The 55682-nt window shown below is 66.9% G+C and carries 57 protein-coding genes and 6 tRNA genes (2 of these 63 cut by a window edge); 13 read left to right on the top strand and 50 right to left on the bottom strand.

The features are described 5' to 3' along the window. The 12 genes from lon to rlmE all read right to left on the bottom strand — a co-directional run. Positions 1-1237, bottom strand: partial view of an endopeptidase La gene (gene lon, locus NC595_RS12990; RefSeq protein ID WP_253568320.1) — the beginning only. Its footprint begins 1262 nt before the window's first position; 1237 of the gene's 2499 nt are visible here — the first part of the coding sequence; its start codon is at positions 1235-1237; the stop codon falls past the left edge of the window. 155 nt (positions 1238-1392) lie between these two features. After that, positions 1393-2685, bottom strand: a complete 1293-nt coding sequence (gene clpX, locus NC595_RS12985; protein WP_253567113.1) for an ATP-dependent Clp protease ATP-binding subunit ClpX — start codon at positions 2683-2685, stop codon at positions 1393-1395. Between the two features lie 105 nt (positions 2686-2790). After that, positions 2791-3414, bottom strand: a complete 624-nt coding sequence (clpP, locus tag NC595_RS12980) for an ATP-dependent Clp endopeptidase proteolytic subunit ClpP (protein ID WP_017461160.1) — start codon at positions 3412-3414, stop codon at positions 2791-2793. 50 nt (positions 3415-3464) lie between these two features. After that, a complete protein-coding gene (tig, locus tag NC595_RS12975) occupies positions 3465-4757 on the bottom strand; it encodes a trigger factor (protein WP_253567111.1) in 1293 nt (430 codons plus the stop codon). Between the two features lie 80 nt (positions 4758-4837). After that, positions 4838-4922 (bottom strand) — tRNA-Leu (locus tag NC595_RS12970). Between the two features lie 251 nt (positions 4923-5173). Then, positions 5174-5249 (bottom strand) — tRNA-Lys (locus NC595_RS12965). Between the two features lie 14 nt (positions 5250-5263). Further along, positions 5264-5340: transfer RNA gene (locus NC595_RS12960), tRNA-His, on the bottom strand. Between the two features lie 15 nt (positions 5341-5355). Next, a tRNA-Arg gene (locus NC595_RS12955) sits at positions 5356-5432 on the bottom strand. 25 nt (positions 5433-5457) lie between these two features. Beyond that, positions 5458-5534 (bottom strand) — tRNA-Pro (locus NC595_RS12950). 170 nt (positions 5535-5704) lie between these two features. Further along, positions 5705-5781, bottom strand: a tRNA-Arg gene (locus tag NC595_RS12945). A 228-nt stretch (positions 5782-6009) separates the two neighbouring features. Next, positions 6010-7944: an ATP-dependent zinc metalloprotease FtsH gene (gene ftsH / locus NC595_RS12940; protein ID WP_253567109.1), complete on the bottom strand. Its 1935-nt coding sequence runs from the start codon at positions 7942-7944 to the stop codon at positions 6010-6012. Further along, positions 7941-8591: a 23S rRNA (uridine(2552)-2'-O)-methyltransferase RlmE gene (gene rlmE / locus NC595_RS12935; RefSeq protein WP_253568318.1), complete on the bottom strand. Its 651-nt coding sequence runs from the start codon at positions 8589-8591 to the stop codon at positions 7941-7943. Before rlmE ends, ftsH begins: the two co-directional genes overlap by 4 nt. Before the next feature lie 81 nt (positions 8592-8672). Between rlmE and yhbY the strand changes: the two genes are divergently transcribed. Next, positions 8673-8969, top strand: a complete 297-nt coding sequence (yhbY, locus tag NC595_RS12930; RefSeq protein WP_253567107.1) for a ribosome assembly RNA-binding protein YhbY — start codon at positions 8673-8675, stop codon at positions 8967-8969. After that, a complete protein-coding gene (locus tag NC595_RS12925; protein WP_253567105.1) occupies positions 8969-9346 on the top strand; it encodes an Mth938-like domain-containing protein in 378 nt (125 codons plus the stop codon). Before yhbY ends, NC595_RS12925 begins: the two co-directional genes overlap by 1 nt. Positions 9347-9364: 18 nt before the next feature. Here the strand turns inward: NC595_RS12925 and NC595_RS12920 are convergent, their stop codons facing one another. From NC595_RS12920 to surE, 4 genes are all read right to left on the bottom strand, one after another. Then, entirely contained in the window at positions 9365-10279 is a 915-nt protein-coding gene (locus NC595_RS12920) for a peptidoglycan DD-metalloendopeptidase family protein (RefSeq protein WP_253567103.1), read from the bottom strand. Between the two features lie 62 nt (positions 10280-10341). After that, positions 10342-10947 (bottom strand): YqaA family protein, encoded by a 606-nt coding sequence (locus NC595_RS12915; protein ID WP_253567101.1) that lies wholly within the window; start codon positions 10945-10947, stop codon positions 10342-10344. Next, positions 10947-11627 carry a protein-L-isoaspartate(D-aspartate) O-methyltransferase gene (locus tag NC595_RS12910; RefSeq protein ID WP_253567099.1) on the bottom strand — a complete coding sequence of 227 codons (681 nt, stop codon included), beginning with the start codon at positions 11625-11627 and terminating at the stop codon, positions 10947-10949. Before NC595_RS12910 ends, NC595_RS12915 begins: the two co-directional genes overlap by 1 nt. Before the next feature lie 3 nt (positions 11628-11630). Then, complete coding sequence (gene surE, locus NC595_RS12905; protein ID WP_253567097.1) at positions 11631-12410, bottom strand: 5'/3'-nucleotidase SurE; 780 nt, start codon at positions 12408-12410, stop codon at positions 11631-11633. 154 nt (positions 12411-12564) lie between these two features. Here surE and NC595_RS12900 point away from each other — a divergent pair, with 154 nt between their 5' ends. Further along, positions 12565-13116 carry a Smr/MutS family protein gene (locus tag NC595_RS12900; protein ID WP_253567095.1) on the top strand — a complete coding sequence of 184 codons (552 nt, stop codon included), beginning with the start codon at positions 12565-12567 and terminating at the stop codon, positions 13114-13116. Between the two features lie 21 nt (positions 13117-13137). Here the strand turns inward: NC595_RS12900 and truD are convergent, their stop codons facing one another. The 13 genes from truD to cyoA form a co-directional block, all read right to left on the bottom strand. Then, a complete protein-coding gene (truD, locus tag NC595_RS12895; RefSeq protein ID WP_253567093.1) occupies positions 13138-14154 on the bottom strand; it encodes a tRNA pseudouridine(13) synthase TruD in 1017 nt (338 codons plus the stop codon). Positions 14155-14190: 36 nt separating this feature from the next. After that, complete coding sequence (gene mgtE, locus NC595_RS12890) at positions 14191-15645, bottom strand: magnesium transporter (protein WP_253567091.1); 1455 nt, start codon at positions 15643-15645, stop codon at positions 14191-14193. Next, on the bottom strand, positions 15642-16115 hold the full coding sequence (gene ispF, locus NC595_RS12885; protein WP_253567089.1) for a 2-C-methyl-D-erythritol 2,4-cyclodiphosphate synthase: 474 nt from the start codon (positions 16113-16115) through the stop codon (positions 15642-15644). The genes mgtE and ispF overlap by 4 nt, the downstream gene beginning before the upstream one ends. Before the next feature lie 4 nt (positions 16116-16119). Further along, the gene (gene ispD / locus NC595_RS12880; protein WP_253567087.1) at positions 16120-16830 is read right to left on the bottom strand and encodes a 2-C-methyl-D-erythritol 4-phosphate cytidylyltransferase; all 711 of its coding nucleotides are present in this window, start codon (positions 16828-16830) and stop codon (positions 16120-16122) included. Then, positions 16827-17153 (bottom strand): cell division protein FtsB, encoded by a 327-nt coding sequence (ftsB, locus tag NC595_RS12875; protein WP_253567085.1) that lies wholly within the window; start codon positions 17151-17153, stop codon positions 16827-16829. Before ftsB ends, ispD begins: the two co-directional genes overlap by 4 nt. Positions 17154-17170: 17 nt before the next feature. Further along, complete coding sequence (eno, locus tag NC595_RS12870) at positions 17171-18484, bottom strand: phosphopyruvate hydratase (protein ID WP_253567083.1); 1314 nt, start codon at positions 18482-18484, stop codon at positions 17171-17173. A 22-nt stretch (positions 18485-18506) separates the two neighbouring features. After that, complete coding sequence (locus NC595_RS12865) at positions 18507-18896, bottom strand: hypothetical protein (protein ID WP_253567081.1); 390 nt, start codon at positions 18894-18896, stop codon at positions 18507-18509. A 2-nt stretch (positions 18897-18898) separates the two neighbouring features. Beyond that, positions 18899-19729, bottom strand: a complete 831-nt coding sequence (gene kdsA / locus NC595_RS12860) for a 3-deoxy-8-phosphooctulonate synthase (protein ID WP_253567079.1) — start codon at positions 19727-19729, stop codon at positions 18899-18901. Further along, entirely contained in the window at positions 19726-21402 is a 1677-nt protein-coding gene (pyrG, locus tag NC595_RS12855; protein WP_253567077.1) for a CTP synthase, read from the bottom strand. The genes kdsA and pyrG overlap by 4 nt, the downstream gene beginning before the upstream one ends. 219 nt (positions 21403-21621) lie before the next feature. Beyond that, positions 21622-21990, bottom strand: a complete 369-nt coding sequence (gene cyoD, locus NC595_RS12850; protein ID WP_253567075.1) for a cytochrome o ubiquinol oxidase subunit IV — start codon at positions 21988-21990, stop codon at positions 21622-21624. Continuing rightward, positions 21990-22622, bottom strand: coding sequence for a cytochrome o ubiquinol oxidase subunit III (gene cyoC / locus NC595_RS12845; protein ID WP_425493137.1), 633 nt, complete (start codon positions 22620-22622; stop codon positions 21990-21992). The genes cyoD and cyoC overlap by 1 nt, the downstream gene beginning before the upstream one ends. 3 nt (positions 22623-22625) lie before the next feature. Then, positions 22626-24647 carry a cytochrome o ubiquinol oxidase subunit I gene (cyoB, locus tag NC595_RS12840; RefSeq protein WP_253567073.1) on the bottom strand — a complete coding sequence of 674 codons (2022 nt, stop codon included), beginning with the start codon at positions 24645-24647 and terminating at the stop codon, positions 22626-22628. Between the two features lie 3 nt (positions 24648-24650). Then, the gene (gene cyoA / locus NC595_RS12835; protein WP_343214907.1) at positions 24651-25580 is read right to left on the bottom strand and encodes a ubiquinol oxidase subunit II; all 930 of its coding nucleotides are present in this window, start codon (positions 25578-25580) and stop codon (positions 24651-24653) included. Between the two features lie 138 nt (positions 25581-25718). On the opposite strand from cyoA, the gene NC595_RS12830 reads away from it, so the two are divergent. From NC595_RS12830 to NC595_RS12815, 4 genes are all read left to right on the top strand, one after another. Next, on the top strand, positions 25719-27527 hold the full coding sequence (locus NC595_RS12830; protein WP_253567071.1) for an aminopeptidase P family protein: 1809 nt from the start codon (positions 25719-25721) through the stop codon (positions 27525-27527). Between the two features lie 119 nt (positions 27528-27646). Further along, positions 27647-29536, top strand: a complete 1890-nt coding sequence (gene parE, locus NC595_RS12825; protein WP_253567069.1) for a DNA topoisomerase IV subunit B — start codon at positions 27647-27649, stop codon at positions 29534-29536. 95 nt (positions 29537-29631) lie between these two features. After that, positions 29632-30228: a fasciclin domain-containing protein gene (locus NC595_RS12820; RefSeq protein ID WP_425493135.1), complete on the top strand. Its 597-nt coding sequence runs from the start codon at positions 29632-29634 to the stop codon at positions 30226-30228. Between the two features lie 106 nt (positions 30229-30334). Beyond that, positions 30335-30859: a 3-hydroxyanthranilate 3,4-dioxygenase gene (locus tag NC595_RS12815; protein ID WP_253567067.1), complete on the top strand. Its 525-nt coding sequence runs from the start codon at positions 30335-30337 to the stop codon at positions 30857-30859. A 4-nt stretch (positions 30860-30863) separates the two neighbouring features. Here NC595_RS12815 and NC595_RS12810 read toward each other — a convergent pair whose 3' ends face one another. Beyond that, complete coding sequence (locus tag NC595_RS12810; RefSeq protein ID WP_253567065.1) at positions 30864-31385, bottom strand: NUDIX hydrolase; 522 nt, start codon at positions 31383-31385, stop codon at positions 30864-30866. Between the two features lie 210 nt (positions 31386-31595). Between NC595_RS12810 and NC595_RS12805 the strand changes: the two genes are divergently transcribed. Continuing rightward, positions 31596-33107 (top strand): amino acid permease, encoded by a 1512-nt coding sequence (locus tag NC595_RS12805; protein WP_253567063.1) that lies wholly within the window; start codon positions 31596-31598, stop codon positions 33105-33107. Positions 33108-33186: 79 nt separating this feature from the next. Continuing rightward, positions 33187-34626, top strand: coding sequence for an amino acid permease (locus NC595_RS12800; protein WP_253567061.1), 1440 nt, complete (start codon positions 33187-33189; stop codon positions 34624-34626). A 398-nt stretch (positions 34627-35024) separates the two neighbouring features. Here the strand turns inward: NC595_RS12800 and NC595_RS12795 are convergent, their stop codons facing one another. Next, positions 35025-35354 carry a high-potential iron-sulfur protein gene (locus tag NC595_RS12795; RefSeq protein WP_253567059.1) on the bottom strand — a complete coding sequence of 110 codons (330 nt, stop codon included), beginning with the start codon at positions 35352-35354 and terminating at the stop codon, positions 35025-35027. Between the two features lie 166 nt (positions 35355-35520). Here NC595_RS12795 and NC595_RS12790 point away from each other — a divergent pair, with 166 nt between their 5' ends. From NC595_RS12790 to NC595_RS12775, 4 genes are read left to right on the top strand one after another with little or no spacing between them, the layout of a single operon-like run. Continuing rightward, positions 35521-36168: a methylthioribulose 1-phosphate dehydratase gene (locus tag NC595_RS12790; protein ID WP_253567057.1), complete on the top strand. Its 648-nt coding sequence runs from the start codon at positions 35521-35523 to the stop codon at positions 36166-36168. Beyond that, positions 36165-36737 carry a 1,2-dihydroxy-3-keto-5-methylthiopentene dioxygenase gene (locus NC595_RS12785; RefSeq protein ID WP_253567055.1) on the top strand — a complete coding sequence of 191 codons (573 nt, stop codon included), beginning with the start codon at positions 36165-36167 and terminating at the stop codon, positions 36735-36737. Before NC595_RS12790 ends, NC595_RS12785 begins: the two co-directional genes overlap by 4 nt. A 31-nt stretch (positions 36738-36768) precedes the next feature. Continuing rightward, on the top strand, positions 36769-37455 hold the full coding sequence (gene mtnC / locus NC595_RS12780) for an acireductone synthase (RefSeq protein WP_253567053.1): 687 nt from the start codon (positions 36769-36771) through the stop codon (positions 37453-37455). Positions 37456-37477: 22 nt separating this feature from the next. Further along, positions 37478-38497 (top strand): C13 family peptidase, encoded by a 1020-nt coding sequence (locus NC595_RS12775; RefSeq protein ID WP_253567052.1) that lies wholly within the window; start codon positions 37478-37480, stop codon positions 38495-38497. 6 nt (positions 38498-38503) lie between these two features. Here the strand turns inward: NC595_RS12775 and hisIE are convergent, their stop codons facing one another. The 19 genes from hisIE to NC595_RS12680 form a co-directional block, all read right to left on the bottom strand. Further along, a complete protein-coding gene (gene hisIE, locus NC595_RS12770; RefSeq protein WP_253567050.1) occupies positions 38504-39136 on the bottom strand; it encodes a bifunctional phosphoribosyl-AMP cyclohydrolase/phosphoribosyl-ATP diphosphatase HisIE in 633 nt (210 codons plus the stop codon). 38 nt (positions 39137-39174) lie between these two features. Further along, a complete protein-coding gene (gene hisF / locus NC595_RS12765; RefSeq protein ID WP_253567048.1) occupies positions 39175-39945 on the bottom strand; it encodes an imidazole glycerol phosphate synthase subunit HisF in 771 nt (256 codons plus the stop codon). After that, complete coding sequence (hisA, locus tag NC595_RS12760) at positions 39939-40667, bottom strand: 1-(5-phosphoribosyl)-5-[(5-phosphoribosylamino)methylideneamino]imidazole-4-carboxamide isomerase (RefSeq protein ID WP_253567046.1); 729 nt, start codon at positions 40665-40667, stop codon at positions 39939-39941. Before hisA ends, hisF begins: the two co-directional genes overlap by 7 nt. Next, positions 40664-41254, bottom strand: a complete 591-nt coding sequence (gene hisH / locus NC595_RS12755) for an imidazole glycerol phosphate synthase subunit HisH (RefSeq protein ID WP_253567044.1) — start codon at positions 41252-41254, stop codon at positions 40664-40666. Before hisH ends, hisA begins: the two co-directional genes overlap by 4 nt. Then, positions 41254-42318: a bifunctional histidinol-phosphatase/imidazoleglycerol-phosphate dehydratase HisB gene (hisB, locus tag NC595_RS12750; RefSeq protein WP_253567042.1), complete on the bottom strand. Its 1065-nt coding sequence runs from the start codon at positions 42316-42318 to the stop codon at positions 41254-41256. Before hisB ends, hisH begins: the two co-directional genes overlap by 1 nt. Positions 42319-42424: 106 nt before the next feature. Continuing rightward, positions 42425-43483, bottom strand: coding sequence for a histidinol-phosphate transaminase (gene hisC, locus NC595_RS12745; RefSeq protein WP_253567040.1), 1059 nt, complete (start codon positions 43481-43483; stop codon positions 42425-42427). Next, positions 43480-44787 (bottom strand): histidinol dehydrogenase, encoded by a 1308-nt coding sequence (gene hisD, locus NC595_RS12740; RefSeq protein ID WP_253567038.1) that lies wholly within the window; start codon positions 44785-44787, stop codon positions 43480-43482. The genes hisC and hisD overlap by 4 nt, the downstream gene beginning before the upstream one ends. 22 nt (positions 44788-44809) lie before the next feature. Further along, complete coding sequence (hisG, locus tag NC595_RS12735; RefSeq protein ID WP_253567036.1) at positions 44810-45703, bottom strand: ATP phosphoribosyltransferase; 894 nt, start codon at positions 45701-45703, stop codon at positions 44810-44812. Continuing rightward, the gene (locus NC595_RS12730) at positions 45700-46035 is read right to left on the bottom strand and encodes a YerC/YecD family TrpR-related protein (protein ID WP_253567034.1); all 336 of its coding nucleotides are present in this window, start codon (positions 46033-46035) and stop codon (positions 45700-45702) included. Before NC595_RS12730 ends, hisG begins: the two co-directional genes overlap by 4 nt. A 139-nt stretch (positions 46036-46174) precedes the next feature. Then, positions 46175-47164 (bottom strand): tetraacyldisaccharide 4'-kinase, encoded by a 990-nt coding sequence (gene lpxK / locus NC595_RS12725; protein ID WP_253567031.1) that lies wholly within the window; start codon positions 47162-47164, stop codon positions 46175-46177. A 7-nt stretch (positions 47165-47171) separates the two neighbouring features. Then, the gene (msbA, locus tag NC595_RS12720) at positions 47172-48947 is read right to left on the bottom strand and encodes a lipid A export permease/ATP-binding protein MsbA (protein WP_253567029.1); all 1776 of its coding nucleotides are present in this window, start codon (positions 48945-48947) and stop codon (positions 47172-47174) included. After that, a complete protein-coding gene (locus NC595_RS12715; RefSeq protein ID WP_063670580.1) occupies positions 48944-49375 on the bottom strand; it encodes an ExbD/TolR family protein in 432 nt (143 codons plus the stop codon). The genes msbA and NC595_RS12715 overlap by 4 nt, the downstream gene beginning before the upstream one ends. A 5-nt stretch (positions 49376-49380) precedes the next feature. Then, entirely contained in the window at positions 49381-50019 is a 639-nt protein-coding gene (locus tag NC595_RS12710; protein ID WP_256489116.1) for a MotA/TolQ/ExbB proton channel family protein, read from the bottom strand. Between the two features lie 117 nt (positions 50020-50136). Next, positions 50137-52455 carry a DNA internalization-related competence protein ComEC/Rec2 gene (locus NC595_RS12705; protein ID WP_253567025.1) on the bottom strand — a complete coding sequence of 773 codons (2319 nt, stop codon included), beginning with the start codon at positions 52453-52455 and terminating at the stop codon, positions 50137-50139. A 127-nt stretch (positions 52456-52582) separates the two neighbouring features. Then, positions 52583-53320: a lipoprotein-releasing ABC transporter ATP-binding protein LolD gene (gene lolD, locus NC595_RS12700; protein WP_253567023.1), complete on the bottom strand. Its 738-nt coding sequence runs from the start codon at positions 53318-53320 to the stop codon at positions 52583-52585. Beyond that, positions 53313-54557 (bottom strand): lipoprotein-releasing ABC transporter permease subunit, encoded by a 1245-nt coding sequence (locus NC595_RS12695; RefSeq protein WP_253567015.1) that lies wholly within the window; start codon positions 54555-54557, stop codon positions 53313-53315. Before NC595_RS12695 ends, lolD begins: the two co-directional genes overlap by 8 nt. Before the next feature lie 120 nt (positions 54558-54677). Next, positions 54678-55109, bottom strand: a complete 432-nt coding sequence (locus NC595_RS12690) for a protein YgfX (protein ID WP_063670572.1) — start codon at positions 55107-55109, stop codon at positions 54678-54680. Continuing rightward, entirely contained in the window at positions 55081-55329 is a 249-nt protein-coding gene (locus NC595_RS12685) for an FAD assembly factor SdhE (protein ID WP_063670570.1), read from the bottom strand. The genes NC595_RS12690 and NC595_RS12685 overlap by 29 nt, the downstream gene beginning before the upstream one ends. Before the next feature lie 72 nt (positions 55330-55401). Then, a protein-coding gene (locus NC595_RS12680; RefSeq protein WP_017461215.1) for a succinate dehydrogenase iron-sulfur subunit crosses the window boundary here: on the bottom strand, positions 55402-55682 show its 3' end. Its footprint extends 502 nt past the window's final position; 281 of the gene's 783 nt are visible here — the last part of the coding sequence; its start codon lies off the right edge, out of view; it ends in the stop codon at positions 55402-55404.

Genomic DNA, 55682 nt, shown 5'->3' with positions numbered 1-55682 from the left:
TCGAACCGATATAGGTCCGGCGATGGCCGCGAATCTCGGCCTCGTCGCGCACTCCGCCGAGACTCATGCGAACGAACTTGCGGTTGGTCGCCTTGGCGATCGATTGCCCGAGCGAGGTCTTGCCCACGCCGGGCGGGCCAACCAGGCAGAGGATCGGGCCCTTCATGGTGTTGACGCGCTGCTGCACGGCCAGGTACTCAAGGATGCGTTCCTTGACCTTTTCCAGGCCGAAGTGGTCCGCATCGAGTACTTCCTGCGCAAGCTGCAGGTCCTTGCGCACCTTGGAGCGCTTCTTCCAGGGCACGCCCAGCAACCAGTCGAGGTAATTGCGAACCACGGTGGCTTCGGCAGACATCGGCGACATCTGCCTGAGCTTGGAGAACTCCTGTCTGGCCTTGGCCAGCACGGCCTTGGGCATACCCGCCGAGTCGATCCGACGCTGCAGTTCCTCGACCTCGTTTGGCCCCTCCTCACCCTCGCCCAGCTCTTTCTGGATCGCCTTCATCTGCTCGTTGAGGTAGTACTCACGCTGGCTCTTCTCCATCTGAGACTTGACGCGCCCGCGGATGCGCTTCTCGACCTGCTGCAGGTCCATTTCGCCATCGACCAGGCCGATCAGCAATTCGAGGCGCTGGCCGACGTCCGCCGTCTCGAGCACCTTCTGCTTGTCCGCCATGCGCACGGTGAGATGCGCAGCGATGGAGTCCGCCAAGCGTGACGGGTCCTCAATACCCGACAGCGTCGCCAGCACCTCCGGCGGCAGCTTGCGGCTCTGCTTGACCAGCTGTTCGAACAGGGAAACCAGCGTTCGGGACACCACGTCCAGCTCGCGCTCCTTCGAACTGTAGATCGGCTCGATCACGTGCGAACGAGCCATCAGCATGCCTGCCTCGTCGGTGTACTGCTCGATCGCTACGCGCGCCTGGCCCTCCACCAGCACCTTGACCGTGCCGTCGGGGAGCTTGAGCAACTGCAGTACGCCCGCGAGCGTTCCGACCTCGTGCAGATCGGCGATTTCCGGATCATCGATATCGGGGCTCTTCTGCGCGACCAGGAGAATCTGGCGCTCGCCCTCCATTGCACGCTCGAGCGCTCGCATCGACTTGTCGCGACCGACAAACAGCGGAATCACCATGTGTGGATAGACCACCACATCACGAAGCGGCAACACCGGCAGTGCATCGAGCGAAGCCGGGGTTCCCGTGGTGATCGGGGTGGTAGAGGCGTTCTTTGCCATAGAGCAGTCTCGATTAAGGCTCGCCCCGACACTGCGCCGGGGACTCTGAGTCGTCAAGTGGAGGCGGGATTCCCCGGGCACAAGCCCGTGACGATGCTCGAAAAAAAGAAAGCCCGGCGATAGGCCGGGCTCGCGCAGGCAACCGTCAGGTACGGTCAGGCGGCGTCGCCGCCCTCTCCAACCGCCCGCTGCTGCAGGTTGCCCCGGTAGATGAGATAGGGCTCGGCCTGCCCCTCGATCACGGCATCGTCGACCACGACCTTGCTGACGTGATCGAGCGAGGGAAGCTCGTACATGGTATCGAGCAACACCTGTTCCAGAATGGTGCGCAATCCACGCGCGCCCGTCTTGCGCTTGAGCGCCTTGCGGGCGATCGCCTGCAGCGCCTCCGGGCGAAATTCGAGCTCTGCGCCTTCCATCTCGAACAGCTTGCGGAACTGCTTGGTCACCGCGTTCTTCGGCTCGGTGAGAATCTTGACCAGCGCCGCCTCGTCCAGTTCGTCCAGCGTGGCAATCACGGGCAGGCGACCAACGAACTCCGGGATCAGACCGAACCGCACCAGATCAGCCGGCTCCACGTCGGCAAGCACCTTGCCCAAGTTGGACGTCCGCTCCTTCGAGCGGACTTCAGCGGAAAAGCCGATACCGGTGGTCTCCGAACGCTGCTGGATCACCTTCTCCAGGCCCGCGAATGCGCCACCGCAGATGAACAGAATGTTCTTGGTGTCGACCTGCAGGAATTCCTGCTGCGGGTGCTTGCGGCCGCCCTGCGGCGGCACCGATGCCAGCGTGCCCTCGATCAGCTTCAGCAGCGCCTGCTGCACCCCCTCGCCCGAGACGTCCCGGGTGATCGACGGGTTTTCGCTCTTGCGCGAGATCTTGTCGATCTCGTCGATGTAAACGATGCCCGACTGCGCCTTCTCGACGTCGTAATCGCACTTTTGGAGCAGCTTCTGGATGATGTTCTCGACATCCTCACCCACGTAGCCGGCTTCGGTCAGGGTCGTGGCGTCGGCGATAGTGAACGGAACGTTGAGGAGGCGGGCAAGCGTCTCGGCCAGCAGGGTTTTGCCCGAGCCGGTCGGACCGATCAGCAGGATATTGGACTTGCCAAGCTCGACCTCATCGCCCTTCTGGCGCGATTCCATGCGCTTGTAGTGGTTGTAGACGGCCACCGCAAGCGCCTTCTTTGCGCGAGTCTGCCCGACCACGTACTGATCGAGCGCCTCCATGATCTCGCGGGGCTTGGGAAGGTGCGTACGCCCGGAGGCGGCCTTCTCCTCCAACTCCTCGCGGATGATGTCGTTGCAAAGTTCCACGCATTCATCGCAAATGAACACGGACGGGCCGGCGATCAGCTTGCGCACTTCATGCTGGCTCTTGCCGCAGAAGGAGCAGTAAAGAATCTTGCCGCTGTCGGTGGAACGCCCCTGCCGCTCGTCGCTCATGCTAGTGATCCTGCCTTTGAATCAGTTTTCGGCCCGAGAATAGCACAGGGCTCCGCGCCTGAATCGAGGCGCGGAGCCCTCTGGAGACCTGAGTTTGAAGCCGGATCAGGCCGACTTGACGGTATCGACCGCCCGGCGGTCGAGAACGGCGTCGATCAGACCATATTCCTTCGCCGCCTCGGCGCTCATAAAGCGGTCGCGCTCCATATCGCGCTCGATCTTCTCCAGCGGCTGGCCGGTATGGTCGACGTAGATCTGGTTCAGACGCCGACGGAGATACAGAATCTCCTGCGCCTGGATCTCGATGTCAGTGGCCTGGCCCCGGGCGCCACCGGAGGGCTGGTGGATCATCACCCGAGAGTTCGGCAACGAGTAACGCTTGCCCTTGGCCCCGGCCATCAGCAACAGCGAGGCCGCACTGCAGGCCTGGCCGACGCACATGGTGCTCACGTCGGGTTTGATGAATTGCATCGTGTCGTAGATCGCCAGTCCGGCGGTGACCACGCCACCGGGACTGTTGATGTACAGGTGGATGTCCTTCTCCGGGTTCTCCGACTCCAGGAACAACATCTGCGCGACCAACAGGTTCGCGACGTGATCGTTCACCTCGCCGACCAGGAAGATCACCCGCTCCTTCAGCAGACGCGAGTAGATGTCGTAGGAGCGCTCGCCACGAGCCGTCTGCTCGACGACCATGGGCACCAGGTTGAGGTTCGTAATTGGATCCATGGTCATCTCTCCAGCCGTTGGCCTGAACGTACTGCCCGAGAATACGCGACTCAGGCACCCGCCGGGCGCATGACCTCGTCGAAGCTCAGGTTCTGGACCGTGGTGCTGGCGTGCTCGGCCACCCACTCGGCCACCTGATCTTCCATCACACGATTCTGCAGCCCGGACATCAATTGGGGGTCCGAGTTGTACAGTTCAATGACCTGCTCCGGCTCCTCGTAGGTCGACGCAATGGCCGCGAGCTGCTCAGCCACGTGCCTGCGGTCGACCACCAGCTCGTTCTTGCGGGCGATCTCACCCATAAGCAGGCCGGCAAGCACCCGCTTGCGCGCCATCGGCATGGCAGCTTCGATGAGCTGCGGCGGGGGCTGCTGCCCCTTCGGCACACTTCCGGCTGCGAGCGCGCGAGCCTCCGACTGAACCATCAGGTTCGGCACGTCGACCTCTGCATACGTGTCGGCCAGTTTCTCCGCAACCTCGGCCTTCAGGCGGCCCATCAGGGTCGCCTTGAGCTCGCGCTCAAGGTTGGCTCGAACTTCCTTGCGGAATGTCTCGAGATCACCATCGGCGATGCCGAAAAGCTTGGCGAACTCGGCGTCGACATCCGGCAGCTTCGGCTCCTGGACCTTGATGACCTTGAAAGCCACCGTCGAGGTCTTGCCAGCAAGGTTCTCGTTGCGGAAGTCGGTCGGAAAATCGATGTCGGCGCTGAACTCCTCAGCCGCACTGCGGCCGGTCAGCGCGTCATCGAGCGCCTTGAACAGGGTACCCGAGCCGAGCACGCTGCCCGCCCGCTCCTGACCGTCGGCCGGAAAGCGGTAGTCACCCGCCTCGGCGGAGTACTCGAACATAACGAAGTCGCCTTCCTTGGACGCGCGCTCGACCTCCTCGAAGGATCGACGCTGCTGACGGAGGGTTTCGATCATCTTTTCGATATCGGCCTCGGTCACTTCCGACGCCGGGCGCTGGACGGCAAGAGCGGCCACGTCGATGGTCGGGAACTCCGGCATCACCTCGAAAGTGGCGGTATAGGAGATCTCGCCATTCTCCGGGGTACCAGTGGTGTCCACCGACGGATTCGCCACCGGACGCAGGTTCTCCCGATCGAACGCCTCGCGCAGCGTGGTTCCGATCAGGTCAGACAAGACCTCGCCACGAACCTGCGCGCCGAAACGCTGCTGGATCACGGTGGTCGGCACCTTGCCGGGGCGGAAGCCCTTCAGCCGGACGGTACGGCCCATCTCCGCGATGCGCGCGCTGACCTGCGACTCGAAGCGCTCGGCGGGAAACTTCACCGTGAGCTTGCGCTCGAGCTTGCCGACGTTCTCAACCGAAACCTGCATGACGACTCCTGGGTTTTCCTGGGTAATGGGGCCTGTCACAGGCTCCAAGGCGGCCGACAGCCGCCACAAATGACAAGGGATGGTGCGAAAGGCGGGACTCGAACCCGCACGGTGTTACCCGCCAGAACCTAAATCTGGTGCGTCTACCAGTTCCGCCACTTTCGCAAGCCGTCCACCAAACGTCGCAAACCGTGGATTTGCAAAACAATTCGCAAGTCCGCATCGAGCGGAACGCAAGCTGTGTCGCACGCCCTGCTTTGCGTTGCTAAGTCGATGATTCCCTTACGCGAAAGCCCGCTATTCTAGGATCCTGCAAGCCCGCAGTACAAGCGCTCGCGAGCTCGCTCCGGGCCCAGATGGCGCCGCCCTCCCCACAAGCAAAGACGCCGGTCGTTTCCGACCGGCGTCTTGCGAATTGGTGGGCCGTGTAGGATTCGAACCTACGACCAATTGATTAAGAGTCAACTGCTCTACCAGCTGAGCTAACGGCCCTGAAACTTCAAATTTGGGGTGAGCGATGGGATTCGAACCCACGACATCCGGAATCACAATCCGGGACTCTAACCAGCTGAGCTACGCCCACCGTAAAACTGTTTGTTGGCGCGCCCGACAGGACTCGAACCTGCAACCGTCGGCTTAGAAGGCCGATGCTCTATCCGGTTGAGCTACAGGCGCAGTCACCGCATGGCAGAGCCCAGCGTGGTCGGGGCAGAGGGATTCGAACCCCCGACTTTTGCGTCCCAAACGCAACGCTCTACCAGACTGAGCTATACCCCGCCAGAGACACCGATCACTATCGCTACGCGAAGCTCTCGAATGCTACGGGTGACGTACCGTCCAGTCAATCCGTATTCGAGCACACCAGACTTGAAACTGTCTGGTCCGCAGTGCGATGTTCTGCCCCGCGAACTGGAAACCACCGCAAGCGGCGACTTCCGTCCTGAAGATGGCGCGCCCGGAGAGATTCGAACTCCCGACCGCCTGGTTCGTAGCCAGGTACTCTATCCAGCTGAGCTACGGGCGCACACTTCAAAACTGTTGATTCACTGCGTCTCAAGCGTTGCGAGAGGCGCCGAACCGAGAAGCGGAATTATTCAGATACAACGCACAGGCGTCAACACTTTTTTGCAAAATTTTTCCGCCGCTCGCAGAGCCAACCAGAAATTCCTTGGCCAGCGCTTCTCGTTTGGCCGTCCAAACGAGAAGCGCCGCGAGTGACCGCGGCGCCTCTGTATCCATCTCGAGCCAACAATCAGCTCTGGATGGCGGGGTTGCCGAGCTTGGTGGACCCGGCGTCCCCTCGTGGCGGCAGCGGAGGCACCGGACCGGAAGAACCGCCCGACTTGTTCCAGTCCGCTGGCGGACCCGGAACATGGCCAGCCATGATCTCGTCGATCTGGTGCGCGTCGATGGTCTCGTACTGAAGCAACGCGTCAGCCATCAGATGCAGTTTGTCGATGTTCTCGGTAAGCAGCTGCCTGGTTCTCGCATAGGCCCTGTCCAGGATGCCCCTCACGACAGCGTCGATCTTGCTCGCCGTCTCGTTGGAGATGCTCTTGTGCTGGGTCACCGAGCGCCCAAGGAAAACCTCATCCTCGTCCTCGCCGTAGGTGATCGGGCCGAGCTCATCGGACAAGCCCCACTTCGTGGCCATGTTGCGGGCCATCTTGGTGGCTCGCTCGATATCGTTGGATGCACCGGTCGTCACCTTGTCTGCGCCGAAGATGATCTCTTCGGCCACGCGCCCGCCGTAGAGCGAGCAAAGCTGCGACTGGATGGCGACCCGGTTGATGCTGTACTTGTCGTTTTCCGGCAAATACATGGTCACGCCCAGCGCACGTCCTCGCGGAATGATCGTCACCTTGTAGACCGGGTCATGCTCGGGCACCAGCCGACCGACGATCGCGTGTCCGGCCTCGTGGTAGGCGGTGAGCTTCTTCTCGTCCTCGCTCATCGCCATGGAGCGCCGCTCGGCGCCCATGAGGATCTTGTCGCGTGCCTTGTCCAGATGGGTCATGCGAACTTCGCGCGCGTTCTCGCGCGCGGCGAACAGGGCGGCCTCGTTGACCAGATTGGCCAGGTCGGCGCCGGAGAAACCCGGGGTCCCACGCGCGATCACCATCGGATCGACATCACTGGCCATCGGCACCTTGCGCAGATGCACCTTGAGGATCTGCTCCCTGCCCTTCACGTCTGGCAGGCCAACCACCACCTGGCGATCGAATCGGCCCGGCCGCAGCAGCGCCGGGTCGAGCACGTCGGGTCGATTGGTTGCAGCAATGACGATGATGCCCTCAGTACCCTCGAAACCATCCATCTCGACCAGCAGCTGGTTGAGGGTCTGTTCGCGCTCATCGTGACCGCCGCCCAGACCCGCACCGCGATGCCGACCGACTGCGTCGATCTCATCGATGAAGATGATGCAGGGAGCGTGCTTCTTGGCCTGCTCGAACATGTCGCGCACGCGGCTGGCACCCACGCCCACGAACATTTCGACGAAGTCCGAGCCAGAGATCGAGAAGAACGGTACCTTCGCCTCCCCGGCAATCGCCTTGGCCAGCAGTGTCTTGCCTGTACCGGGAGGGCCGACCATCAGGACGCCGCGCGGAATCTTGCCGCCGAGCTTCTGGAACTTACCCGGGTCGCGGAGGAACTCGACCAATTCGCCCACTTCCTCCTTGGCTTCGTCGCAACCGGCCACGTCGGAGAAATTCACCTTGACCTGATCTTCGCCCTGAAGCTTGGCGCGAGAACGACCGAAGCTCATCGCCCCGCGTCCGCCAGCGCCTGACTGCATCTGCCGCATGAACCAGATGAACACGGCTGCGATCAGGATCACCGGCAGCCAACTGATCAGCAGGTTCATCAACGAGAACCCGGGAGCGGCATCCTGACGGACCTCAACCCCCTTCTCCTGCATCTGCTTGACCACTGAATTGGTGGAAAAGCCCAGAACCGGCGCCACGGTGCGGAAGCTGCTGCCGTCCTTGAGCTTGCCGCTGATGGTCGCGGGGTTCTCCGCGCTGATCGTGGCGCTGGATACGTTGCCGTTGTCGACGTTCTGCACGAACGCGCTGTACGGCAGATCCGAAGCGGCACCACCGTGCGGGTTGAAGCTCTGGAACACGGCGATGAGCACCACCGCGATGATTAGCCAGAGCAACAGGTTTTTCGCCATCTCGTTCATGCGCGGTTTCCGCCCGGTTGCGCGCCCGGGGCCTTCAGCCCCGTTGCCAGCGCGTATACCTCCCGCGAACGCGCGCGGGAGGCCTTAGGTTTACGCATAGTCACGCGCGAAAAGTCCGCGCGCAAGCTACGCAGGTAATCGTCGAAGCCCGTTCCTTGGAACAGCTTAATGAGGAACGATCCGCCGGGCTTGAGCCACTGCCGACTGAAATCCAGCGCCAGTTCAGCCAGATCCATGGACCGGATCTGGTCGGCCAAGGCCACCCCACTCATATTGGGGGCCATGTCCGAGAGGACAAGATCGAGCTTCTTTCCGTCCAGCATGGCCTCCAGTTGCGACAAAACGTCCGCCTCGCGGAAGTCGCCCTGCAGGAACTCGACCCCCGCGATGCCCTGCATCGGCAGGATGTCCAGCGCCACGACACGGCCGGTATCGCCCAGCCGCTGCCGCACTAGCTGCGACCAGCCCCCCGGGGCCGCCCCGAGGTCGACCACGGAAATGCCGGGCTTGAGCAGGTGGTCGCGTTCGATCAGCTCCTCCAGCTTGTAGACGGCACGCGAGCGCACGCCTTCGGCCTGCGCCTTCTTCACATACACGTCGTCGAAATGTTCCCGCAGCCAGCGGGAACTGCTTTTGCTGCGGGACATGACCGGCAACACCACAGATACGGAAACGGTCGGCATGATACCCTTTGCGGTCCTGCAACCGCGAATCGAGCATTGCTCCCCATGGCCCTGTCCCCCTCCCAGCGGCGCTACCTGCGCAGCCTCGCCCACGATCTGAACCCGGTGATCCTGCTGGGAGCGAAGGGAGCGACCGAGGCAGTGGTGAAGGAACTCGGCCAGGCGCTCGACCACCATGAGCTGGTGAAGGTGAAGCTCTCCGGGGGCGACAAGGACGAGCGGCAGTCGCAGATCGATTTCCTCATCGTGGGCACCGGCGCGGAGAATGTGCAGGAGATCGGTCATATCGTGGTGCTGTTCCGCCGCAACGCCGACGACCCGAAGCTTGCCCTGCCGCGCTGATGGATCTCTCGCTCGACCTGCCCGGCTCCTTCCTGTTCGTCCGGCGTACCGCCGCGAAGAGCATCACCGTGGTCGACCGGGAGATCGTCGCCAGCTTCGTGCTGGCCCCAGATCGACTGCTGGAGGACTGGCCCGTGGCGGACGCCCGGATGCTGGCCCCCCCCCATGCCGAGACGGTACTCGGATTGCAGCCTGAGCTGGTGCTGCTCGGCAGCGGCGAGCGTCAGGTATTCCCGCCGATGGCCTTCCTGGCCGCCTTTCTCGGCAAGGGCATCGGCATCGAAGTGATGGATAACGCTGCGGCTGCCCGCACTTACGATCTGCTGGCCGCCGAAGGCCGCCGGGTCGTGGCCTGCTTCATTCTTCCGGGCAACTGACCGGGGGGCCGCGTCCGCTCAGCGGGCAGGCAGGAAGTCCATGGGATTGACCGGATTGCCATTGCGGCGGATCTGGAACTGCAGCTCGTCCTGCGACGCCCCCGTCGACCCCATCTCCGCGATGACCTGCCCGGCCGATACCCGCTGCCCCTCCTTCACGAGGCGCTTGCGGTTGTGCCCATAGGCGGAGAGGAAATCGTCGTTGTGCTTGACGATGATGAGCTCTCCATAGCCCACTAATCCGTTGCCGCTGTAGACCACCACGCCATCGGCGGCAGCCCGGACCGGGCTTCCCGCGCGCCCACCGATCTCGATCCCGGGGATCGCGTCGCCGCTCTGGAACCCCTTGATCACGGAACCGTCCGCCGGCCAGCGCCAGGCGATGCCACTGACCCGGCGAGAACCGCCGGGCGGCAAGGCCGGTGCAGGCGGCGGTGCCGGACTCTGGACTGCAGCCTCGCCAGCCACCGGAACCGCATCACCCGCACCGGGTACGGAGGCGGAATGTGAAGTGGCAGATGCCACGGGTGCTCTGGCGACCGTCGATACTGTTGCGCGGGATCCGGATGAGGTGCGCTCCGGTGCGCGGGCGACGGAACGCGCCGGCTCAGCCGACCTGGGCTTGCTGTTCGCACCCGAGGGGTGCATGAGCAGCACCTGTCCGGGCCAGATCGTGTAGGGCGCCGAGATTCCGTTCCACTGCGCCACGTCGCGGAAGTCCTTGCCGTGGCGGAAGGCGATGGAATACAGCGTGTCGCCCTTCTCCACCCGGTAGGTGCCGGACGCGCTTGGATGAGTAATGACAGGGGATGGAGCCCGATACGACGGGCCGCTCCGACTGGTCGGCTGCACCACGACCGAACGCGGCGTCCCGCACGCCGCCAACAGACCGGCCGCGGCCGCCAACCCGAACGCCTGGAGATGTCCTTTCATGCCCCGAAGCATACCGATGCCGGTCCGGCCTGCCCATGCACGGTCGGCGACAAAGCGGACGCTCAACGCCACAGGACCCACCACGCGCCCAGCCCCGCGAGAATGACCACGGTTGCCCAGCCGATCCGCTCGATGTTCCGATGCAACACCTGTTCGGCGCGCTCGCCGACCAGCCGCACCAACAGCGCCAGCAGCCAGACCCGCTTGCCGCGCCCCACTGCCATGCAGGCCAGGAACGGCAACAGCGGCACGCCGACGATACCGGCCGCCCATGTCACGAACTTCATCGGGATCACCGGCTGCAGCGCGGCGAGCATCAATGCGCCGAGCATGGCCAGCCAGTGCCGGTTCATATCGTCCCGCAGGTGCCCGACCCAGGTGCCGATGGTCTGCTGCATGCCGGGACTCAGCAGCGGGTGGAGGCCCTGGTACGCCCAGTGCCCCAATGCATAGCCGACCAGCGAGCCAAGCAGGGAAAACAGCAGGCTGATGTTGGCGTAGAAGAACGCCTTGTGCCGACGCCCGAGCATCATCGGCGCCAGCATCACCTCCGGCATCACCGGAAAGATGAACGCCTCGACGAAGCTCAGTCCGCACAGATAGGGCACCGCACGGGGATGGCGCGCCCAGACCAGCGCGCGCGCGTACAGCGCGCCGAACAATCGCATCAGCCGATGCCCCCCAGCAGCGGCACGAAACTCACCGGACCGAGTTCTTCCTGCACGAAGTCGCCGTGCCCGTCGCCGCGCATGCGTATCAGGGTCTGGCTGCTCGGCGAACCAACCGGGGCGACCAGCACGCCGGTGGGCGTCATCTGATCAAGGATGGCGTGGGGAATCGCATCGCCTGCGGCAGTGAGGATCACCGCATCGAACGGCCCCTCGTCCGGCCAACCCAGCTTGCCGTCGTCATAACGCGAGCGCAGGTTGGTGATACCCAGCTGACGGAACCGGCGGCGCGCCTGGCGCAACAGTTCCTCGATCCGTTCGACGGTGTAGACCTGTGGCACCAGCGCAGACAGCACGGCCGCCTGGTAACCGGAGCCGGTGCCGATCTCCAGCACCTTCTGCGGCATGCCGAACTCGAGCAGCGCCTCGGTCATCCGCGCCACCACCCACGGCTGGGAGATGGTCTGGCCGTGCCCGATCGGCAACGCGGTGTTCTCGTACGCACGCGAATGCAGCGCCTGGTCAATGAAGTGATGCCGCGGAAGGTTGCGGATCACATCGATCACCCGAGCGTCCTGGATGCCCGTTTCCTTCAGGGTGGCGGCGAGGCGGTCACGGGCACGCTGCGAGGTCATGCCCTCGCCTTTCAATGCCGACGGCGGCAGCGGATGGATGTTCATCGCTCAGGCCGCCTCGTCATCGATCGCATCGGTCATCGCCTGCATCCAGCCGCTCACCTTGTCCAGCGCCTGATAGCGGGTGAGATCGACGTGGATCGGCGTCACCGAGACATAGCCGCGGCGCACGGCATCGAAATCGGTACCGGGGCCATCGTCCTCGGCGGGGCCGGCCGGCCCGATCCACCAGATCGGGCGCCCACGCGGATCGTTCTGCTCGATGCACGCCGCAGCCCGATGACGCTTGCCCAACCTGGCCACCTCGAAACCGCAGATCTGTTCCCAGGGCAGGTCCGGCACATTGACGTTGAGGATGGTATCGGCCGGCAGCGGATCGACCAGCAGGCGCTCCATGAGCAGACGCACCGCGCGTGCGGCCGATTCGTAATGCTCGCCCCGGTGATCCTTGCTGACCAGCGACACGGCGATCGCCGGCAGGCCGAGGAATCGTCCCTCCATCGCGGCCGACACGGTGCCGGAATAGATCACGTCATCACCGAGGTTGGCCGAATTGTTGATGCCCGAAACGACGATGTGCGGCTCTTCGTCGAGCAGGCCGGACAGTGCCAGGTGCACGCAGTCGGTCGGCGTCCCGGCGACACGGTAGTAGCCATTGTCCATGCGGGCGACGCGGATCGGAGCGTCCAGGGTAAGCGAGTTGCTGGCACCGGAGCGATCCCGGTCGGGCGCCACCACGGTTACTTTCCCCACTGCGCCGAGGCGCTCGGCGAGCACGCGGATGCCCGGTGCATCCACGCCATCATCATTGCTTACCAGGACTCGCATGCTGTTCCGTCGAATGGCCGTGGGCGGGACGCGGCCGACCCGGTCGACGCCCTTGTGGCAGGCCTTCGAGTCTACCCGAGCGGACCCCGCGTTTCACGGGGATCCTGGCCTGTCGCGGCACGCCGGAACGCGTCCACGTTGGTAGCATGGCGCCATGAAGCGCCGCGCCCCCGCCATCGTCACCGAGGACGACGCCCGCCTGTTCCGCGAGGCGATCGGCGAGATCCGCCGCATCGACTCCGAGCCGGTCTTGCCGTCCCGACCGAAGCCCGAGCCGCGGGCCCGGATGTTCGAGGCCGACGAGGCCGCCGTCCCAGGCGAACTGCTGGACATGGCGTTCGACCCGGCGCTGATGGAAGTGGGCGAGGAACTCAGCTTCCTGCAGGACGGCTATCCACCCAAGCTGCTCAAGCAGCTCAAGCGCGGCCACTTCAGCGTGCAGGACGACCTGGACCTGCACCAGATGAACGCCGCCGCGGCCCAGGCGAGCATCGCCGATTTCCTCGCCGAGGCCCGCGAGCAGGGGCTGCGCTGCGTGCGCATCGTGCATGGCAAGGGCCTGCGCTCGAAGTCGCGCGGCCCGGTGCTCAAGGCACTGACCGACCGCCTGCTGCGCCGGCGTGCCGATGTCATCGCATTCGCCTCGGCGCGCCCTGCCCAGGGCGGCACCGGCGCCGTGGTGGTGCTGCTGTCCGCCCGCCGCTGACCGGCCGGCGCAGTGCCTGCCTCAACCCGTGGTGGCGAGCTCGCGGATCACCGTGGTCGCATACGCTCCGGCCGGCAAGGCGAACTGCAGTTCCAGCGCATCCTCTGCCAGCCATTGCCACCACAGGCCGGCCGGCAGCAGCCGCAAGGCGCGTCGGTCGTGCGCCATCCGGGCGGCCGCCAGGCCTTCCACCAGATCCTGCCACTGGCCGGCGATGCGGCACTCCAGCTCGCCCACCACGCCCCGCGAGACGGGCTCGCCCTCGCCCCAAAGCGGTCCGGTCGGATGGATGTCACCCTGCGCCAGACGGGCGGCCAGCGCGGCTTCGAACGGCTCCGGGCCAAACCAGGACCGCGACCCGGCCAGCGCCCAGATCTCGCCCTCCAGCGCGGTATCCCAGTTGCCCTGCTCCACCCGCTCGGCCAGCACGCTGTTGAAGATCTGCGAGCGCGCGGCGGAGAGCAGCAGGCCGCGTTTGTCCCGATCGACCCGGCGCCCGGCAAACATCGCGCGGGCCTGGTCCAGGTTGCCGCCCTCCCGGCCGAAACGCTGCTCTCCGAAGTAGTTCGGCACGCCCCGTGCGGTCATCTGCTGCAGTATGCGCTCGGCCACCTCCCGGTCACCTTGGACTTCGCGCAGCACGATCACGAAGCGGTTCCCGCGCAGACCACCGCGTTTGAGCTTGCGGCCGTGGCGGGTGGCGGCAAGCACCTTCACCTCCTCGTGGGGAAAGGCCGACCAGTCGGGATCCGCGCGCCCGGGGAGTTGCACGGAGAACGCCTGGCGGGTGACCGCATGGCGATCCTTCAACCCCGCATAGCCCACGTTCACCGGCGGCACGCCCGCGAACTTTGCCAGCTCCCGCGCCACCCAGTCGGTGTTGACACCGCGCTTCTCCACCCACAGCAGGGCGTGCTCGCCGGCACCGTCGGCGTCGTAGCCGAGCAGTTCCTCGACCTGGAAATCCTCGGGCGTGGCGCGCAGCCGGGCGGTCAGCGGCACCGGGCCGTAGGCGGTGGGCAATTCGGAAACGGACATGGCACTCCGCCGGCCGCGCCGGCATGTAGGAAAGCGTTACATCAGGAACAGCGTGGCCAGCCCGAGGAAGATGAAGAAGCCGCCGCTGTCGGTCATGAAGGTGAGGAACACGCTGGCACCCAGCGCCGGATCGCGCCCCAGGCGGATCAGCGCCATCGGGATGCCCACGCCCATGAACGCCGCCAGCAGCAGGTTCAGCGTCATCGCCGCAGTCATCACCAGGCCGAGCATCGGACTTTCATACAGCAGGGCCGCGACGGTGCCGATCACCCCGCCCCAGATCAGGCCGTTGAACAGCGCCACGCCCAGCTCCTTCTGCCACAGCCGACGGATCGCGTTCGGGTTGACCTGATCCAGTGCCGAGGCGCGCACGATCATCGTGATGGTCTGGTTGCCCGAATTGCCGCCGATGCCGGCGACGATCGGCATCAGGGTGGCCAGCGCCACCAGCTTCTCGATCGAGTTCTCGAACAGGCCGATCACGCGGGACGCCAGGAACGCGGTCACCAGGTTGATCGCCAGCCAGCTCCAGCGGTTGCGCACCGAAGCCCAGATCGAAGCGAAGATGTCTTCTTCCTCGCGCAGGCCGCCGCGGCTCAGCGACTCGCTCTCGCCCTCCTCACGAATCACGTCGACCATCGCGTCGATGGTGATGCGGCCGATCAGGTGGTTGCCCTCGTCGACCACCGGCGCGGTGACCAGGTCGTAGCGCTCGAACGCCTGGGCGACCTCGTAGGCATCGTCACCCGGGTGGAAAGTGTTGACGTCCGGCGCCATCAGCTCGCCGACCATCCTGTCCGGCGAGTTGACCAGCAGCCAGTGCAGCGGCAGTACACCGGTGAGCACGTTGTCGTTGTTCACCACGAACAGCTTGTCGGTCTGCGCCGGCAGCTCCTCGAAGCGGCGCAGGTAGCGCAGGACGGTCTCCAGGCTGACGTCCTCGCGGATCGTCACCATCTCGAAGTCCATCAGCGCGCCGATCTGGTCGTCCTCGTAGGACAGCGCCGACTGCAGCTGCTCGCGCTGCTGCGCGTCGAGGCTGGCCATCAGCTCGGGCAGCACCTCGGTCGGTAGGTCCTCGACCAGGTCGGCCAGTTCGTCGGCATCCAGCGGCTCGACCGCCGCCATGATCTCGCCCTGGTCCATGTCCGCGATCAGCGATTCGCGCACCGCATCGGACACTTCCAGCAGGATCTCGCCGTCGCGATCCGAGCGCACCCGCTGCCAGACGGCCAGGCGCTCGTCCAGCGGCAGCGATTCGAGGATGAAGGCGATGTCGGCCGGGTGCAGCGGCTCCAGCTCGTGCTGGAGCACCTCGCCGCTGTCCTTCAGCGCTTCGGCAATCGGCGAACGCGCCGCCGGATCCGCACCGTCCTCGCGCAGCGCGTCCAGCTCGTCGCGCATGCGCGACTGCTGGCGCAGCAGATCGACGATGGTGTCGAGCTGCTCGTGCAGGCGTTGGCTGGCGCCGCGGGTCTCGGTCTCGCTCATCCGTGCTCCAGCAGCACGCAGACCTGCGCCGCGATGCCCTCGCCGCGCCCGGTGAAACCAAGTTTCTCGGTGGTGGTGGCCTTGATGCTGATGCGGTCGACGCCGCACCCCAGGTCCGCGGCGAGGTTCTCGCGCATCGCCGCCGCATGCGGCCCGACCTTGGGCGCCTCGGCGATCACGGTCACGTCGGCATTGCCCAGCCGGTAACCCTGCCCGGCCATCAGTCGCGCCGCATGGCGCAGGAACTGGCGGCTATCGGCGTCGCGCCACTGCGGGTCCGAAGGCGGAAAGTGCTTGCCGATGTCGCCCATCGCCAGTGCGCCGAAGATCGCGTCGCACAGCGCGTGGATCACCACATCGCCGTCCGAATGCGCCACCACGCCGCGGCCATGCGGTACCCGCACACCGCCGAGGGTGACGAAGTCGCCCTCGCCAAACGCATGCACGTCGAAGCCTTGACCGATCCTCACCGCGTCACTCCTCCCCTGCCGGCGCCGTGCGCCCGAGCAGGAACTCGGCCAGCGCGAAATCCGCCGCCGTGGTCACCTTGATGTTGTCTTCCGCGCCTTCCACCAGCAACGGCGCGTGCCCGGCCAGCTCCATCGCCATCGCCTCGTCGCTCACGGTAATGCCCCGACGTGACGCTTCGCGCAAGGCCGCCGAGAGTGCGCCACGACGAAACATCTGTGGCGTGAAGGCCCGCCAGCGCTGGTCGCGAGGTTCGGTGAGCGCGCTGCGGCCGCCCTCGTCCGCCCGCTTGAGCGTGTCGCGCAGCGGCGCACCGAGCAGCCCGCCGTCGCCCGCACCCGCCGTACCGATGAGCCGGGACATATCATCCAGACGGACGCAGGGCCGTGCCGCATCGTGTACCAGCACGAAATCCGTCTCGTCGATCTCGGCCGGCAGGGCCTGCAATCCAGCCAGCACCGAATCGCAGCGCTCGGCACCACCGGGGGTCGTGCGCACCGGCTTGCGATGCAGGTTGTCCAGTCCCGGCCAGAGTGCGTCACCGGGCGACAGCACCACCATCAGGCCGACGATACCCGGATGCCGGGCCAGCCGGTCCAGCGTGTGCTCGATCAGCAGCCGGCCGGCGATCGGCAGGTATTGCTTGGGCCGGTCACCACCGACGCGCAGGCCGCGTCCCGCCGCCGGGACCACGCACCACAAACCGGGCGTGCTCATGGCGTCCCGCTGCTGGCCGGAGCCGCCGCCGCGGACGACGCGGAAGCCGGACCTTCCACCACCTGGTAGAAGGTCTCGCCGGGCTTGATCAGCCCCAGCTCCGCCCGGGCGCGCGCCTCCACCGCCTGCTCGCCGCTCTTCAGGTCGGTCACATCAGCCGCCAGCGCCTGGTTGCGTTGCTGCAGGCGCTGGTTCTCGTCGGTCTGCTTCTTCACCGCTGCGCGCAGGGTGTCCACCTCGCGCATGCCGCCCGCGTCACTCCACAGCTTGAACTGCAGAGCGACGAGCAGTGCGATCAGGATCAGCGCGACCCAGCGCAGCATGGCGGCGGCTATCCGATTCAGCCAGGCAGGCGGCCGAGGCTCGGGAAGGCGTCACGGCCGGCGTAGAGTGCCGCCGAGCCCAGCGCCTCCTCAATGCGCAACAGCTGGTTGTACTTGGCCACGCGGTCGGTACGGCACAGCGAGCCGGTCTTGATCTGGGTCGCCGTGGTCGCCACCGCGATGTCGGCGATGGTGGTGTCCTCGGTCTCGCCCGAACGGTGCGAGATGATCGCCGCATACTTGGCGGCATCGGCCATGGCGATCGCCTCCAGCGTCTCGGACAGCGTGCCGATCTGGTTCACCTTGATCAGGATCGCGTTGGCGATGCCCTTGTCGATGCCTTCCTTGAAGATCGCCGGGTTGGTCACGAACAGGTCGTCGCCGACCACCTGGACGTTCTTGCCGATGGTGTCGGTGAGCAGCTTCCAGCCAGTCCAGTCGCCCTCGGCCATGCCGTCCTCGATGGTGACGATCGGGTACTGCCTGGCCCAGCTGGCCAGCACGTCGACCCACTGCTCGGGGGTGTAGACCTTGCCCTCGCCTTCCAGGTCGTACCTGCCGTCCTTGAAGAATTCCGAGCTGGCCGCGTCCAGGCCCAGCAGGATTTCGCTGCCGACCTGGTAGCCGGCCTTGTCGATCGCCTCGAGGATGGTGTCCAGCGCCTCGATGTTGGAGCGCAGGTTCGGCGCGAAGCCGCCCTCGTCGCCCACCGCCGTGTTCAGGCCCTTGCCCTTCAGCACGCTCTTGAGCGCGTGGAAGATCTCCGCGCCGGCACGCAGCGCCTCGGCGAAGCTGGACACGCCCACCGGCAGCACCATGAATTCCTGCACGTCGACGTTGTTGTCGGCATGCGCACCGCCGTTGATGATGTTCATCATCGGCACCGGCAACGCGCCCGGCTCGCCGGTGGTGCCGTTGATGCCGGCCAGGTACTGCCACAACGCCTGCTTGCGCTGCGCCGCCACGGCATGGGCGGCGGCCATCGACACGCCGAGCAGCGCGTTGGCGCCCAGCTTGCCCTTGTTCGGCGTGCCGTCGAGGTTGATCAGCTTGGCGTCGAGCCCGCCCTGGTTGGCCGCATCGAAGCCCTTCAGCGCACTGGCGATGGCGCCGTTGACGTGGCCGACCGCGGTCTTCACGCCCTTGCCCAGATAGCGCGCCTTGTCGCCATCGCGCAGTTCCACCGCCTCGCGGGTGCCGGTCGAGGCACCGCTCGGCACCGCCGCACGACCGAAACCGCCACCGGCCAGGGTCACCTCCGCTTCCAGCGTGGGATTGCCGCGGGAGTCGAGGATTTCGCGGGCATGGATGCGGGTGATCTCGGTGCTCATGGTGGGGTCTACCTGTGCTGGGTTAGGAACGGGACATGCCAAGGATAATCAGCCCGGCGGTGGACAGCACCGTGAAAACGGCGATACCCAGGCCGAGCGAGGCAAACAGTTTGCGGCGACCGGCCTGGAACAGGCCGCCAACGCCGAGACCAACGGCGACCAGCGAAACCAGCCCCATCAGGATCACCGCCAGGCCGACCAGGATCGAAGCCGGGTCGTGGGCCCCGGTCGGGACACCACTGGCGCGCAGCACGCCTGCCACGGCGAAGGTAAGGAACATGCCGACGAAGCCGATCAGGGCGAGCACGAACGAGGCGATGCCCAGCCCGGAATGACGCGGCGCCGGGGCGGGAGTGGGCGGAACCGCGAAACGCGGCGGCGGGATCGGAGCCGGTCCCTGCAGTTCCGCCATGCTCAGGCCTGCTCGAGGAAACCGTGCCGCTTGGTCACGGCATCGAGTTCCAGCAGGGTTTCCAGCAGGGCCTCCATCTTGCCTAGCGGCCAGGCGTTCGGACCGTCGGAGAGCGACTTGTCCGGATCGGGATGGGTCTCGGCGAACAGGCCGTCGATGCCGACCGCCACCGCCGCTCGCGCCAGCACCGGCACGAATTCGCGCTGGCCACCAGAGCTGGTGCCCTGCCCGCCCGGCAGCTGCACCGAGTGGGTGGCGTCGAACACCACCGGGCAGCCGGTATCACGCATCACGCTCAGCGAGCGCATGTCCGACACCAGGTTGTTGTAGCCGAAGCTCACGCCACGCTCGCAGACCATGATGTCGTCGTTGCCGACCGCCTTGGCCTTGGCCACCACGTGCTTCATGTCCCACGGCGCGAGGAACTGGCCCTTCTTGATGTTCACCGGCTTGCCGGCGCGGGCCACGTTCTGGATGAAGTCGGTCTGCCGGCACAGGAAGGCCGGGGTCTGCAGCACGTCGACGACGGCCGCCACCTCGTTCATCGGGGTGTACTCGTGCACGTCGGTGAGCACCGGCACGCCGATCTGGCGCTTCACTTCGCCGAGGATGCGCAGCCCCTCCTCCATGCCCGGGCCGCGGAAGCTCTGCCCGGAGGAACGGTTGGCCTTGTCGAAGCTCGACTTGAAGATGAAGTTCATGCCGAGCCGGCCGGTGATTTCCTTCAGCTTGCCGGCCACATCCAGCTGCAGCTGCTCGGACTCGACCACGCAGGGGCCGGCGATCAGGAACAGCCGCTGGTCCAGCCCAATGTCGAAACCACAGAGCTTCATGCCACCGACTCCTTCACCGTGGCGAGGCGCTCGGCGCTCCCCACCACTTTGTGCTCACGCGCTGCACGCACGAAGCCGATGAACAGCGGATGGCCGTCGCGCGGGGTCGAGGTGAATTCCGGGTGCGCCTGGCAGCCGAGGAACCACGGGTGCTTCTGCTGCGGCAGTTCGACGATCTCCACCAGCAGGTCGTCCATCGACTTGCCGGAGATCACCAGCCCCAGGTCCTCGAAGGACTGGCGGTAACGGTTGTTGAACTCGTAGCGGTGACGGTGGCGCTCGCGCACCACGTCCTGGCCGTACAGTTCGCGCGCCAGCGTGCCGGTCTTGAGCCGGCATTCCTGCGCGCCCAGGCGCATGGTGCCGCCCAGGTCCGAGCGCTCGCTGCGCTGTTCCACTTCGCCAGCCGCAGTGGTCCACTCGGTGATCAGGGCGATCACCGGGTTGGCCGTGTGGCGGTCATTCTCGCTGGAGTCGGCATCGGCCAAGCCGGCCACGTGGCGGGCGAAATCCACCACTGCCGCGTGCATGCCGTAGCAGATGCCGAAGTAAGGCACGCGGTGCTCACGGGCGTACTTCGCCGCCAGCACCTTGCCCTCGAAGCCGCGCTTGCCGAAGCCGCCGGGAACCAGGATGGCGTCGGCGTGGCCGAGCACCTTGGCGGCCCCCTCGGCCTCGATCTGCTCGGAATCGATCCACTGCAGGTTGACCCGCGTCTGCTGCTTGATGCCGCCGTGACGCAGCGCCTCGCCCAGTGACTTGTAGGCGTCCTTGTGCTCGACGTACTTGCCGCAGATGGCGATCGTGACCTCGTCCTTCGGGTGCAGCACGGCGTCGACCGTACGCTGCCAACCGCTGAGGTCAGCAGGCTTGGCGTCGAGGCCGAGCTTCTTCACCACGATGTCATCCAGGCCCTGGCTGTGCAGCCACAGCGGGGTCTTGTAGATCACGTCCACGTCCACCGCGCTGATCACCGCGTTCTCGGGCACGTTGGTGAACAGCGCGATCTTGCGGCGCTCGCCTTCCGGCAGGGCCTCTTCGCAACGGCACAGCAGGATGTCCGGCTGGATGCCGATCGAGCGCAGCTCCTTCACCGAATGCTGGGTGGGCTTGGTCTTGATCTCGCCTGCGGCCTTGATGAAGGGCACCAGGGTGAGATGCATGAACAGGCACTTCTCCGGGCCGTGCTCGATGCGCAACTGGCGGATCGCCTCCAGGAACGGCAGCGACTCGATGTCGCCCACCGTGCCACCGATCTCCACCAGCGCCACGTCGAAGCCACGGGTGGCCTCGTGGATGCAGTGCTTGATCTCGTCGGTGATGTGCGGGATCACCTGCACGGTGGCGCCCAGGTAGTCGCCGCGGCGCTCCTTGCGGATCACCGACTCGTAGATCTTGCCGGTGGTGATCGAATTCTTGCCGGTCAGGCGGGTATGAACGAAGCGCTCGTAGTGGCCCAGGTCCAGGTCGGTCTCGGCACCGTCGTCGGTGACGTAGACCTCGCCGTGCTGGAAGGGGCTCATCGTGCCCGGATCCACATTGATGTAGGGATCCAGCTTCATCATGGTGACCGAGAGGCCACGCGCTTCCAGGATGGAAGCCAGCGACGCCGCGGCGATGCCCTTGCCGAGCGAGGACACCACACCGCCGGTGACGAAAATCAGGGGGGTCATGGGATGCAGCCGTGCTGGAAATCGGCATTTTACGGGAAGAACGTGTCCGCTGCGAGAGCCGGACGGCCGCAAACTGACCGCCGCGTTCAACTTGCCGGGCCAGCCTGCCCCGCCACCCAGCCCGGTTCCCATGCCCCAGACACGACGAAGCCGGCCCGAGGGCCGGCTTCGTCGTGGCGCCCCGGCCGCAACCGGGAGCTTGCCGCAGGGGGAGGCGGATTACTCCGTCGGCACCTGCGGGAAGGTCGGGTGCATCATGTTGGCGTTCATGTTGTGCAGCACCCACAGCGAGCCGACCACCACGATGGCCAGGATCAGCATGGTGAACAGCATGATCGTCAGGTTGCCCCGCTTGCCGGGGGAAGTGCCCATGTGCAGGAAGAACACCAGTTGCACCAGCAGCTGGGCCACCGCGAACAGCACGATGCCCGGCATCATCAGGTGGTGCGGCACGACGCCACTCATCACCGTGCCGAACGAGGCCAGCGTAAGCAGGATCGACAGGCCGAAACCGACCACGTACGACTTCAGGCTGCCATGGGCGTCGTCGTGACCGTGGTCGTGGGAGACATGACTGGAAGCGGCCATCAGATCGCCCCCCGCAGATAGACGAAGGTGAACACGCAGATCCAGACGATATCGAGGAAGTGCCAGAACAGGCTCAGGCAGGACAGGCGACGACGGGTGTCGTCGTTGAGCCCGCGGCGGCGGACCTGATCCATCATCACCAGCAGCCACAGCAGGCCGGCGGTCACATGCAGGCCGTGGGTCCCGACCAGGGTGAAGTAGGCCGACAGGAACGCACTGCGGTCCGGGCCGGCGCCCTCGTGGATCAGGTGCGCGAACTCGTGCACTTCCATGCCGATGAAGCCGGCGCCCAGCGCGAACGTAGCCACCAGCCACGCCATCACCCGCTGGCGACGGCCGGCATGCATGTTGAGCATCGCCAGGCCGAACGTGAAGCTGGACACCAGCAGCAGGGCTGTTTCGCCCAGCACGTACGGCAGCTCGAACAGTTCTTTGCCGCTCGGGCCGCCCGCTGTGGCATTGGCCAGCACCGCGAAGGTCGCGAACAACGCCGAGAAGATCAGGCAGTCGCTCATCAGGTAGATCCAGAACCCCAGCAGGGTCTTGGATCCGTCATCGTGCCCGTGGTCGTGGCCATGGGCGGCCGGGACGTGCATCCCGTCCGCCGTGACGCTCATTGCAGCCTGCGACATGGATTACGCCGCCTTCTGCTCGTCGTCGGCCGGCACCGCGACCGTCACCAGGCCGACCTTCTGCAGCGGAGCCAGGCGCGCCCGCTCGATGCGCTCGACCTCGGCCGCCGGCACCCAGTAATCGATGTCGCGATCGTAGACGCGGACTAGGAAGCTGCCGACCATGCCGGCCAGGCCCAGTGCGGCCATCCACCAGATGTGCCAGACCAGGGCGAAGCCCAGGACCACGCCGAACAGGCCCATGAACACGCCGACGCCGGTATTGCGGGGCATATGGATGTCTTCGTAACGATTCGGGCGCATATAGGCCACTCCGTCTTGTTTGTCGGTCCAGAACTGATCGAGCTGGCGCACCTGCGGCAGCACGGCGAAGTTGTAGAAAGGCGCGGGCGAGCTGGTGGACCACTCGAGGGTCCGGCCACCCCAGGGGTCGCCACTGGGGTCACGCAGCGTCACGCGGTCGCGCACGCTCACGTACAGCTGCAGCACGGTGAAGAAGATGCCGAACAGGATGATCACCGCGCCGATCAGGGCGACGATCAGATAGGGCTGCCAGTCCGGGTTGGCATAGTGGTTCATGCGCCGGGTCATGCCCTTCAGGCCGAGGATGTACAGCGGCATGAAGGCCACGTAGAAACCGACCAGCCAGCACCAGAACGATGCCTTGCCCCAACGCTCGGCGAGCTTGAAGCCGAACGCTTTCGGGAACCAGTAGTTCATCGCCGCCAGGCAGCCGAACACCACGCCACCGATGATCGTGTTGTGGAAGTGAGCGATCAGGAACAGGCTGTTGTGCAGCACGAAGTCCGCGCCCGGCACTGCCATCAGCACGCCGGTGACGCCGCCGATCACGAAGGTGACCATGAAGCCAATCGTCCACAGCACCGGCACGGTGAAGCGCACGCGGCCGCGGTACATGGTGAACAGCCAGTTGAACAGCTTCACTCCGGTGGGGACCGAAATGATCATCGTCATGATGCCGAAGAAGGCATTGACGCTGGCGCCCGAGCCCATGGTGAAGAAGTGGTGCAGCCACACCAGGAACGACAGCACGCCGATCGCCGCGGTGGCGTACACCATCGACTTGTAGCCGAACAGCGGCTTGCCGGAGAACGTGGCGATGATCTCCGAGTACGCGCCGAAGCACGGCAGGATCAGGATGTAGACCTCCGGATGGCCCCAGATCCAGATCAGGTTCACGTACATCATGGCGTTGCCGCCGGCGTCGTTCGTGAAGAAGTGCATGCCCAGGTAACGGTCGGCACCGAGCAGCGCCAGCGCCACGGTCAGCACCGGGAACGCCGCCACGATCAGGATGTTGGTGACCAGCGCGGTCCAGGTGAACACCGGCATCTTCATCAGGGTCATGCCCGGCGCGCGCATCTTGAGGATGGTCACGATGAAGTTGATGCCGGACAGCGTCGTACCGAGACCTGACAGCTGCAGCGACCAGATGTAGTAGTCCACGCCGACCGTCGGGCTGTACTTGAGCTCCGACAGCGGCGGATAGGCGAGCCAGCCGGTCGCGGCGAAGTCGCCGATGAACAGCGAGGCCATGATCAGCACCACGCCGCCGGCGGTCAGCCAGAAGCTGAGCGAGTTGAGGAACGGATAGGCGACGTCACGCGCACCGATCTGCAGCGGCACCACCAGGTTCATCAAGCCGGTGATGAACGGCATCGCCATGAAGAAGATCATGATGTCGCCGTGCGCGGTGAACACCTGGTCGAAGTGGTGCGGCGGCAGGTAGCCTGCCGCGTCCGCCGAGGCCATCGCCTGCTGCGTGCGCATCATGATCGCGTCGGCGAAGCCGCGCAGCAGCATCACCAGCGCCATGATGATGTACATGACGCCGATCTTCTTGTGGTCCACCGTGGTGAACCACTCGGACCACAGGTAGGCCCACTTGCGCTGGTAGGTGACAAAGCCCAGCAGGGCCGCGCCACCGAGCATCACCATGAGCAGGGTGCCCATGATGATGGGCTGGTCGAACGGGATCGCCGAGAGAGTGAGTTTTCCGAACATGCCTTACTCCGCAGCCTTGGCGTGCGTGTGATTCGAGGGAAGCGCCGCGACCTGGGCCTGCTTGCCGGCGCACTGGCCGCCGAGCGACGTGTCGCCCATGTACTTGCCGATCACGCCGGCGAACAGGCCGGGCGAGACCTGGCCGTAATAGGCCACCGGGTTCTTCTCGCTCGGCTTGGCCAGCGCCTCGTACGTGATGTTGTCGAGCGTCTTGGCCTGCGCCTTGACCTTGGCCACCCAGGCATCGAAGCCCTGCTGGCTGGTGGCGATCGCCTGGAAGTGCATGTCGGAGAAGCCCGCACCGCTGTAGTTCGACGACAGGCCGGCATAGGTGCCCGGTTCACGCGCGATCAGGTGCAGCTGGGTCTCCATTCCGGCCATGGCGTAGATCTGGCTGCCGAGCTGGGGGATGAAGAACGCGTTCATCACCGAATCGGAGGTGATGTGGAAGTTCACCGGCACGTCGGTCGGGAACGCGATCTGGTTGACCGTGGCGATGCCCTGGTCGGGGTAGATGAACAGCCACTTCCAGTCCAGCGCCACCGCCTCGATGGTCACCGGCTTGGCCTTGGAAGCCAGCGGCTTGTAGGGATCGAGCGTGTGCGAGGTGTGCCAGGTGATGGCAGCGAGGATCGCGATGATCACCGCCGGCACCGACCACACCACCACTTCGATGGCGGTCGAGTGCGACCAGTTCGGCGCGTAGCGCGCCTTCTTGTTGCCGGCGCGATAGCGCCAGGCGAACACCAGGGTCATCACGATGACCGGCACCGCGACGATCGCCATCAGGCCGAGCGCGATGAGGATCAACGACTTTTCCTGAGCGCCGATGTCGCCCTTGGGGTTGAGCACCTCGGTGCTGCAGCCGGCAAGGAACAAAAACGCACTCACGCCTGCGTAGCGCAGGCGGGGGATCACTGCTTTGAATTTCACGGGACGGGGGTGTCTTGCGTACTTCGGGTGTGCGAAGGGTAATGGCCTCGACAGCCAATTCCGCCCCCCCTGAGACACAATGTCGCGCCGCAGCAAGATCTTGCTGGCACGCCCGGTGCGTGGGGGCTCGCTGCTACCATGACGCGTATGTCCATACCCTCTTCCGACAAGCTGTCCGCCCTGCGCCAGGCGATGCGCGCCAACGGCATCGCCGCCTGCCTCGTTCCCACCGCCGACCCCCATCTTTCCGAGTATCTGCCCGGACATTGGGCTGCTCGCGAATGGCTGTCCGGCTTCACCGGTTCGGCCGGCGTATTGCTGGTCACCGGCGATCACGCCGGCCTGTGGACCGACTCGCGCTACTTCTCGCAGGCCGAACAGCAACTGGCCGGAAGCGCCATCACACTGATGAAGCAGAAGGTCGCCCATGCCCCGGAACACCTGACCTGGCTGCAGCAGCACCTGCATCGGGGCGACGTGGTCGCCGTGGCGGGCGACAGCCTCTCCGTGGCGGGCCAGCGGCAGATCGCGCGCCTGCTCGACGAGGTCGGCGTGACCCTGCGCACCGATCTGGATCTCCCGGCCGCCATCTGGGCTGACCGCCCGGCCCTGCCCCGAGCCCTGGTGTTCGAGCATGCGCTGGCTTGGGCCCACACCCCGCGAAGCGACAAGCTCGGACGCGTGCGCACCGCGATGCGCAAACTGGGCGCCACGCATCACCTGGTGTCCAGCCTGGACGACATCGCCTGGCTGACCAACCTCCGCGGTAGCGACGTGGAGTGCAACCCGGTGTTTCTCGCCCACCTGTTGGTGGAGGTCGACGGCCACGCGACACTCTTCGTCGACCGCGGCAAGCTGAGCGACACCCTGGTGGCGGCGCTTGCCCACGACGGCATCCGCATCGCCGACTACGCCACCGTGACCGGCGCATTGGGCGAACTTGGTGCCGGGCACACGCTCCTGCTGGACCCGGCCAAGGTCGTTTGCGCCATCGCCAGCGCGGTACCCGCGACTGCCAGTCGGATCGAGGCGGCCAATCCCTCGACGGCCATGAAGGCGCGCAAGAGCGAGGCCGAACTGGAGCACATCCGCGACACCATGAGACGCGACGGCGCCGCGCTGGTTCGCGCCTTCCGTCGGCTCGAGGAGCGCCTGGCCGCCGGCATGACGCAGACCGAGCTGGACGTCGATGCACTGGTCCGCGAGGAGCGCGGCGCCCAGCCGCACTTCATCGGCGAGAGCTTCGCAACCATTGCCGGCTACCAGGCCAACGGCGCGCTGCCGCACTACCGCGCCACGCCGGAGCATCACAGCGCACTGGCCCGCAAGGGCCTGCTGCTGGTGGATTCGGGCGGCCAGTACCTGGGCGGCACCACCGACATCACCCGGGTGCTGGCACTGGGCGAAACCTCGGCCGAACAGCGCCGCGACGCCACGCTGGTGATGAAAGGCATGATCGCTCTGTCCCGAGCCCGGTTTCCGAGGGGTGCCAGCGGTCCGCAACTCGACGCACTCGCCCGCGCCCCCCTGTGGGCCGCCGGCATGGACTACGGCCACGGCACCGGCCACGGCGTGGGTTTCTTCCTCAACGTGCACGAGGGGCCGCAGGGCATCCGCCCACCCGTCGCCGGCGGCGCGCTGGTCGCGCTGGAGCCGGGCATGATCACCTCGATCGAGCCCGGCCTGTACAAGCCGGCTCGCCACGGCATCCGCCATGAGAACCTGGCGGTGGTGGTCGAGGCCGAGCAGACCGAGTTCGGCGAATTCCTCGCCTTCGAGACACTCACCCTGTGCCCGTTCGATCGTCGCGCGCTGGAGCCGCACCTGCTCAATCCGGAGGAGCGTGCCTGGCTAGACGACTACCACGCGACCGTGCGCGCCGCGCTGGCGCCGCTGCTTGACGGCGCCGACCTGGCCTGGCTGGAACGCCACTGCGCGCCGCTCTGAGCCGCCGTCTCGACGCGCGAGACGGCGGCCGGCCACGCTTCGCTTTCCGTGACCGGCCGGCTTGACCCTGCCGGCGCCTCCACCCATGCTCCCGCGCCTCACCTGATCCGACACGACCCATGAGCAGCCGCTACAACGCCGCCGATATCGAAGTCCTCTCCGGCCTTGACCCAGTCAAGCGCCGCCCCGGCATGTATACCGACACCTCGCGCCCGAACCATCTGGCGCAGGAGGTGATCGACAACTCGGTGGACGAGGCCCTCGCCGGCCACGCCAAAAACATCGAGGTGGTGCTGCACGCCGACGGCTCGGTCGAGGTCAGCGACGACGGCCGCGGCATGCCGGTGGACATCCACCCCGAAGAGGGCGTGCCGGGTGTCGAGCTGATCCTCACCCGCCTGCACGCGGGCGGCAAGTTCAGCGGCAAGAACTACAACTTCTCCGGCGGCCTGCACGGCGTGGGCGTGTCGGTGGTCAACGCGCTGTCGCAGCGCGTGGAGGTGACCATCCGCCGCGACGGCAACGAATACCGCATGGCGTTCGAGCACGGCGACCGGGTCAGCGAGCTGGAGGTGATCGGCTCGGTACCGAAGAAGAAGACCGGCACCACCGTGCACTTCTGGGCCGACCCTAAGTATTTCGACTCGCCGAAGATCTCGGTGCCGAAGCTCAAGCACCTGCTGCGCGCCAAGGCGGTACTGTGCGCCGGCCTCAACGTCACGCTGGTTGACGAGGCCAGCGGCGAGACCACCCAGTGGCATTACGAGGACGGTCTGCGCGATTACCTGCGCGGCGAACTGGAGGGCGCCGAGGCGCTGCCGGCCGAGCTGTTCGTGCACCACGTGGCGCGCGACACCGAAGGCCTGGACGTGGCCCTGACCTGGGTGCCGGAAGGCGAGCTGGTGCAGGAAAGCTACGTCAACCTGATCCCGACCGCGCAGGGCGGCACCCACGTCAACGGTCTGCGCACCGGCCTGACCAACGCCATCCGCGAGTTCTGCGACATCCGCAACCTGCTGCCGCGCGGCGTCAAGCTGGCGCCGGAAGACGTGTGGGAGCGGCTGTCGTTCGTGCTCAGCGCCAAACTGCTCGACCCGCAGTTCGCCGGCCAGACCAAGGAGCGGCTGTCCTCGCGCCAGGCCGCCGCGCTGGTGGAGAGCGTGATCCACGATGCCTTCAGCCTGTGGCTGAACCAGCATGTCGACCTCGGCGAGAAGATCGCCCAGCTCGCCATCGAGCGCGCCAGTGCGCGCCTGAAGGCGGCCAAGCAGGTGGTGCGCAAGAAGATCACCCAGGGCCCTGCCCTGCCCGGCAAGCTCGCCGACTGCACTGCTACCGACCTGAGCCGCACCGAGTTGTTCCTGGTCGAGGGCGACTCGGCCGGCGGCTCGGCCAAGCAGGCGCGCGACAAGGAGTTCCAGGCGATCCTGCCGCTGCGCGGCAAGATCCTCAACACCTGGGAGGTGGAGTCCACCTCGGTGCTGGCCTCCGAGGAAGTGCACAACCTGGCCGTGGCGATCGGTTGCGACCCGGGCAAGGACGACCTCTCGGGCCTGCGCTACGGCAAGGTGGTGATCCTCGCCGACGCAGACTCCGACGGCCTGCACATCGCCACCTTACTTTCGGCGCTGTTCCTCAAGCACTTCCCGGTGCTGGTGCGCGAGGGTCACGTGTTCGTGGCGATGCCGCCGCTGTTCCGCGTCGACGTGGGCAAGCAGGTGTTCTATTGCCTCGACGAGGGCGAGAAGCAGGCGATGCTCGACCGCATCGAGCGCGAGAAGATGAAGGGCGCCGTCAGCACCACCCGCTTCAAGGGCCTGGGCGAGATGAACCCGGCGCAGCTGCGCGAGTCCACCATCCATCCGGATACCCGTCGCCTGGTGCAGCTCACCGTCGAGGAGGGCGACGCCACCGCCCAGGTGATGGACCTGCTGCTGGGCAAGAAGCGCGCGGGCGACCGCAAATCCTGGCTGGAAGAGAAAGGCGATCTCGCCACGCTTGAAGTCTGAGCGGTCGCGGCCGGCTGCATCTTTCCCCGTGCGAGGGTCGTAAGAGTGGTGGCTCCCATCCCGGAGCTCCCTCGTTCCCTTCCGGAGAAACGCCCATGACGCTCGTCCCCCGCAGCCGTGCTCTGTCCACCGCGCTTGCACTGGCGGTCGCCAGCCTCTGCGCCATGCCTGCCTTTGCCGCTCCCGGCGACATGTCCGGCATGCACCACGAAAAGACCGTGCAGGTCGGCGGCGCACCGATGTACCCGTCGAAGAACATCATCCAGAACGCGGTCAATTCGAAGGACCACACCACACTGGTTGCCGCGGTCAAGGCCGCCGGTCTGGTCGACACGCTGTCCGGCCCCGGCCCGTTCACCGTATTCGCGCCGACCAACGAGGCGTTCGCCGCGCTGCCTGCCGGCACCGTCGACAACCTGCTCAAGCCGGAGAACAAGACCACGCTGACCAAGGTGCTGACCTACCACGTGGTCCCCGGCAAGATCACCTCGGCCGATCTACTGGCGCTGATCAGGAAGGACGGCGGCAAGGCCAAGGTGAAGACCGTCGAAGGCGATTGGCTGACCTTCAGCAAGGATGCCAAGGGCGTGGCGATCACCGACGACAAGGGCCATACCGGCCACGTCACGATCGCCGACGTGAACCAGTCCAACGGCGTGATCCATGTGATCGACACGGTAATGCTGCCGTAAGCTGCGGCGGCCTCGACCGGCGACACCGGAATGCCCCGTCCTGCGGGGCATTCCTTTGACGAGGTGGCGGCGATAAGGTGGCGCGCCACCCGTCCGGAATCCACGCATGACCCTATTGCCACCGATCAACCTGCAGCGCTGGATCGACGAGCACCGCCACCTGCTCCGGCCACCGGTAGGCAACAAGTGCATCGTGGACGGCGACTTCATCGTGATGATCGTCGGCGGGCCGAATGCGCGCACCGACTATCACTACGACGAAGGCCCGGAATTCTTCTACCAGCTCGAGGGCGAGATGGTGCTCAAGGTGCAGGATGCCGACGGCCCGCGCGACATCCCGATCCGCGCCGGCGAGCTGTTCTACCTGCCCCCGCGCGTGCCGCACTCGCCGCAGCGGTTTGCCGATTCGGTGGGACTGGTGATCGAACGCAAACGCGTCGCCGGCGAGCGCGACGGGCTGATGTGGTTCTGCCCGAACTGCAACCACAAGCTGTTCGAGGCGTACTTCCCGCTGGAGAGCATCGAACGCGACCTGCCGCCAGTGTTCGACCGCTTCTACCGGTCGCTGGAGGCGCGCACCTGCGCGCGCTGCGGCATGGTCCACCCGGCGCCCACCGCCGACGCGGGCTGAGCGCTCAGTCCGACGCCACCCGCTGGCACCATCGCCGGGCCATCCGCCTCAGCGAAACATCGATGCCGGGATCGTCCAGCAGGTCGGCGACGGGCCGCCAGGCCAGCGCCAGCGATTCCGCACTCACCACGAAGTCCTCACTGCCGGTGGCTCGGACGACGTAGCGGACGTCGAAGTGCCAGTGTCCCGCCTCCTCGCCCCGCGCCGGGATCCAGTGCCGGTCGATATCGAAGATGGTCCGCTCCACCACCAGGTCGCCCAGCCCCGACTCTTCCTCGGCCTCTCGCAGTGCAACACGGGCGAGGTCGTGATCGCCGTCGGCATGTCCGCCCAGTTGCAGCCAGCGACCGAGCTTGCGGTGGTGGGTCAGCAGCACACGTGCACCATCGCCACTGACCAGCCACGACGAGCCGGTGAAGTGTCCCGGGGCATGTTCGCACCGGAACACCTCCGGCGACGAGTCGAGGAAAGCGAGGAACGTGGCAGGCGACGTGGCCTCGTCCGGCGAGTGCTGGAATCGCTGCAATGCAGCGCGAAAAGAGGCGATCGAGGTGTTCAGAAAGCGGCTCCATCGGGGGATTGCTGACCGGTGATTGTATGGCCCGTCCATGGGTCCGTCGGCGCTTGTGGCCCCCATCGGGGTCGGCTAAGGTTGCCCGTCACCTCTGACTACCGAGGCACCAGCCCTCGCTCTGGCGCCATGGGGATGGCGTTTGTTTCCACGGGGAATCACTGCATGCTTTTCCAGCGCGTCAAACCGCTCGACCAGATCCTTGCCACTGCCGAGAAGAAGAGCCTGACACGGCAGCTCGGAGCACTCCAGCTCACCCTGATGGGCGTCGGCGCCATCATCGGCACCGGTATCTTCGTGCTCACGGCCGAAGCGGGCCAGAAGGCCGGCCCGGGCATGATGGTCGCATTCGTGATCGCCGCCGTGGTCTGCGCGCTGGCCGCGCTGGCCTACGCGGAACTGGCCTCGATGATCCCGGTCGCCGGCTCCGCCTACACCTATACCTATGGGGTCATGGGCGAGCCCATCGCCTGGATCGTCGGATGGGCGCTGGTCCTCGAGTATGCGATCGCGGCGGGCACCGTCGCGGTCGGCTGGTCCGGCTACATGAACGGCCTGCTGATGCACACCGACCTGTTCGGCTTGGTGCAGCCGGGTGCGCTTGCGCTGCCCGAAGCCCTGCGTGTCGGTCCGTACGAGGGCGGCGCCTTCAATCTGCTGGCCTTCGGCATCTCGCTGGTCATCGCGCTGCTGCTGCTCGTGGGCACCTCCAAGTCGGCCAAGGTCAACGCCATCCTGGTAGCGATCAAGATCGTGGCGCTCACCGCCTTCATCGTGATCGCCGTCCCTGCCGCCAAGAGCCCGAACTTCCTACCGTTCACACCGAACGGCTGGGGATCGCCGCTGGGAGGCATCGGCGTGCTCGGCGCGGCGGCGTCGATCTTCTTCGCCTATGTGGGCTTCGATGCCGTGTCCACCGCGGCCGAGGAAACCAAGAACCCTAACCGCAACATCCCGATCGGCCTGATCGGTTCGCTGGCGATCTGTACCGTCTTCTACCTGCTAGTCGGCTACGGCGCGGTGGGTTCGGTCGGCTCGCAGCCGATGCTCGGTGCGGACGGCCAGGCGCTCCAGCCGGGCACGCTGGCGATGGCCGCGGCCTGCGAGGGTTCGAAGGCGCTGGTCTGCAGCAAGGAACCGCTGGCGCACGTGCTGCGCATGCTCGGCTTCCCCACCGTCGGTAACCTGGTGGGTCTCGCCGCCGTGCTGGCGTTGCCCTCGGTCATCCTGGTGATGATCTTTGGCCAGACCCGCATCTTCTTCACGATGTCGCGCGACGGCCTGCTGCCGGGCAGCCTGTCCAAACTGCACCCCCGGTTCAATACTCCGCACGTGCTGACCATGATCACCGGTGTGGCCGTCTCGCTGTTCGCCGCGCTGTTCCCGGTCGGCAAGCTGGCGGCGATCACGAACTCCGGCACGTTGTTCGCCTTCATCATGGTGTCGATCGGCGTGATGGTGCTGCGCGTCCGCGATCCGCTGCGCCCGCGTCCGTTCCGCACCCCGATGGTCTGGGTGATCTGCCCGCTCGCCGTGGCCGGCTGCCTGATGCTGTTCCTCAACCTGGGTGTGTGGACGCTGGAGCTGTTCTTCAGCTGGGCCGTGATCGGCATCGCGGTGTACCTCCTCTACGGCCGCAAGCGAAGCCATCTCGCCAACGGTACCGAGGCCGACTGAGGCCGCCCGAGGCACCGGTCATTGAATGAAGCCAGGACGGCACGGTGAAAGCCGTGCCGTCGCCTTTTACGGAAGCCCCATGCTCAAGCAACTGCTCGCCCGCAAGACCGACTTCAGCGACATCACCGACGACAGCCACGGTCCCGGCCTGCGCCGCACGCTCGGCCCTTGGGGTATCACCGCGCTGGGCATCGGTGCGGTGATCGGCACCGGCATCTTTGTGGTCACTGGCACGGCAGCGGCCGAGCACGCCGGACCGGCCGTGCTCATCTCCTTCATCCTGGCGGCGATCTGCAGCGGCTTCAGCGCGCTGTGCTACGCCGAGTTCGCCACGCTGATCCCGGTGTCGGGCAGCTCCTATTCCTACGCGTACGCCACGCTGGGCGAACTGGTGGCCTGGTTCATCGGCTGGAACATGGTGCTGGAATACGGCATCTCGGCCTCGGCTGTGGCGGCCAGCTGGACGGGCTACTTCACCAGCCTGCTCGACCACATCGGCATCCATCTCCCCGCCGCACTCACCGAGGCGCCGCTGGCCTATACCGGCGGTCACCTGGTCGCGACCGGACACCTGTTCAACCTGCCGGCCGTAGCCATCGTGCTCGCCCTGACCTGGCTGTGCTACGTGGGCATCAAGGAATCCTCGGGTCTGAACACGCTGATGGTGCTGCTCAAGGTCGGCCTGATCGTGATGATCATCATCGCCGGCGCCCGCTACGTGAACACCGACAACTGGCACCCGTTCATCCCCGAGCAAAAGGGCGACGGCGAGTTCGGCTGGTCCGGTATCTTCCGCGGCGCGGCCATGGTGTTCTTCGCGTACATCGGCTTCGAGGCCACCTCGACCGCCGCGCAGGAATGCAAGAATCCGCAACGCGACCTGCCGTTCGGGATCATCCTCTCGCTGGTGCTGTGCACCGTGCTCTATCTGGGTATGGCCGCGGTAATGACCGGACTGGTGCCCTACACGTTGCTCAACACGGTCGACCCGGTGGTCACGGCACTGCGAGGCCACGCGGAACTGGGCTGGCTGCGTACCTGGGTCGAAGTCGGCGCGCTGATCGGCCTGTCCTCGGTGATCCTGGTGATGATCATCGCCCAGCCTCGCATCTTCATGATCATGGCCCGTGACGGCCTGCTGCCGAAGGTGTTCGCCAAGGTGCATCCGAAACACCGCACGCCGCACATCAACACGCTGATCACCGGCTTCGGCATCGCGGCACTCGCGGCCATCTTTCCGCTGGACCTGCTGGCCGACCTTACGTCGATGGGTACGCTGATCGCCTTCACGGCAGTCTGCGCCGGCGTTCTCATCCTGCGTTACACCGCTCCGGAAATGCCACGCACATTCCGTGTTCCCTTCGCTCCGGCCATCTGCATCGCTGGTGTGCTCAGCTGCCTCGGCCTGCTGTACACCATGAACTGGTTCAACTGGGCGCTGATGGGGGTATGGACCCTGATCGGGCTGCTGATCTACTTCGGCTATGGGCTGCGACACAGCCGACTCCATCAAGCCTGATCGCCTGGAAATCGCCCAATTAGCGGCAAAAAGGTCTGATCTTCTCCTAAATACCTCCAACTTTCCGCCCATTGGTGTTTTTGATGTCACGGGCACATGAGATCGAGAAAATCAACACAAGTTATTGATTAAAAAAACTTATTTTGCGAAAACTGCATGCCGCGCACGGTTCGCACTCCCCAGGACACCGGAGTATCATCCGGGGTCCGCGGGTTGATCACTTGGCAGTGGGCCCCGGATCGCCCCCCGGCGCGTCAGCCAGGGTCAGCTCCTCAAGCTGGCGCGCCGGGCGGCACTTTCAGGGATACCCATCGCGCGATGCGCGCTTTCCCGAAAAACAAAAAAGGCCGGCGAGATCGCCGGCCTTTTCTTTTCATGAGCTTCGCTACGGGCGCTGGTTATGCCTTAGCGGCATGCGACACGCACCAGCCCTTCGCGCTGACCGCCTTGCCCGGGAACAACTGGCAGGGACCGAAACCGGTCGGGCCACCGCTGTAGAACTGGCAGTTCGAGCAGTTGGCTCCAGCCTTGTGCTTCGGATCCTTGGTCGTGCTGGCATCCTCGACGTAACCGAGCGCCTTGGCGGTCGGATCCGACTCCGACACATGGGGAAGGTCGGCAGCACGCGCAACGCGCGGCAGCGTTCCGATCACGGCAGCGGCAGCGGCTGTACCGGCGGCGATCTTGAGGAACCGGCGACGCGACTCGATGCTCTCTTCTTTGGACATTGGTAAACCTCCGTCGTGGATGTAATGCTGCCGTGGCAGCGATCAACGTGTTGATGCTACGCCGTTCCCCGCAATCTGTCCTGACTTGCGAGAATGGCTCTTATTTGCCGGTGACCAGGCTCGTCCGCATGGTATCCTGAGCGCCTGTTTGGACGTCCAAATCATCATGTCGCAGACCTTTCCCCCGGGAGTTTCCTCCGAAGCATTCTTCGCTTGTGCCGACGCCATCGCCGGGGCAGCGAAAGATCTCGCCGCCCTGGGCTGGACGCCCGCCACCAGCAGCAATTTCTCGATGCGGGTGGACGATTCGCACGCTGCCATCACGATCTCCGGACGAGACAAAGGCCGGTTGGATCGCGATGACATCATGCTGATCGATCTCGACGGCCAGGCTGTCGGGACCGATGCACGCCCCAGCGCCGAAACCGCCCTGCATACACAGGTCTATCGCCGCTGGCCGGACACGCGGGTGGTACTACACACCCATTCGCGCACCCAGAGTGTGGCTTCGCGTCTATTTGCCGCACAGGGCTCGATCCGGCTGGAGGGCTGGGAGCTCCAGAAGGCGATCACCGGCTTCCATACCCACGAGAGCATGCTGCAGATCCCGGTGTTTCCGAACACCCAGCACATGCCGGAACTGGTCGCACGCGTGGAGGCCTGGCTGGACGCCGGCAAACCGCTGCACGCATACCTGATCGACGGCCACGGTATCTACACCTGGGGGCGTGACATGGCCGAGACGCGTCGCCACCTCGAGGCCCTGGAATTTCTTTTGGCCTGCGAGCTCGACCTTAGGAGACTTTCCGCATGAGCCGCCTGCGCATCTACGACGACCAGATCCCGGGCACCCCGCTGGCGGAATTCCACGACCACGCGACCATCGAGCACGAACTGCGCGAGGCCGGCGTGCGCTTCGAGCGCTGGGAGGCGAATGAACCCGTATGGCCCGGGGCCAGCCAGGAGCAGGTGATCGCTGCCTACCAAGGGGACATCGACCGCCTGATGAAGGACGAGGGCTACCAGGCTGTGGACGTGATCAGCCTGAAGCCCGATCACCCGGAGCGGGCCACACTGCGCCAGAAGTTTCTCGAAGAGCACACCCACAGCGAGGACGAGGTGCGCTTCTTCGTGGCCGGCGCCGGGCAGTTCACCCTGCACATCGCAGGCAAGGTCTACGAGGTGCTCTGCGAGCAGGGCGATCTGATCGGTGTGCCCGACAACACCCGCCACTGGTTCGACATGAGCGAATCGCCCTACTTCGTGGCCATCCGCCTGTTCACCAACAAGGAAGGCTGGGTCGCCCATTTCACCGGCACCGACATCGCCGGCCGCTTCCCGCGCATGCCCCCCCACCCCAGCGCGACTGCCCTTGCTCCCTGATACCCCAGCCAACGACACGGAAAACCACTCGATGATCGAAGTCCGCGCCATCGTCACCGACATCGAAGGCACCACCAGTTCGATCCACTTCGTCAAGGACGTGCTGTTTCCCTATGCGCGCAAGCGCCTGCCCGCCTTCGTCGAGACCCATGGCGACCGTCCCGAGGTGCAGCACTGGCTGCACGAGGCAGCGAAGGAGGCCGGTTTCATCGAAGCCAGTCGACAGGAAGTCATCGAGTTGCTGCTGCGCTGGATCGACGAGGACCGCAAGTCCACGGCATTGAAGGCGCTGCAGGGCATGATCTGGCAGGAAGGCTACGAGGCCGGCGACTACCGCGCTCACGTCTACCCCGAAGTGCCGGCACGCCTGCGCACCTGGCGCGCACAGGGGCTGAAGCTCTATGTGTATTCCTCCGGTTCGGTACCCGCGCAGAAGCTGTTCTTCGGCTACAGCGAAGCCGGCGACCTCACGCCACTGTTCGCCGGCTACTTCGATACCGAGACGGGCCCCAAGCGCGAGCAGGCCTCGTACGAAGCGATCGCCGAGGCCATCGGCGAACAACCTGCGCACCTGCTGTTCCTGTCCGACATCGAGCAGGAACTCGACGCCGCGCGGGCGGCGGGTTTCCAGACTGGCTGGCTGCTGCGCGATGCCGCGACGCTGCCAGCCGCGAGCACCCACCCCGCCTACCGGGATTTCGACGCCATCGCGCTCTGAATCCCGAGCCCCCGGCCCCGACATGCGCACGCTGATCATCGCCCTGCTCGCCCTGGCCACCGGTGCCGCGCTCACTGCGACCGTGCTGCACACGCCGACCGTACCCGTCACAAACCCGGGTCCGGCGTCGACCACCAGCGGATCAGCAGCCGCCGCTAGCCCGGATACGAACGCGACGACCGACGACGGCCTGCTGCCGACCGACGGCTGGCCCAGGAGCGCGCCGTCGCCCGAACAGGTGCTGTATGCCCAGCCCCGGCTGATGCAGCAAGCCTTGGACGCCCTGGCACCGCGCGTACCTGGCGTCCCCAACCTGTACCTGGTGAGCTTCGCCGGCGACGGCAGCGAGGATGTGTTCCGCAACGAGGCCGAGTACGCCGCCACCCTGTTCCGCCACCGCTACGGCACCCGTGCCCACACGCTGGTGCTGGAGAACAACCCGGCCACGCTCGATAGCCGGCCGCTGGCCAGCTGGAGCAACTTGGAGACCGCGCTGACCGGCGTGTCCAAGGTGATGGACCCTCAACAGGATATCCTGATGCTCTACCTCACCAGCCACGGCGACCCGGAACACACCCTGCTGGTGGACATGGACCCGCTGCCGCTGGACCAGATCGGCGCGCCGGACCTCGCCGGCATCCTGGCCGAGCACCCGTTCAAATGGAAGGTGGTGGTGGTCAACGCCTGCTATTCGGGCGGCTTCGTACCGCCCCTGCAGGGGGACGGCACGCTGGTGATCACCGCCGCCCGCAGCGACCGCAGCTCGTTCGGCTGCGGCAACGACTCGGCCGCCACCTACTTCGGCCGCGCATGGCTGGTCGATGCGCTCAACCGGACCGCTGACCCGATCGCCGCCTTCCGCCAGGCCCATGCCGAGGTGGCCCGATGGGAACAGCAGGACCGGCTCACTCCATCGGAGCCGCAGATCTCGATCGGCAAGGGCATTGCCGACCAGTTGGCCCGCTGGCGCCAGGGCGACCCGGTCGGGCCGCCGGTACCGTTCCGTCCGGACGCCGCCGGCGGGACGCCAGCGACGCGCTGAGTCAGATCACTTCGCCGCGTGGCGGGCCGCCAGCACGTCGGTGACGGCGGCCAGGGACAGGCCCCGCTCGCGCAGCAGCACGGTGAGGTGGAACATCAGGTCCGCCGCCTCGCCCAGCAATTCCTCATCGCCCTGGACCACACCTGCCAGAGCCGTCTCCACGCCCTCCTCGCCGACCTTCTGGGCGATGCGCCGCACGCCCCCTTCGAACAGGCGCGTGGTGTAGCTGCCTTCCGGGCGCTCGGCATGGCGCCGAGCCACCAGGGCATCCAGCTCGGCGAGAAAACCCAGCGCCGGCCGTACCGACGCGCCGAAGCAACTCGACGTGCCGGTATGGCAGGTAGGGCCGTGCGGCAACGCGCCGACCAGCAGGGTGTCGCCATCACAGTCCACGCGGAGCGACCGCAGCGCCAGCACGTGGCCCGAGCTCTCGCCCTTGGTCCACAAGCGTTGCTTGGAACGACTGAAGAACGTGACGTAACCGGTCCGCTGCGTGGTCTCCAGCGCAGCGGCATTCATGTAGCCGAGCATCAGCACCTCGCCGGTCAACGCGTGCTGCACGATTGCCGGCAACAGGCCGTCGCCCTTGGTCCAGTCCAGGCGGGAGAGATCGGTGGGATCGGGAAGCATGTCGGTCATGGTGCGTTCTGCCAGTGGGTTGCGGACGGGGCCAAGCCTCAGAGGCGGACGGCCACACCCTCGCGCGCGAGGTAGCGCTTGAGTTCGGGAATCGCGATGGCGCCGGAGTGGAACACGCTGGCGGCCAGCGCACCATCCACGTCGGCGCTCTGGAAGGCCTCGCGGAAATGCTCCATCGCTCCGGCACCGCCCGAGGCGATCAGCGGCACGTGGCAGATCGCGCGGGCCGCGCGCAGCTGTTCCAGATCGTAGCCCTGCCGCACGCCGTCGCTGCCCATGCAGTTGAGCACGATCTCGCCGGCGCCGCAGCGCTGCGCCTCGACCATCCAGTCGAGCGTGCCGCGGGCCAGCGCCTGGGTCTTGTCCGGGTCACCGGTGTACTGGTGCACGCGCCACTGGCCGTCGGCGTCGCGCAGCGAGTCGATGCCGACCACCACGCACTGCACGCCGAACGCCCCGGCCAGCTCGTCGATCAACTCCGGACGCTCCAGCGCCGGAGAATTCACCGAGATCTTGTCGGCGCCGGCGTGCAGCACGGCGCGCGCCTCCTCCACCGAACGAATGCCGCCGGCCACGCAAAACGGGATGTCGATGACGCGCGCCACGCGTTCGACCCAGCCGCGGTCGACGCTGCGCCCCTGCGGGCTGGCGGTGATGTCGTAGAACACCAGCTCGTCGGCGCCCTCGTCGCGGTAGCGCAACGCCAGGTCGACGATCTCACCCATCACGACGTGGTCGCGGAAGCGCACGCCCTTGACCACCTGGCCGTCGCGCACGTCCAGGCAGGGGATGATGCGGCGGCTCAGCATGCCAGCGCCTCCTCCAGCGTGAAGCGCCCCTCGAGCAACGCACGGCCGAGGATGACTCCGCGCGCGCCGACATCGCGGGCGGCACGGATATCCGCCAGCGAACGCACGCCGCCGGAGGCCTGCACCGCCAGCTGCGGCAGGGTGTTGGCGAGATGGCGATAGAGATCGAGATTGAAGCCGGCCAGCATGCCGTCGCGGTCGATATCGGTACACAGCAGATGGCGGGCGCCGTGGGCGGCGTACCACGGCGCCAGCTCGTCCAGCGTGCGCGATTCCATCGCGGTCCATCCGGCACTGGGCAGAAGCCAGTCCTCGCCGATCCTCCGCGTATCCAGCGCGATCGTGATGCGCTCGCTGCCGTGGGTGTCCAGCCAGCGCGCCACCTGCTCGGGCTCACGGATCGCCACGCTGCCCAGCACCACGCGATCGACCCCGACGTCGAACAGGCGACGAAGATCGTCCTCCGTGCGCACCCCGCCCCCCGCCTGCACCTGAATCCCCTCGGCCGCGATCGCACGGATCGTCGACAGGTTCTCCAGATCGCCGGAGCGGGCACCATCCAGATCCACCAGATGCAGCCAGCGCGCCCCTGCGTGCAGGTAGCGCCGGGCAAACTCGGCCGGATCGCTGCCGTAGATGGTCTGCTGTGCATAGTCGCCCTGGCGCAGGCGCACCACGCGCCCTTCCCGCAGGTCGATGGCCGGAATGACGTCGAAGTTCATAGGCTGAGGAAATTCTGTAGGAGTCTGGCGCCCACGCCGGCCGAACGCTCGGGATGGAACTGCATGCCATGGAAATTGCCGCGGGCGATCACCGCGGAGAACGGGCCGCCGAAGTCGCTGGTGGCCACCGTGTAGTCGCCCACCGGCACCGCGTAGCTGTGCACGAAATACGCCTGCTCGCCTGCGGCCAGCCCGTCCAGCAGCGGATGGGTGCGCACCGACGCCAGCGCGTTCCAGCCCATGTGCGGCACGCGCAGGCCGGGCGCTTCGTGGAAGCGACGCACCGGGGCGTCGATCACGCCGAGACACTCGGTATCGCCCTCTTCCGAATGCGTGCACAGCAGCTGCATGCCCAGGCACACGCCCAGCACTGGCTGGGTCAGCGACCGCATCAGCTCGACCAGGCCCAGTTCGCGCAGCCGCGCCATGCCGGGACCGGCCGCACCCACGCCGGGCAGGATCACCTTGTCGGCGCCGCGGATGGTGACCGGATCGGCGGTCAGCGCCGCCTCCACGCCGAGGCGCTGCAGCGCGTAGCGCACCGAGCCAATGTTCGTGCCGCCCGCATCGACCAGCACCACGGCCATCAGAGCGTCCCCTTGGTGCTGGGCAGCTCGCTGCCCTCGCGGCGGATCGCCTGGCGCAGCGCGCGCGCCACCACCTTGAAGCAGGCCTCGACCATGTGGTGCGCGTTGTCGCCCTTCACGCTGAGGTGCAGGTTGGCGCCTAGCGTCTCGCACAACGAGCGGAACACGTGCGGCACCAGCTCGGTGGGGATATCGCCCACGCGCTCGCGCGGGAAGCTGCCCTCGAACACGAAGTACGGCCGGCCGGAGAGATCCAGTGCGGCGCTGGCGAAGGACTCGTCCATCGGCAGCGTGAAGCCGTAGCGGCCGATGCCGCGCTTGTCGCCCAGCGCCTGCTTCAGCGCCTGGCCTAGGGCCAGCGCGCAGTCCTCCATCGTGTGGTGCTCGTCGATGTGGGTGTCGCCGTCGCAGTTCAGCTCCAGTGCGAAGCCGCCGTGCTTGCCGATCTGCTCGAGCATGTGGTCGAAGAAGCCCAGCCCGGTGTGGATCTTCGGCTCCGCCACCCGATCCAGGTCCACGCTCACGTTGATCCGGGTTTCCTTCGTGTTGCGCTGGACCGTGGCGGTGCGCGGCGCATCGAGCAGGCGGTGTGCGATGGCGTCCCACGACAGCCCCTGCGGCCCCACGCGCAGACCGCGCACGCCGAGGTTGGCGGCCAGCTGCATGTCGGTCTCGCGGTCGCCAATAACCGCCGAAGCCGCCCGGCTCCAGCCGTCGTCGGCCAGGTAGTGACGCAGCATGCCGATGCCCGGCTTGCGCGTGTCCAGTCCCTCGTGCGGGAAGCTGCGGTCGATCAGCTGTTCGCGGAACACGATGCCCTGCGAGGTCAGGATGCGAAGCAGCAGCTGGTGCGGGCCGTCGAAGCTGTCCTGCGGAAAGCTCGCGGTACCAAGGCCGTCCTGGTTGGTGACCAGCACCAGCTCGTAGCCGGCGGCGACGCAGCGCTGCAGCGCGCCGATCACGCCGGGGAGAAGCTCGAGCTTCTCGTAGCTGTCGATCTGCTCGTCCGGCGGCTCGACGATCAGGCAACCGTCGCGGTCGATGAAAAGGATCTTGCGGCTCATCAACAATCTCTCCAACCCATGTAGGAGCGCACCTTGTGCGCGACCTGCGGGATGCGGCATCGGTCTGGCAGTCGCGCACAGTGTGCGCTCCTACGATTCGCGTGATTCATCGGGTCTGCTCCAGCACATCCAGCACGCGGGCGTTTTCCTCCGCCGTGCCGATGGTGATGCGCAGCGCATCGCCCAGATTCGGATAGCGGCGCACGTCGCGCACCACGATGCCGGCGGCGAGCAAGCGCTGGTAGATAGCACCGGCGTCATCGAAGCGCACAGCGAGGAAGTTCGCCTGCGACGGCAGCACCTCGCGCACGCCGGGCACCGCGGCGATCGCCGTGCGCATGCGCGCTCGCTCGGCCTTGATCTCGGCGATGTGCCCGCGCGCCTGGGCCTGGCCCTCCGGCGACAGCGCGGCCAAGGCCGCATCCACGCAGGGCAAGGGCAGCGGATACGGCGGCATGATCCGCCGCAGCAGCGCGATCACCGCGTCGTTCGCCAGCAGCGTGCCGATGCGCGCACCGGCCAGCGCCCAGGCTTTCGAGAGCGTGCGCAGGATGCCGACATGCTCGTGGCGATCGATCAGGCCAACGAAGCCCGGTGCGTCGGCGAACTCGACGTAGGCCTCGTCGACGATCAGCAGCGCGCGCCCGGCGAGCGTCTGCGCCAGGCGTTCCACCGCCGCCAGCGGGATCACCTGCCCGGTCGGATTGTTCGGGGTGCAGACGAACACCAGCTTCACCGCCGGGGTCATCGCCGCCAGCACGGCGTCGACGTCCAGCGTGAAGTCGGCGGCCAGCGGCGCCTCGATCACCGCCGCGTTCTGGATGCGCGCGCACACCGCGTACATGCCGAAGGTCGGCGGCTGGATCAGGATCGCGTCCTCGCCGGCGCGGCAGAACGCGCGCACCAGCAGGTCGATCGCCTCGTCGCTGCCGCGGCCGACCAGCAGCTGCTCGCGGCGCACGCCATAGAGCGCGGCCAGAGCATCGACCAGCGCCGCCGGTTGCGGATCGGGATAGCGGTTGCAGCCGGCGGCCGCCTCACCGAACGGCGCCCAGGCCGACTCGTTCGCGTTGAGCAGGATCTGCCCGCCGCTGGCCTCCATGCGCGCCGAGGAGTACGGCTGCATCGCGCGGATCTCGGGACGCGCCAGGTCGAGCACGCTCATGCGCGACCCTCCAGCACGTCCAGCCGCATCGACACCGCGCGGCGGTGCGCCTCCAGCTGCTCGGCGGCGGCCAGCGTGACCGTGCACGGACCGATCGCGCGCAGGCCGTCGGCGCTCACCTCCTGCACACTGATCTGCTTGACGAAGCTGGCCACCGACACGCCGCTGTAGCTGCGCGCGTAGCCGTATGTGGGCAGCACGTGGTTGGAACCGCTGCAGTAGTCGCCGACCGATTCCGGCGTCCAGGATCCCAGGAAGATCGACCCCGCGCTCTCGATGCCGTCGAGCAACGCGCGCGGCTCGGCAGTCTGGATGATCAGGTGCTCGGGCGCGTAGCGGTTGCTCACCTCGACCGCCTGGGCCAGCGAGTCCACCGCGATCAGGCGGCTCTGCGCCAGCGCCTTGAGCGCGGTCTCGCTGCGCGGCAGCGTCGCGACCTGCCGCTCCACTTCCGCGGCCACGGCGTCGAGCAGCGCGGCTGAGGGGCTGAGCAGCACCACCTGCGAGTCCGGCCCATGCTCGGCCTGCGAGAGCAGGTCGGCCGCGACGAACGTCGGGTTGGCGCCATCGTCGGCGATCACCAGCACCTCGGACGGACCGGCCGGCATGTCGATGGCGGCACCGTCCGGATCGCCGGAGACCTGCAGCTTGGCCTCGGTGACCCAGGCGTTGCCCGGGCCGAACAGCTTCTCGCACTTGGGCACGCTGTCCGTGCCGTAGGCCATCGCGGCGATCGCCTGGGCGCCGCCCAGCTTGAACACGCGGTGCACGCCAGTCACGCGCGCTGCGTACAGCACGGCCTCGTCGCAGCGACCGTCTGCGCGCGCGGGCGAGCACAGCACCACCTCGCGGCAGCCGGCGATCGCCGCCGGCACGCCCAGCATCAGCGCGGTGGACGGCAGCGGCGCGGTGCCGGCCGGCACGTAGAGCCCGACCCGGGTGATCGGGCGCAGCATGCGTTCCACGCGCACGCCCGGCGCCGTCTCCACGCCCACCGGCTTGGGCTGCGACGCGCGGTGGTAGGTGTCGATGCGCCCGGCCGCCTCGCGGATCGCCGCCTTCAGCGCCTCATCGAGTGCCGCCTCGGCCGCGTCGAATTCAGCGGCCGTCACCTCGATGGCGTCCAGCGCGCAGCGGTCGTATTTCGCGCTCAGTTCGCGCAGCGCCACGTCACCGTGTGCGCGCACCTGGGCGATGATCGCCGCCACGCCCTGCTTGAGCTCGTCCGCGCGGGCTTGCGCGGGGCGGGCCAGCGCCACGCGCCAGGCAGTTTCGTCGAGTGCGTTCCAGTCCAGCCGCTTCATCGTCTCGTGTCCTCGAGCCCGCTCAGGCGAGCATCTTTTCCACCGGCAGCACGAACATCTCGCGCGCACCGGCCTTCTTGATCTCTTCCAGCTGGCGCCAGCTCACCTCGCCCGCGCACAGCGCCTGCAGCATCAGCTGGTCCGGCTGCCCGGCCACCGGCAGCAGGGTCGGCTGCGGACCGCCCGGCAGCAGCCGGGTCACCGCCTCCAGGTTGCCGCGCGAGGTCTGCAGCAGCAGCAGGCGCGACTCGCTCACCTGGATCACGCCATCCAGCCGCTTGAACAGCAGCTCCAGCATGTCGCCGCGCTCGTCGGTCGGCAGCGTGGCGGGGCCGGCCAGCACCGCCTCGCTCTCCAGCAATACGTCCACCTCGCGCAACTGGTTGGCGACCAGCGTGCCGCCGCTCTGCACCAGATCGCAGATGGCATCGGCGGTGCCGAGCTTGGGCGCGATTTCCACCGAACCGGCCAGCGTCACCACCTGGGCCTGCACGCCCGCATCGCGCAGCCACTTGCCCAGCAGGCCGGGATACGAGGTGGCGATGCGCTGGCCGCCCAGGCTGGCCGCGCCCTCGTAGGTCATCTCCTGCGGCACCGCGACCGACAGCCGGCAACGGCCGAAGCCAAGCGGGCGCCACTCCTTAAGCGGGGCGCCGTCGATTCCGGCGGTGAGCGAGAACTCGTCCAGCACGTTGCGGCCGACGATGCCCAGGTCGCACACGCCCTGCTCGATCAGCCCGGGGATGTCGTCGTCGCGGACCAGCAGCAGATCCACCGGCTCGCCCTCGCCGAAGCAGAACAGCTTGTCGCGGCTCTGCCGGAAGGTGAGCCCGCAGCGCTTGAGCAAGTCGAGCGCCGGCTCGGTGAGCCGGCCGGATTTCTGCATCGCAATGCGCAGGCGATCGCGCGTCTTCATGCCTTGTCCTTTTTCTGATTCGTGCGGCGCCGGGCCGCCCGCGCGGCCGCCGCCAGGTAACCGCCACTGCCCTGGTTGAGATACCGGGCCACCCGTCCGATCGTGGTGATGCTGACCGCGGTCCGCTCGTGGATCTCCCGGTAGGAGACGCCCTCGAGCAGGTACGGCACAACCCGCCAGCGATCGACCAGCACCTCCAGCTCCGCCGGCGTGCACAGGTCGTGCAGGAACGCCGACATCTCATCGGCATTCTTCAGCGACAGCAACGCCTCGCAGAGGCTCAGCTCGGCGGACTCGGCGGGGGTTTCTGGATCGACGGAACGGCGCTTCATAATGTACTAATGCGTTAATACATTTGCACAGTCTAGCGGGCCGCCCTTTACCTGTCGAGCGCCCGCTCCCAGGCTGCCCCGGAGGGCGCGTGCATTCGTGCGGATCGGCGGAGCGTGGCCCTTCCGCCCAGGGAGAACGTCAGCGATCCCGGTGGGAACGCACCTGCTGCAGGCGCAGGTCGAGCGCATCGAGGAATGCCCCGGGCAACTCCGCCCGGATCGGCGCCCGCCACCAGCCCGGGCGGGCGAAGCGGACGCACTTGATGGCGTCTTTGTCGGTCATCAGCAGCGGGCGCGCACCCGCGAACGCCAGATCCGCCGCCTTGAACGCGTGATGGTCAGGAAAGGCGCGGCCGTCCACCTCCAGCCCCTGCGTGCGCAGGCTCTCGAAGAAACGGTCGGGGTGGCCGATCGCGGCCACGGCGGCCACCGGCGTACCGGCGAAGCTGGCCAGTGGGCGCTCCTCGCCGTCGACCAGCGCGACCGCGGTGCCGCCGACCAGTCGCATCGGGAACCCATCGGGCCCGGCGGCGCCGTTGGCGACGCGGAAATCGACCCGTCGCAGCCGCGACAGCGGCTCGCGCAGCGGCCCGGCCGGCAGCAGCCGGCCGTTGCCGAAACGCCGCGCGCCGTCGACCACGCAGATCTCCACGTCGCGGGCAAGCCGGTAGTGCTGCAGGCCATCGTCGGCGATCACCACGTCGCAGCCGGCCTCGACCAGCAGCGCGGCGGCGGCGGGCCGGCTCCGCCCCACCGCCACCGGCGTGCCGCTGCTGCGGATCAGGCAGGGCTCGTCGCCGAACCTGGCAGGGTCGGGCTGAGCGTCCAGCAACGCCGGCTCGCGCTGCGTGCCGCCGTAGCCACGACTGACCACGCCGGGCTGCCAGCCGCGCCGGCGCAATGCCTCGACCAGCGCCAGGGTCAGCGGCGTCTTGCCGGTTCCGCCGGCGGTGAGGTTGCCGACCACCACCACGGGCACCGGCAGCCGGACCCGACGCAGGATCCCGGCGCGGTAGAGCGCGCGGCGCAGGGCGGCGAGACCGCCGTAGAGCACGGCCAGCGGGAACGTCCAGGCCGGCGGACGTCGATCGCCGTACCAGCTTTCCTGCAGCTCGTCGGCCAGCGCCATGGCCGGGTCAGTCGCCCGCCGGAGCCTGGAACTGCATGCGGTGGAGCGCAGCGTAGTGGCCCTGCAGCGCCAGCAGCTCGGCGTGGGTGCCGCGCTCGACGATGCGGCCATGGTCCATCACGGCGATCTGGTCCGCCCCTTCGATGGTCGACAGCCGATGCGCGATCACCAGCGTCGTGCGGTGCTCCATCAGGCGCTGCAGCGCGTTCTGGATCAACCGCTCGGACTCGGTATCGAGCGCGCTGGTGGCCTCGTCCAGCACCAGGATCGGCGCGTTCTTCAGGATCGCCCGGGCAATCGCGATGCGCTGGCGCTGGCCTCCGGAGAGCATGCCGCCCCCCTGCCCGATCGGGCTGTGCAGGCCCTGCGGCATGCGAGCGATGAATTCCATCGCGTTGGCTGCTTCGGCCGCGGCAACGATCTCGGCCTCGCTGGCGCCGGACAGTTCGCCGTAGGCGATGTTCTCGGCCACCGTGCCGTCGAACAGCACCACGCTCTGCCCCACCCAGGCGATTTGCCGGCGCAGCGAGGCCAGGGTGTAGTCGAGGTAATCCTCGCCGTCGAGCACGATCCGGCCGGCGCTGGGCTCGTAGAACCGCGGCAGCAGGCTGACCAGGGTGCTTTTGCCGCTGCCCGAGCGGCCGACCAGCGCGGTGACGGTGCCGGGCGGACAGCGCAGGTCCACCCCGCGCAGGGCCTCGGCCTCGCTGCGTGGATAGCGCAGGCGGATGCCCTCGAACACGAGATCGCCGCGGGTGCGGTCCAGCTCGATCCGGCCATGATCGCCTTCCGGTGCCATGTCCATGACGTCGAACAGGTCTTCCGCCGCCGACATGCCGCGCTGGATGTTCGACTGCACGTTGGTCAGTCGCTTCAGCGAGGGAATCATCGCGCCCATCGCGGTGAGCACGGTGATGAACACGCCCGAGGTGATGCGGTCGATCACGTCAGCCCGCGTGCCGAGAAAGACCAGCACGGCCAGCGCAAACGCGGCGACCGTCTGGATCGCCGTGCTGGACGAGGCGCTGGTCAAGGCGATCTTCAGGTTGAGCCGCCGCGCGCGCCGGGTGACCTCGTCGAACCGCGCGCCCTCGTGGGGCTGGCCGCCGTAGATGCGGACTTCGCGGTAGGCGCCCACCGATTCCTCGACCGTGCCGGTCACCGAGCCCATCGACCCCTGGATACGCCGGCTGATGCTGCGGTAACGGCGGCTGACTACGGTGGCGATCAGCGCCACGGCCGGCACCATCACCAGCAGGGCCAGCGTGAGGTAGGCACTGTTGTGCAGCATGACGTACAGCATGCTCACCACGGTGACGCCTTCGGTCACCGCGATCTTGATCGCATCGGTCGACGCCGACGCCACCTGCTCGCTGGTGTAGGTGATGCGCGAGATCTGCTGGCCGGACGGCTCCGCGCCAAAGAAGGTCGCCGGCAGCTTCAGGTAGGACCCGAACACATCCATCTGCATCGCCTGCACGACGTGGCGGCCGATGTAGGAGATACCGTAGCTGCTGAGGAAGGTGCCGATGCCGCGCACGGCAAAGATGATCATGATCCAGATCGGCATCCAGAAGATCAGATGCGGATCCTTGTTCTTGAACAGGTCGTCGAACAGCGGCCTGAGCAGGTTGGTGAACACGGCCAGCGCACCGCCATCGATCGCCATGCCGAGAATCGCGAGCAGCCCGACCGTCCGGTACCGACGGGTGTATCCGAACAGGCGCTTGTAGACCTCCCAGGTCTTGGCGTCCCAGACTCCTCGTCGCTCAGCGGCATTCACCGCTCCGCCCCCGGCTTCTCCGGCGTGGTGGCGATCGACAATCGGGTGAAGCCCAGTTGCCCCAGCGCATCCATCGCGGTCACCACGTACTGGTGCGGCGTCATCGCGTCGGCGCGGATCACGACCTGGCCGTCGCGCCGGCCGCCGGAGTTCTGTTCCAGCATCTGCTTGAGCGGCTCGATGCCTTCGCCAAGCACCTCGTCGCTACCTACGTAATAGCGGCCATCCTTGTCGATCATCACCGTGAGTAGCGGCGCCTGCACGTCGCGCTCCTCGGCGCTGGCCTTGGGCAGGGTCACCTGCATGCGCGAGTGCTGGATGAACGTGGTGGTGAGCACGAAGAACATCAGCAGCGTCAGCAGCACGTCGATCAACGGGATCACGTTGATCTCGAAGTCGTCGCGACGACGGTCCGAACCGATACGCATCGGTTTCAGCCTGCCGCCGGGGTGCGGCGCGGGCGTGGCGTCGCCGTTGCACCCGGCGTGCCGAAGGTGAGATCGTCCAGCAGGGCGATCGCCTCCTTCTCCATGTCGACGCAGTATCCGGCCACCTTGCTGCGGAAGTAGCGATGCAGCACATAGGCCGGGATCGCCACCACCAGACCCGTGGCGGTGCAGATCAGTGCCTCGCCGATGCCGCCGGCCATCTTCATCGGGTCGCCCACGCCGCCACGCATGACGTCGAGGAACATGCGGATCAGGCCGATCACCGTGCCGAACAGTCCCAGCAGCGGACCGATCAGCGCGATCGTGCCAAGCGTGTTGAGGTAGCGCTCCATCCGATGCGCCACATGGCGGCCGGTGTCCTCCAGGCGCTCCTTGATGATGTCGCGCGAGCGGTCGCGCACGACCAGGGCCGAGGCCAGCAGTTCACCCAGCGGGGAGCCGCTGGCCAGGGTTTCCAGGTGCTTGGGATCGAGCTGGCCCTTGCGGGCCCAGTCACGCACTTCCTGTCCCAGCCCGGGCGGGAGCACGGACGAACGGCGCAGCGTCCAGAAACGCTCCAGCACGATCGCCAGGGCGATCGCCGAACAAAACAGGATGGGCGCCATCGCCCAACCGCCAGCCATCAGGATTTCCAGCACAACGCCCCCGCAGGATGCAAAGCAGAACTAAGCCGGCATCATACCAGTCCGAACCGAGCGTTCCGTGGGCTGCGTCCGGCTGCCGAAAGCCCGCTCCTGATGCTAGCGCTCGCGCCAGTAGCGCCTTTGCCGCAGCCGCTCACCGGGCCGGGCACGGATCGGGGCATCGACCGGGAAATCCAGCCGCAGCGCACCCTCGCCCGCCGTATTGAGCAACGGCACGCCCGCAGCCCGGTAGCGGGCTACCACGGCTGGACGAGGATGGCCGAAACGGTTGTGCCATCCGGCCGAAACCACCGCCAATGCGGGATGCAGCGCAGCGATGAAAGCCGCGCCGGACGAGGTTTCGCTGCCATGGTGTGGCACCGTCATCACCACCGGCCGGCCGGGAGGCACGCCCGCAGCGACGTCCCCCTCCACCCGTCGGGTGATGTCCCCGGTAAGCAGCAGGCGATCGCCTCCACCCTCGACCAGCAGCACGCAGGAACGGTCGTTGTCGTGCGACGGCCGCCCGTGCGGATTGAGCACACGGAAAGTCACGCCGTCCCAATGCCAGGACTGACCCGCCACGCATGGCGCCATCGGCATCGGCATCCGCGAGGGCTCGCCAGCCAGTCGGCGCGGGACGTGAAACGCCTCCAGCACGGCGCCGGCACCGCCCGCATGATCGTTGTCGCCATGGCTGATCATCAGCAGATCCAGCCGGCGCACGCCGAGTGCCCGCAACGAGGGCACCACGGTCGCCGCCCCCACGTCGAAACCCGACGGGTAGCGGGCACCGGCGTCGTAGAGCATGGCATGGCCATGCGTCCGCACCAGCACCGACAGCCCCTGCCCCACGTCGAATACCCAGGCCTGGAAACCGCCCGCCGGTATCGAAGGCCGTGCGGGAAGCAGCAGCGGCAGGAACAGCAGCCCTCCGAGCCAGCGGCACGGCGTCCCCCGTGGCGCCAACATCCAGATCGCGCCGAGCATCGCCAGCCCCAAAGCCCAGGGAGTGACCGCCGGCAGGTACCACGCCGCTCCGGGCCACGAAGCCATGCGCGCCAGCAACCACCAGAGCGCATGCCCGGTAGCGGCAGCCAGAGCCAGCATCGGCGCAGCCAGCGGTGGACACAGCAGCAGCGCGAGCACGGCCAGCAGGGTGGCCGGCACCATCAGCAGGCTGACCACCGGCACCGCGACCAGGTTGGACAGCGCCCCGACCAGCGAGGCCTGGCCGAAGAACCAGAGCGTCAACGGCAGCAGCGCAATGCTCATCACCCACTGACCGCGTGCAAGGTCGCGGGCGAACGCCCGCCAGCTGCGGCCCTGCACGCCAAGGCAGAGCATCAGGAATGCCACCCCGACGAACGACAGCCAGAAGCCGGCCGCGAGCACCGACAGCGGGTCCACCAGCAGCATCGCCAGCAGCGCCATGGCCAGTGCGTGACGCCCATCCAGATGCCGCCGGCGACTGCGCGCAACCACCGCCACCGCGATCATCAGCAGGGTCCGCAGTGTCGGCAGGCCCATGCCCGCGAGCAGGCCATAGGCCAGGGCCGCGACCAGCGCCGCAGCCGCTTGCGCCCGGGATCGTGGACAACGCAATCCGAGCCCGGGAAACAGTGCATAGACCGGCCAGACCAGCCCGACCCCGAACGCCGCGGCCACGCCTACATGGAAGCCGGAAATGGCCAGCAGGTGGGAGACGCCGGTAGCCCTCGCCACGGCCCAGTCGTCCGGATCCAGTCCACGCGTGTCGCCGACCGCGAGCGCGCGCAGCAGCGCCGCGTCGTGCGGGTCGGTCATCCGGGCGTCGATCGACGCTGCCAGGTGCTGGCGCAGGCGGTCGACACAGGCCGATGCACCCAGCCGCCGGTTGTCACCCCCTTCGCGAACGTAGCCCACCGCATCGATTCGGCGCTCCAATGCGGTGCGCTCGGTATCGGCGCCGCCCGGATCGATCATCCCCCGCGGCCGCTTCAGGCGCACCCGCAACTGCCAGCGCTCGCAGGGACGCAATACACGGGACGGGTCGTACCAGGCCAGCCGAACCCGGCCACGCCACGCCACGCGACGCCCACCGAGCCGGGCCGAGTCCACCCGGAACGAGAAGCGCGTACCGTCGGCCCGCGGATCCGGCAGGTCGAGCAGTTGCCCGGTCACCAGCAGAACCTCGCCCTCCAGCGCGTGCGGCAGGCGTGCATCCATCGCCGCCGCACCACGCCACATGGCCCATGCCACGCCAAACAGGATCCAACCGAGGATCCGCGCCCGGGGAGACAGCCAGCAGGCCGTCGCTCCTGCAACCAACCCTGTCACGGCCAGCGAGAGCACGAGGCCGCGCGGAAGCGCGGGAAACACCTGCACGACCAGCACGCCGAGCAGCAGCGCGATACCGGCCAGCGGAACGCCGACCCTGAGCGATCGTTGCGGCAACGTCCATGTCCCTTGTGCCCGAACCAGCCTCCAAGGCTAGCGTCGGACCCGGGATCGTCAGGACGAAACGAGCGTAGGCGAGAGCCGCCGCGCGATGCGCGGCAACCGCCCCCAGGTCACGGGGAAATCAGATCTCGCCGACCAGCGAGGCCGGATCGTTGCGTACCTGCTCGTTCAGTACGCCGTTGTGCAGCACCAGGGTGCGGTCCATGCGCGCCGCCAGCCGGGTGTCGTGGGTGACCAGGATGAAACTGGTTCCGATCTCGCGGTTGAGCTCGAGCATCAGTGCATAGACCTGCGCCGCATTGGCCTCATCGAGGTTGCCGGTCGGCTCGTCGCCCAGCACGCAGGCCGGACGCGTCACCAGGGCGCGCGCCACCGCGCAACGCTGACGCTCACCACCAGACAGTTCCGACGGCTTGTGTTCCATCCGGGCCGACAGGCCGACCCGACCCAGCAGCTCGGTGGCCGCGCGCTGCGCCCTGGCGATCGATTCGCCGCGGATCAGCAGCGGCATGCAGACGTTCTCCAGCGCGGTGAACTCGGGCAGCAGATGATGGAACTGGTAGATGAAGCCGAGCGAGCGGTTGCGTATGCGACCGCGGTCGGCATCCGACAACGAGGACAACCACTGGCCATCCACCTCCACCTCGCCGCCGGTCAACGTGTCCAGCCCGCCGAGGATGTGCATCAGCGTGCTCTTGCCAGAGCCCGACGCACCGACGATCGCGGCCGTCTCGCCGCGCTTCAGCTCGAAGCTCACGTCGGTAAGCACCTCGGTGCGCAACTCGCCTTCCTCGTAGCTCTTCGCCACATGGCTGGCGCGCAGCACCACGTCGTTGCCTGCATTCATCGACTTACTCATAGCGAAGCGCCTGCGCCGGCTGCGTGCGCGACGCACGCCAGGCGGGATAGAGGGTGGCCAGCAGCGAGAAGAGGAAGGTGACCAGCGACACCCAGCCCACGTCCACCGCCTCCAGCTTGCTGGGCACGTTGGAGATGTAATAGACGTCCGGCGACAGGAACTGCACGTGGAACACGTTCTGGATCCAGTCGACGATGTTCGGCAACTGCCACGACAGCAGCGATCCCAGCCCGACGCCGAGGCCGATGCCGACGAAACCGACCAGCACGCCCTGCACCATGAAGGTGGCCATGATGCTGCGTGGTGTCATGCCGAGGGTACGCAGGATGGCGATATCCGCCTGTTTGTCGGTCACCAGCATCATCAGCATCGAGATCAGGTTGATCACCGCCACCAGCACGATCAGCGACAGGATGATGCCCATCACCTTCTTCTCCATCGAGATCGCCGAGAAGAAGTTGCTGTTCTCCTGCATCCAGGTGCGCACGCTGTAGAGCTGGCCGAGGTCGCGACTCAGCTCGCGGGACACCGGGCCGGCGTTCCACAGGTCGTCTAGGCGCAGGCGGATGCCGGTGGGGCCGGACAATTCGCCGAGCTTTTCGGCATCGGTCATGTTGACCAGGGCCAGGCCCGAGTCGTACTGCTGCATGCCCATCTCGAACACCCCGGACACGCGGAAGCCGCGGATCCGCGGCACTGCACCCAGCGGCGTGGCCCTGAGCTGCGGCACGATCATCGTCACGTGGTCGCCCACGGTGACGCCGAGCTGCATCGCCAGCTCCTTGCCCAGGATGATGTTCCAGCTGCCGGGGGTGAGCGAATACCAGCGGCCCTGCACCATGTGCTTGTCGATGTCCGAGGCCTTCGGCTCCAGCGATGGCTCGATGCCACGCACCATGGTGCCGGTGGAGCCGTAGGTGCCCTGCAGGAACGCCTGCAGGTCGACATAGGGCGCCGCACCGCGCACGTGCGGGTTGGCCTCGGCCTGCTTCACCGTGCCCTGCCAGTCGTGGATGCTCTCGCCCACGCCGGCGATGGTGGCGTGCGAGACCGCACCGAGAATGCGCGAGCGCAGTTCGTTGTCGAACCCGTTCATCACCGACATCACGGTGATCAGCGCCATCACGCTGATCGTGATGCAGATGATCGACACGGTGGAGATGAACGAGATGAACTGGTTGCGGCGTTTGGCGCGCGAGTAGCGCAGGCCGATGAAGAGTTCGAGCGGTCGGAACATGGCAACCTGATCTGTGGGGGCCGGCCAGGCGGCCGGCAGAGAGGCCTGATCGCTCAGGTCGTCCTTTGGGACCGCGCAAGCGCGCCAGAGTGCCCGATGCGCCGGCGGGGTACAACCGGCTCAGATGGCTGGCGGGGACGGCACGCCCTGCCCGGCCGCGAGCCGCATGCGCAGGCGACGCCGGGTATCGGGATCGCTGTTGTCCGGCAGCAGCCAGAGCACCTGCCGGCGCTCGCCGACGCGCAGTTCCAGCACCAGACAGCCGGCCAGCATGCGATGGGATGCCAACACGGCCGGGGTTTCGACCCCATCCCGTCCGAGCAGCAGCCAGCCCGCATCGGGACTCCAGCCGACCGAGGCCGGCGGCGTGGTCTGCCGCATGCGGCTCGCCAGCACGAGGGCCATCGCCGCGCTCGCGAGCACCAGCTTGCCCCAGCCCGGCAGCCCACTGAGCGCAACCGAGAGCATCGCCAGCGCCAGCATACCGATCAGGCCGAGCGCGAGCCCCCGCGATGGCCGGTATTCAAAGCCGATGGCGGGCGCGGATGTCATCGATGATCGCCTGCCAATCCTCGCGTGGCGCGCGGGCATGCCCCATCACCCAGTCCCACAGGTCGGGGTCCTGCACGTCGAGCAGCTCGTCGAAAGCCATTCGCGCGGATTCGTCCGCCGCGGCGAACCGCTCGTCCAGCCAGCCGCCGAACAGCGCATCCAGCTCGCGGGTGCCGCGGCGGGTGCGCCAGCGCAGTCGTTTGATCCGGGCTTCTTCCACGATTCCTCGAGCCTCCAACGCATGCGGGCTGCCCTGGGGCAGCCCGCACGAAAAACGACGTCAGCCCATCGCTCAGGCCGCGCGGCGCTGCACGATCAGCTTCTTGATCTCCGCGATCGCCTTGGCCGGGTTCAGCCCCTTCGGGCAGGTGCGCGCGCAGTTCATGATGGTGTGGCAGCGGTAGAGCTTGAACGGATCTTCCAGGTCGTCCAGGCGGGCACCGGTGTCCTCGTCGCGCGAATCGACGATCCAGCGGTAGGCCTGCAGCAGGATCGCCGGGCCGAGGTACTTGTCACCGTTCCACCAGTAGCTCGGGCAGCTGGTCGAGCAGCAGGCGCACAGGATGCACTCGT

It is taken from the genome of Dyella lutea (assembly GCF_024158035.1).
In the GTDB taxonomy this organism is placed as follows: Bacteria; Pseudomonadota; Gammaproteobacteria; order Xanthomonadales; family Rhodanobacteraceae; genus Dyella_A; species Dyella_A lutea.
The sequence above is the reverse complement of the archived record's forward strand: the minus strand, read 5'-3'. Positions and strand labels throughout refer to the sequence as shown.

Coding starts and splice junctions, on each gene's coding strand:
- hisF (WP_253567048.1), bottom strand. CDS start 39,945: ATGCTGAGCCGCCGCATCATCCCCTGCCTGGACGTGCGCGACGGCCAG.
- hisA (WP_253567046.1), bottom strand. CDS start 40,667: ATGAACTTCGACGTCATTCCGGCCATCGACCTGCGGGAAGGGCGCGTG.
- NC595_RS12915 (WP_253567101.1), bottom strand. CDS start 10,947: ATGCGATTGTTCGGCGCGCTGTACGCGCGCGCGCTGGTCTGGGCGCGC.
- NC595_RS12710 (WP_256489116.1), bottom strand. CDS start 50,019: ATGGCTGGCGGTTGGGCGATGGCGCCCATCCTGTTTTGTTCGGCGATC.
- NC595_RS12775 (WP_253567052.1), top strand. CDS start 37,478: ATGCGCACGCTGATCATCGCCCTGCTCGCCCTGGCCACCGGTGCCGCG.
- NC595_RS12925 (WP_253567105.1), top strand. CDS start 8,969: ATGGATCTCTCGCTCGACCTGCCCGGCTCCTTCCTGTTCGTCCGGCGT.
- kdsA (WP_253567079.1), bottom strand. CDS start 19,729: ATGAAGCTCTGTGGTTTCGACATTGGGCTGGACCAGCGGCTGTTCCTG.
- NC595_RS12690 (WP_063670572.1), bottom strand. CDS start 55,109: ATGACATCCGCGCCCGCCATCGGCTTTGAATACCGGCCATCGCGGGGG.
- NC595_RS12910 (WP_253567099.1), bottom strand. CDS start 11,627: ATGAACATCCATCCGCTGCCGCCGTCGGCATTGAAAGGCGAGGGCATG.
- eno (WP_253567083.1), bottom strand. CDS start 18,484: ATGAGCACCGAGATCACCCGCATCCATGCCCGCGAAATCCTCGACTCC.
- hisC (WP_253567040.1), bottom strand. CDS start 43,483: ATGAGCGTGCTCGACCTGGCGCGTCCCGAGATCCGCGCGATGCAGCCG.
- pyrG (WP_253567077.1), bottom strand. CDS start 21,402: ATGACCCCCCTGATTTTCGTCACCGGCGGTGTGGTGTCCTCGCTCGGC.
- NC595_RS12830 (WP_253567071.1), top strand. CDS start 25,719: ATGACGCGTATGTCCATACCCTCTTCCGACAAGCTGTCCGCCCTGCGC.
- hisB (WP_253567042.1), bottom strand. CDS start 42,318: ATGAGCCGCAAGATCCTTTTCATCGACCGCGACGGTTGCCTGATCGTC.
- NC595_RS12800 (WP_253567061.1), top strand. CDS start 33,187: ATGCTCAAGCAACTGCTCGCCCGCAAGACCGACTTCAGCGACATCACC.
- yhbY (WP_253567107.1), top strand. CDS start 8,673: ATGGCCCTGTCCCCCTCCCAGCGGCGCTACCTGCGCAGCCTCGCCCAC.
- NC595_RS12785 (WP_253567055.1), top strand. CDS start 36,165: ATGAGCCGCCTGCGCATCTACGACGACCAGATCCCGGGCACCCCGCTG.
- hisH (WP_253567044.1), bottom strand. CDS start 41,254: ATGGCCGTGGTGCTGGTCGATGCGGGCGGCACGAACATTGGCTCGGTG.
- surE (WP_253567097.1), bottom strand. CDS start 12,410: ATGCGAGTCCTGGTAAGCAATGATGATGGCGTGGATGCACCGGGCATC.
- parE (WP_253567069.1), top strand. CDS start 27,647: ATGAGCAGCCGCTACAACGCCGCCGATATCGAAGTCCTCTCCGGCCTT.
- ftsB (WP_253567085.1), bottom strand. CDS start 17,153: ATGCTGCGCTGGGTCGCGCTGATCCTGATCGCACTGCTCGTCGCTCTG.
- NC595_RS12815 (WP_253567067.1), top strand. CDS start 30,335: ATGACCCTATTGCCACCGATCAACCTGCAGCGCTGGATCGACGAGCAC.
- mtnC (WP_253567053.1), top strand. CDS start 36,769: ATGATCGAAGTCCGCGCCATCGTCACCGACATCGAAGGCACCACCAGT.
- truD (WP_253567093.1), bottom strand. CDS start 14,154: ATGTCCGTTTCCGAATTGCCCACCGCCTACGGCCCGGTGCCGCTGACC.
- ftsH (WP_253567109.1), bottom strand. CDS start 7,944: ATGAACGAGATGGCGAAAAACCTGTTGCTCTGGCTAATCATCGCGGTG.
- NC595_RS12820 (WP_425493135.1), top strand. CDS start 29,632: ATGACGCTCGTCCCCCGCAGCCGTGCTCTGTCCACCGCGCTTGCACTG.
- NC595_RS12730 (WP_253567034.1), bottom strand. CDS start 46,035: ATGAAGCGCCGTTCCGTCGATCCAGAAACCCCCGCCGAGTCCGCCGAG.
- rlmE (WP_253568318.1), bottom strand. CDS start 8,591: ATGTCCCGCAGCAAAAGCAGTTCCCGCTGGCTGCGGGAACATTTCGAC.
- clpP (WP_017461160.1), bottom strand. CDS start 3,414: ATGGATCCAATTACGAACCTCAACCTGGTGCCCATGGTCGTCGAGCAG.
- NC595_RS12795 (WP_253567059.1), bottom strand. CDS start 35,354: ATGTCCAAAGAAGAGAGCATCGAGTCGCGTCGCCGGTTCCTCAAGATC.
- cyoC (WP_425493137.1), bottom strand. CDS start 22,622: ATGTCGCAGGCTGCAATGAGCGTCACGGCGGACGGGATGCACGTCCCG.
- NC595_RS12920 (WP_253567103.1), bottom strand. CDS start 10,279: ATGAAAGGACATCTCCAGGCGTTCGGGTTGGCGGCCGCGGCCGGTCTG.
- ispD (WP_253567087.1), bottom strand. CDS start 16,830: ATGAGCACGCCCGGTTTGTGGTGCGTGGTCCCGGCGGCGGGACGCGGC.
- NC595_RS12805 (WP_253567063.1), top strand. CDS start 31,596: ATGCTTTTCCAGCGCGTCAAACCGCTCGACCAGATCCTTGCCACTGCC.
- lpxK (WP_253567031.1), bottom strand. CDS start 47,164: ATGGCGCTGGCCGACGAGCTGCAGGAAAGCTGGTACGGCGATCGACGT.
- cyoD (WP_253567075.1), bottom strand. CDS start 21,990: ATGGCCGCTTCCAGTCATGTCTCCCACGACCACGGTCACGACGACGCC.
- cyoB (WP_253567073.1), bottom strand. CDS start 24,647: ATGTTCGGAAAACTCACTCTCTCGGCGATCCCGTTCGACCAGCCCATC.
- NC595_RS12790 (WP_253567057.1), top strand. CDS start 35,521: ATGTCGCAGACCTTTCCCCCGGGAGTTTCCTCCGAAGCATTCTTCGCT.
- NC595_RS12865 (WP_253567081.1), bottom strand. CDS start 18,896: ATGGCGGAACTGCAGGGACCGGCTCCGATCCCGCCGCCGCGTTTCGCG.
- tig (WP_253567111.1), bottom strand. CDS start 4,757: ATGCAGGTTTCGGTTGAGAACGTCGGCAAGCTCGAGCGCAAGCTCACG.
- NC595_RS12900 (WP_253567095.1), top strand. CDS start 12,565: ATGAAGCGCCGCGCCCCCGCCATCGTCACCGAGGACGACGCCCGCCTG.
- lolD (WP_253567023.1), bottom strand. CDS start 53,320: ATGAGTAAGTCGATGAATGCAGGCAACGACGTGGTGCTGCGCGCCAGC.
- NC595_RS12715 (WP_063670580.1), bottom strand. CDS start 49,375: ATGCGTATCGGTTCGGACCGTCGTCGCGACGACTTCGAGATCAACGTG.
- mgtE (WP_253567091.1), bottom strand. CDS start 15,645: ATGAGCGAGACCGAGACCCGCGGCGCCAGCCAACGCCTGCACGAGCAG.
- NC595_RS12695 (WP_253567015.1), bottom strand. CDS start 54,557: ATGTTCCGACCGCTCGAACTCTTCATCGGCCTGCGCTACTCGCGCGCC.
- hisD (WP_253567038.1), bottom strand. CDS start 44,787: ATGAAGCGGCTGGACTGGAACGCACTCGACGAAACTGCCTGGCGCGTG.
- hisIE (WP_253567050.1), bottom strand. CDS start 39,136: ATGACCGACATGCTTCCCGATCCCACCGATCTCTCCCGCCTGGACTGG.
- clpX (WP_253567113.1), bottom strand. CDS start 2,685: ATGAGCGACGAGCGGCAGGGGCGTTCCACCGACAGCGGCAAGATTCTT.
- hisG (WP_253567036.1), bottom strand. CDS start 45,703: ATGAAGACGCGCGATCGCCTGCGCATTGCGATGCAGAAATCCGGCCGG.